This window comes from Bacillus sp. es.036 (genome assembly GCF_002563635.1).
In the GTDB taxonomy this organism is placed as follows: domain Bacteria; phylum Bacillota; class Bacilli; order Bacillales; family Guptibacillaceae; genus Guptibacillus.
The window spans coordinates 344,971-402,641 of the sequence record NZ_PDIZ01000001.1; the positions used below are offsets into that span (position 1 = coordinate 344,971).

A 57,671-nucleotide genomic window follows, 5' to 3' on the forward strand; every position below is an offset into this window, starting at 1 on the left:
ATATTGAAACACGTGAAGATCTTCCAAATTGGCTCAAGGCAGAGTATGAAACCTTCAGCCAATTAGTAACAGATCCGACCTTCCCTTGTTTTTTTGGACGAACCGCTCAGCTGAAAGGTGAACTTCGCTATGCATATATTGAGCATAAAGATTGGTCGAATTTACCGGAGGCCGTTGAAAGCTTTCTAAGCTTATTTCAAAAGCCCACAAAGATTAGACACGGCTTATTTATTTTTGTAGAGCCCGAAAGCAAAGAACAGTCCATTGATGAGTATCGATCGCAGTTCTGGGATATCCTTCAATATTTACATAATCACGATCGATTTCCGTGGCCGAGCGATGCACCGAAAGATCCAGAGCACTACTTATGGGACTTCCACTTTGCTGGAGAGCCGATCTTTACCTTTGGCAATGCGCCAGCTTACAAGCAGCGTAAAACGAGAAACCTTGGCAATAGTCTGATTCTCGGATTTCAACCACGCGCTATTTTTCAAGGACTGGAAGGTACTGAAAAAGGAGGCATCATGTCTCGTGAGAAAGTTCGTGCCCGCGTTGAGGCGTGGGACCAGCTTCCGAAGCACCCGGATATTAGTCATTTCGGCGACCCCGATCATAATGAATGGAAACAATCGTTTATCGGTGACGACGTGACGCCAATTGAAGGGAAATGTCCTTTCTTTCATAAAGGTTCTTAAAGACGCCGATCAGCCTGAGTGGGGAGAGTTCCTGCTCAGGTTTTTTTGCGAGTAAAGATGTGTGAATGGATTGTGGAATAATATGTTAAAATGTAACGTAATATCAATGCAAAATAGCTGTCAGAGTAATAAAACTGAAACGGATGTAATTAGCTCCTACCTGTAAGGTGAACCAAGTTTGGTTTTTTCCTGGGAGGTACTCAGATGAAGGGTCAAAAGAAAGAGAAAAAGGATTTCTTTAAAATTCAGAATGAGTATAGACGAAAAGTACGAGAAAAAGGGAAGCAGCCTTCCCCAACTGCTGAATTAAAAAGCATTGTGCTTATCTTTTTCACTTTGATCTTAATGAAATGGTTGTATATGTTTATTTGATGGGGGAAATTCAAAAAGTCACAATAAGAATTTGATCGGCTAAGTCTATTAAGTCGTAGAGGAGGTTTTTTTTGAACACCATTATGAAAGGGTTACCAAATCTAGAAACAGAACATTTTCATCTACGGAAAATAAATACGGATGATATCCCAGCTATTTTTGATTATGGTTCGAATCCGAACGTTTCGAAACAGGTAAGCTGGGAAACACATCAGACGGTAGCGGACACAAGGGTGTTTGTAGATATGATTGTAGAAGGATATGAACAAGGAACGAAAGCATTGTGGGGAATGGAGTTAAAATCAACTGGAAAGCTTGTTGGAACAATTGATTTTGTTACGATTCAAGAACGTCATGGAAACGCGGAAATCGGCTATGTGCTTTCAGAGGAATGCTGGGGAAAAGGGTATATGACGGAAGCTGCCAGGAGAATCATTACCTATGGATTTGAAGAGCTTCAGTTAGAACGCATTCAAGCAAGGTGTTTCATTGAAAACGAAGGTTCTGCGCGAGTGATGGAAAAGGTCGGTATGTTATTTGAAGGAACCATGAGAAGCGCGATGTTTGCGAAAGGGAAGTTTCATGATTTAAAAATGTTTGCGATTGTTTCGGAAGATTATTTGAAATGTCGTAATAACAAGAGACAAAGCTGTGAGTGAAAACGACCTTTTTCTAGGTCGTTTTCCTTTGTTGACGAATCATTTAAGTTAGATTATCATCTAATTAGGTGTTTACCTAATTAGATGGGAGGTGAAATAGATTGCAGTTAAACAGATTAGTCAATTTTCATAAAACACTTGGTGATCCAACGCGCATACGAATTCTTTCGTTACTAGCGACGGGACCTCTCCACGGACAAGCGATCGCTGGCAAGCTGGGATTGAAAGCACCTACGATCACGCATCACATGACGAAATTAAGAGATACTGGCATTGTGTATCAGCGTAGAGATAAGAATACAATTTACTATTATATTGATGAGAAAAAATTTCGCTCTTATTCTGAAGCATTACCTAAGATGCTTTACCAGCCTGAACAAGACAAGGAGGACGATGCATTGAAAGCGCAAGCTGTCGTTAATAATTTTATCGAAGCAGATGGAACGTTAAAGCACCTCCCTTCTCAACGAAAGAAAAAGATTATTATTCTAAAGCACTTGATAAATGGATTAGAACGAGGGAGAAAATATCCCGAGAAAGAAATAAATGAGTATATCAAACGGTTCCATCCTGACTTTGCGACAATTCGTCGAGAGTTTATTATCAATCATTTTATGTACCGAGAGAATAACATCTACGAACTAAATCCAGAAGAAATGTGGGCAACGATCGACTAAAAGCGCAATCGCAGATTGTGCTTTTTTTCTTTGAGTTAGGAGATAGGGTCTGAAATAAGTAATTGAAATATTCTTCATGTTTTGAAATAATTGGTAATATCTAAAACGGAAGTTCATTCATACGATTTTTACATTTAAAATGGAGGATTTATCAAATGAAATTGCAAACGAAACTATCCATGCTCATGTTAACTTTCGCTCTAGTCGCTTTGTCTGCCTGCGGAAATTCAACTAATGAGTCTAGTGCTCAATCGAACAACCAGCCATCAAATAACACACCACCTGAAGTAACAGAAGAGGATGCTCCAGCTGAAGAAGAAGTAGAAGATACGAGTGCTGACGATATAGAGGTAAATGAGCAAGAGGATTCTTCAACTCCTACAACGGAAGATTCAACTAATGGAGAATCTGAGAAATCCGATCAACCTAACGATGAGAACGTGGAAAATCAAAAAGAAAAATACTTCAAGAAACTAAATAGCATGTATGAATCTGATCGAAATGTAGAAGTGAAAGAAACGATGGTAGAAATGGAAGAACAAGAGGCGGAAAGGTATCAAAATTGGGATAAGATGTTGAACGAAATATATGGAGTGCTTCAGGCACAGCTTCCTTCGGATGAGATGGATCAATTAAGAGAAGAACAGCGAAAATGGGTAGAGCATAGAGATGAAGCTGCCAAAAAAGCCTCACTTAAATACGAAGGTGGTACGACCGAATCATTAGAATATGTCGCAACGCAAGCAAGTCTTACAAGAGAAAGATGCTATGAGTTAGTTGCTAAGTATATGGAATGATGGTTAGGTGAGTGATTTTGTGGCACCAAAAGTGAGAGACATCATGAGATATAGAAGGATTTCACTTGTCTTTTTATTTATTTCCATGCCTTTAAACATCCTGGGAAGTTTTGCTGGGGGATGGTGGGTCACTTTGTTAGGGGTCTCGCTTCTAAGCCTCTTTTTTATAATGACGTTTCTTTTTTGGAGATGTCCGGTGTGCAAAAGAAGATTGCCGGTACGATTTGACAACGATAAAGATCTAAATGACATCTATCGTTGCCCTTATTGTCAGACAAGGTTTTTAAGTGGAGAAATTATTGAATAGGGGAAGTACTTGTATTTCAGCCATTGAGGAGTGGCTTAAAGGCTCTAAATCCTCTAAATAAATTCGGAGCTATCCTTATTTTTTTGATAATCGCTATTATAAAGCTTCTAGCCTGTTATCACCTTTTTCGTTTGAATATTCTGTAAAAAAATGAAACCTTTAGCGATAAATAGACGTAGAATGAATTAGGGTAGGAGGGGTATTTTTGAAAAAGGTAATCGGTAAGGCGATACTAGCATCTCTTATAATTGGTCTAATCGTATGGGCAGCAAGCGCATTCTTTTCTTTTTCTTATTTTGAATGGAGTTTTCTCATTGGAATTGGCTTATCAGTAATCCTTTATTTTTTTAATAGTAGTGGAGGGATTCTTTCAGATGCAACAAATTTTGAAGCGAGTCAAGCAGGGTGGAAAATTCAAAGAGATAGCGAACTGAAAGTGAATGTTGGAGCTGTGTTTTATGGTTCCTTACTATATACGATTATTAGTTTGATTATGACGGTTATTGCTTTCTATTAAGTGCGAATTTTAAAGGAGTGAGAGAATCGTTGAGTAAACAGATAACTAACAGCATGGTTTTGCAGGCAAGCGATGAAACATACCGGAAGATGTTTCATGACATTATTGATTTGATGCATCATGATTACGCAGGTTATGAGGATAAAGCTGGGTGGGACCAACCAGAATTTTATTTAGATCAGTTCATTGACATGGACGATCGTAAATTGGTTGACCTCGTGCAAAACTATTTATTGGACTTTAACGATTTACATACAGGTTTTACGGATCTTCTTAATCCGAAAAAGGATATCGGATTTACGGTAAGACGGTTTGAAGACAAGCTCTATGTCACTTCCTTATCAAATGAGGAGCGAATCAATACTGGTGATCAGATCGTTGCATTAGATGGAATGGGCATTGCAGAAATAGCTAAGAAATATGCAAAAGAGCTTCGAACAACTATTCCTGAAAGACAAAAGTGGGAACCGTTATTACAACGCTTTGAAGTAGCAGAAATTGAAACGAAACAAGGTGATCAGGCCTCTTTAGCATTAAGGTCATACGAGGCGATTCCATATAGAGCAGAATATAGCATTCAAGAATTACAAAAAGATATTCTTTATATGAAAATAACTGATTTTATGAATCATGACGCGATTGGGAAATTGATTCGTCATAACGAAGACAAACTATCAACCTATCCCTTCTTAATTATTGACGTGCGATTAAATAGAGGGGGAAGTGATCTTGCGTATTTTGAATTGCTGCCTTATTTATTTGAGGGAGGAAAAGTAGATCTTCGTGATTTTTCCAATGTCACAGCTTTAACTCTTTGTACCGAGAGAAATGTTAAGTTAAGAATTCAAATGCTTGAAGGGGCATTGGCTTCAATCCAGGATGAAGAAACCCGGCGTCAAATAGAGGTGATGATAAGAGAATTAGATCATCATCGAGGAGAAGGATTTGTTGAACTTAACTTATCCGAATTAGAAGAGGACCTTGTCTTTGAAACCAAATCAGGTCCTAGTAAGGTTATTATTCTATCAGATGTATTCTGTGGAAGCTCTGGGGATTCTTTCGTCGAAGCGTGTAAGCATTCTTCTAAGGTAACGGTAGTAGGTAGACCAACGTTAGGGATGAATGATTACGCAAATGTCGCCTTTAACGTATGGAATAATCGCTTTCAACTGATGTATCCGACGTCAAAGTCGTCTCGTGTAGATGAAGGAAAAGGGATGAGTGAAAAAGGGATACAACCCGACAAATATGTGAGGTGGACCCCTTTCCATTTAAAAGAAGATGTTGACTTGACCATGGCTGTACAGGAGCTATATAAGGAAAAGTGATGAAGCTCACTAGATATGAAAGAAGAGAAATCTTTTCTTACACTTGGGGAACTGGATGGATATGCTCGAGGGAGTCAAAATGAACTAGCGATAGTAATGAAAATAAATCAACCTTACCGAACTCAGTGGAAGAGGCGGAATATGCCGTTGTGTTTAAGTTGGAATTAACGGAGGATAACGAGCAATAGTCACTGCGCTAATGAAGCTTGAATCGGCAAAATGATAGAAGGTGAGGCCACGTGATGAATAAAGGTTTATTGCATTTGGAAGGGCTAATCGTTTTACTTGGCTCTTTGTACTTCTACGCATCAATCGATGCAAGTTGGTGGCTGTTCTTTCTTTGTTTATTCCTGCCCGATCTCTTTATGCTAGGATACGTGATGAACAATAGAATCGGTGCTCTGATCTATAATATTGGCCATACGTACGTATTTCCATTTATTCTTCTCATCCTAAGTGTGAGTTTGAACCTAGATTTACTTCTCGCACTCAGCCTCATCTGGATTGCCCATATCGGAATGGATCGAACTGTAGGCTATGGTTTAAAGTACCCATCTCAATTTAAAGAGACGCATTTACAAAAAGTCTAATGATCAACTAGATAGTCAGTGTCTAGTGGTAGTGGATTAAGGAGGAGACAGTCATCATGCAAGCCGTCATTTTTGATATGGATGGAACGCTTTTTCAAACAAATAAAATTCTCGCATTATCCTTAGAGGACACGTTTCAATATTTAAGATCAATTAACCAATGGGATGGGGAAGCGCCGATTGCACAATACCGTGAAATCATGGGCGTCCCGTTACCAAAAGTATGGGAAGCTTTGTTGCCGGATCATTCGATGGAAGTAAGAGAACGAACGGATGCTCATTTTTTAAAGCGGTTGATTGTGAATATTAATGATGGGAAAGGTGAGCTGTATCCGAATGTGAAGGAAGTTTTCTCGTCGTTAAAAGAAAATCAGTGTGCCATTTACATCGCAAGTAATGGTTTATCTGATTACTTGGAAGCGATCGTGCGTCACTACGGGTTAGATCATTGGGTTACAGAAACGTTTAGCATCCAACGCGTGGACTCTTTAAAAAAATCTGATTTAGTTCAAAAGATTGCAGAGAAATATGAGCTAACGGACGCGGTAGTTGTAGGGGATCGCTTATCTGATATAAACGCAGCGAAAGACAATGGATTCGTTTCCATCGGCTGTCATTTTGATTTTGCAAAAGAAGAGGAATTCGATCAGGCAGACCGAGTGATTCACAATTTAAACGAGCTTACAATGGTATTGACCGAGTTAAATCTAGCGGGGATTAAAGGATAATGTTAGAAAGACAAAAGGACGTTCATCTTTATTAAAGTTGACGTCTTTTTATTTAACAGTGATATTTCCTAGCTTCTTTAATGCAAGCGATCATCCCGTTTATCAATAAACAGTGAACCATCCTTTTGTAATTCTGCATAAAACACGTCTGAAACGGATTGAATCCCCTTTGCCTGAACTTGTTGAAGTAGCCATCCTTCATCCACATTCATTTCGTTTAAGGATTTCCGATTTAGTTGACCGTCCTCAATCAAGGGTGCAGAGATGGGATAGATCTTTTGCGCTTTTGAAGTAATACCTTGATCTCCTTTCGTTACCGGTTGCTTGTTATCTTTCTTTAAGACGGATAACGTTCCATCGGTTTCAAAAATGGCATAGTCGACGTCTTTCAGAGAAAAGACGTTCTTTTTTCGAAGTAAGAGGTTTAGAGAATCAAGGTCGAGTCGAAGTTTACGTAGCTCGTTCTCCATAATTTTTCCATTACGAACAACGATTTTTGGACTTCCTTTAACTCCTAATCTCATTGTTTTTGATTTTAAATCCGCATATCCCATAAGAATAGTAAATAGGGTCCAGGCAACAAGAGCAATCATCCCATTTCTCACGCTTAACGAAGAGTCAATGGCAAGAGAAGCGCCTAACGTTCCAAGGGCGATGGCTGATACAAAATTAAAAAAGGTCATCTGCGAAATTTCTTTTCTTCCCATGATTCTTGTTAATAACAGTAATGTGATAAATGAAAGAGAGAGTCGTATGAGTAATGTAGTCAGTGCCATGATTTGTACTCCTTTCAATTGCATTCAATAGCTGTTTTTAGAGTGTGTTAATTTCAAGTATGTATTCAGGCTTTAAAAATGAAACTTATTTCGATACGTTTTCGTAGAGAGGTTACCTAGATAAAAAACATTTTATGTAAAATCGCGAAGGGAAAGGTGTTTGGATGCTGTTCTGAATCCCGCTAATGGTAGTAATAGGATTCAGATGAACCAACGTTTGAAAGGAGTACGCTATTGGAGACTTTTTGGGTCACCGTTATATTGGTCCTGTCTACTTTCGGGCTGGGTCTCTACTATTTGAAAAAAGCTTTACGTAAGTGGCTTAAGGTTGAAAAGAAAAGCATGTTTTCTTATAACCATGTGAACGATACACATCGAAAACTGGATTGGACGATTCGGATTAGTTTCATGTTGCTATTGATCAGTGGTTTATTTATTAATATAGAGCGTATTCCTTTAGAACCGCTCTGGTATCTTCAGACTCACATCATCATGTTTGGATTTATCATTGTAACGGAAACAGTAAGAGCGATTATGGAGAAGCGGTATGCAGAGAATAAAAATGACTATCTTTTTACGCTTTTTCAACTTGGAGTGATCGTTGTTTTCTTACTTTCATTGTTTCTAACTAACTTCTTTTGGCTCTTGTGAATGGTGCAAAATGCTCTCGGTTCAGCTTTGTGAAATAGCCGAAAAGCATGCGAGAAAAGGAGGATTCAATATGGATGTCGGTTTATTCATCATCGGGGTCGCTCTCTTAATCGTTTCTTATTTGGTGGGGGTGAAGAAACAAACGTGGTTATTGGCAGGATTTAATGAAAAGATGGTGAAAAATAAATCCCTATTAGGCACGTTTGTCGGCTTGCTATTTTTTGTTCCGTTAGGTTTACTTACGATCATCCTTAGCGTAGTCGATTTTGCTAATGAAGGGACGATCATCGTAGTAGCAATGGTGATTTTGTTTGGAATTGTTGCGGTTTTGATTAATCGAAAGTTACTTGAATCATAGGTTGTAGAATACCCGCTTAGATTTCATTTAGCGAAAGAGAAATCAGGAGGAGAATTTAATGATCACAGGAAGATGTCAACTTCGGTTATTTTCGGAAACGGATAAGCAACATGTTAAAATGCTGTATAAAAGTGAAGAAGTTCGAAAGTATTTAGGTGGAACAGTTGATGATGAAACATTTCAACAAGGATTTAACAGCATGATGCACTCCCGAAATCGCTCTTCTTATTGGACCGTTTTTCTAAAGGAGTCACAGGATTTTATCGGTATCGTTTTTCTAGATACGTATCATGATGGGGTGAAAACAGAAGTAGGGTATCAATTTTTGCCAGAGTTTTGGGGCCAAGGGTATGCGAAGGAAGTCGTAACCTACGTGATGGAGTATGGATTTAGCGAATTAAATTTAGATGAGATCGTGGCAGAGACGCAAACGCGGAATACGTCATCTTGTCGTCTGTTACAAAAAGTAGGGATGACATGTGTGGGACAGCTCGAACGATTTGGGGAAGAGCAGTCGATGTTTCAACTTTGTCGTGTATGAAAGGTTCAATGATTACCTTAAGGGGAAGGGAGGACTAGAGAACAAAATAAAAAGGAGAAAGGCGGCTAAATCGTGTACTGGTTCATAGCCCTTTTTGATGAACAGACAGAAGCACAGGTGAAAGGAATATGGAAGGAGCTTAAGGAACAATCTCTCTCCTATTATATTGATGAAGTGAAAGACGGTAGACCACACATCACGCTCGCAAGTTATGAGCAGTTAGATAAGGAAGAATACATAAGAAAAATCGATGCCTTTTATGAAGAGGTGGAGAAGGTGGAGCTTACGTTTAATACGGTTAGTTCGTTCTTAAACTATGGAACAATCTTTTTAGCGCCTACCGTAACGGAAAATTTACTTTCCCTTCATTCCGCTCATAATCGTCATTTTGAAGACTTTAATGGGAGTGCCAATTCGTTATATTTACCAGGTAAATGGATTCCTCATTGCACGGTAGCAAATCAGCTCGAGTCTGATGATTTAGCTCGTGTGTTTCAATATTGTTTTTCAGAAGTTAAACCCATCTTTGGCAAAATTGAAGCAGTCGCTTTGATTGAATTAAAAGAAGAGGATGAGGAAGGCATGGATGCGCCCATTGTCTATACAAAGCATCTTAAATAATGAGATAAAAAAGGATATCCCACTGACTTTCAGGAGGGATATCCTTTCTTTTAAAATTCTTCGTAAGTAGCCGGATCTTGATTATTGATCCGACCATCAGGGCGTGATAATTCCGCCATCATAGCCATTTCAGTTTCATTTAATTCGAAATCGAAAATGGTTAAATTCTCACGCTGGCGTTCTGGGGAGGAAGACTTAGGAATCGGAATTGATCCTAATTGGTAATGCCAGCGTAAAATAATCTGCGAGACGGACTTGTTATGCTGGTTCGCGATTTGCGAAATCGTTTCATTTTCTAAAATGTCATTCACTCGAGCGAGTGGACTCCAGGATTCTGTTTTAATGTTGTTTTGTTCGTGCCATCTTCTTTGCTCTTCTTGATTGAAGAAGGGATGCAATTCGATTTGATTGATGCTCGGTTTTACTCCCGTTTCATTTTCCAATTGTTCTAAGTGCTCAGGGAGAAAGTTGCATACGCCAATCGAGCGAATCAAGCCCCATTTTTTTGCATCAATTAAAGCTTGCCACGCTTCTACAAAATGACCTTGTTTCGGGTTTGGCCAGTGGATGAGGTACAAATCATAGTAATCTAAATTGGCGCGATAAAGTGATTCTTGAATAGCGGTGACCGCTTTTTCATATTCCTGGTAGCGACCTGGTAGTTTCGATGTGATGCGCAATTCGTTTCTTGGTACCGTGCTACGACGAATGGCTTCACCCACCGTTCCTTCATTCTCATAATTATACGCGGTATCAATGAGGCGGTAGCCAACATCAATGGCACTCGTGATGCCAGTTGCACCATGATTTCCGTTTAATTTGTAAGTTCCAAATCCAATCGCAGGTAAAGTAAGGCCATCATTCAACGTGATTTCTGGAATTGATTCCTTCATCCAAACTCATTCCTTTCTGGAGTACATTCTTTAAACTAGTACCTCGTTCTAGAAAATGTAAACTTATGTAAGCGTGATCAATTCATTTTCAAAGAAAATAATTGGGAATGGTTTATCACACCATAAAAGAGCTTACGGAAATGCGAGTAAGCTCTTTTAAGTTACGGCGACCTACCGAACCATTCTCGCTTTTTCATAACAATCCATATGTGCATCAGGAGGAGTTAGCCCCCTGCGATAAATTTCAGAAGTTAACATTTCGATAAACGCTTGATCAAGTTGAAGCTTATACGCATCACAATAGGCAATGAACAGCTCCTGATTTGTAAGAAACATCATTCTGATGACCTCCCTCATTTGTTGTTGTGGCTGAAACGATAAAGGATGTGCTCCTTTTCATTTTTGATGGGGTACATAATCAAAATAATGAAGCAGAATATTTTTCCCCTTTAATCGCTTTTCCATATAGGCAACAAACAAGAAAGTGCATCGAGCATCATACAGGTTTCGATGTTCCTTAAGCTCATGGATGGCGTCTTGATCTGATCGCTTTGCCCGATAAGGTCGGTCCATAGTCATAGCGGTATAGCTATCAATCACACGAAGGAGATTTACTGCAAACGGCAGCTGTTCCTTCAACATGTGATCTGGATATCCTGATCCGTCATTATTTTCGTGATGATGCAAGACCAAGGAAGGCTCGAAATCAATTTCTGGATAGTCACATAAAAGCTCTATGCCAAGTTCTGGATGTTGTTCCAGCTCCCTTTTCTCAGAAAGAGTGAGTGGTCTATTCTGTTGAAGAATCTCTTTTGGAACAAGTAGCATTCCTATGTCGTGTAAAAGAACGGACTGAAGGATGATCGGCTTCAATAGGGAGTGAAGATTGTAGTGCAAGCAAAAATCAATATAATAACTTGTGGATTGAACGGAGTGATGAAAGGAAGATGGATCGTGATGACGGAGAAGTTCCATCAATTGCAGTGATTGATAAGAAAATAAATGAGCGTGCCCGTGCAATGTACACTTTTTCATGTTCATTCTCCTTTTAAGGAGCCGGTTGCACTACTTGCTCCCTATCATTCAAGTGCCCAGGCTAAAATGATAGTTCATCGCATTCTCTTTTTTAGTGTTGTGTTTCTGTGAAATTAAGGGAACTCAAATTCCTTATCTAATCAATACCATAAAAAGGCGTGTTTGTTAATAGTTTTATGCACGGTTTTATACGTAGGGTTAAAGCAACTGAGCGTCAGGTAGAAAGCCAAGTCTACTTTAAAGGGACCATTAATCCTATTGGGCAACAATGAAATAAAACAGTAGGATCTTCCAAATAAATTATACTCTTTTTCCCAATACAAAATTATCCATTTTCGAGATATGATGTTAGTATACTTATTTGGTGAAAATCAGATGAGAAGAATACATATCGAGGAGGAGTAGAATGAAGAAGCTCGCAAAATTCGCAACAATTTCATTTGTCTCAGTTGGATTATTAGCTGGAGCAGCACAGGTAAGTACCCCTACAGTTGAAGCAAAAGGACCTGTAGTCAATGCGCCAGCTGGATGTTTTGGACCGGTTTATTATACGGTGAAATATGGTGACACTCTATCAGAAATTGCCTCTAAATATGGTTTAACTACGAACTACCTTGCTTCACTGAACAATATTTCAAACCCGAACCAAATCTACGTTGGACAAAGATTAAAAGCCTATAACTGCAATTAGATCGTGAAACAGAGCTTACTGAGGTTTATCCTTAAGCTCTGTTTTTCTTATTGTGCTAATGATTAACAAAAGTAATGGAATTCCAAATACAAAGAAATAGCTGGCAGTGGCATGAAAGTTTGAAAGGGTTTCAATTGTGAACATATCATGAGGAACAAGAGAAATAGCCAATATGAGAAAGGTCGTTATGATAATTGGCCACGTTGCTCTCTTTCGTTTTGTAAGCGTCTTAACCCCCTCAGAAGAAATGTATAAATATGATCCAAAAGAGGTTAAGACGGATACGGTCCAAATTGATAGAAACAGCAGATCAATCCGATCAACGATTAGAAAAGAGATTCCTTTTAACATATAAACGGTAGGATCTTGAATCGTTTCAAACTGCCTTGGGCTAAAATACACATATGTTGAAATCGTAATTAGGCAGTAAAAGCACGTCACCGCAACGTTGGAGAGCGTTAAACTAACGAGTGCTTCTTTTCCTTTGTTTTGTAAATAAGGAAAAACAAATAAAGCCATCTCAAAACCAATCATGGAAAAGAACCCTTCGGGTGTGGCTTTTAGGATCGGACTTAAGCCGTTCTCAGCAATGGGAAGGATGTAACGGATATCGGAGTACCTTAATGCGACTAGAATCATTACAACGAGAGGGACAACTAAGATCGTGACGAATTGATTGAATCGACCGAGCACTTTTACTCTCCCAGAGACAAGATAGGCGCCTGAGATTGATAGAAGAGAAAGGATTACGATTGAAGGAGTTCGAGGCAGAATCCAAGTGTTAATACTTACTTGAAATAGTTGGAGCACGAGGATTGCCGTTAATCCTGCAAATAAAATGTAACCGATCGAAATCATTGTGCCGATCAATCGTCCCATGATTTTTGGTGCATACTCATAGAGCGATAAGGTAGAAAATCGTTTACTTAAAGAATACAGAACGAAGATAACGACTTGAAAGCCTACTCCAGCCATTATGATCGAGATCCAGCCATCGTTTCCAGCTGTGGAATGGAGTGTTCCAGGTAAGGAGAGTATACCTACTCCTACTTGGGTTTGGAAAATGATAAAGAGAAATTGAACTGAATTAATTTGCTTGCTCGTTTTCATCTCCACTGCCATCTCCGATCATTCCGCGGTTATTACTACTATCTCCAGCTTATTAAAAAAAATGTGATGAGTAGAAAAGGATGCTTTCACGTTTATTTAAAAATATCCCATAATATAGAAAATGATGGATTGAGATCTGTGAGACCAGGGTATTAAATAGGAGATTTTAACTCGTGAAGGGGGAAGGGTAGTGGAAGAAACGGTGATGAAGTTCTACGAATCAAAAAGAAAATTACTCTTATTAATGGTCGGATGCTTGTTGTTCGTAGGGGCGGGTGGGTATTTTTCTTATACTTTATTTCAAGCAGGTAGCTTTTTGTTTGCATTCATTATGCTACTTTGTGGTGGTTTTTTCCTGTTTATTCTCACAATGTATGCTAAAAAAATCGCTACAGGTCACCCCCATGTAACCCTAACTCCCGAGGATTTGGAGCTATATGTGCTCCCAACAGATAAAATAAACATTCGATGGGAAGACATTGAAGCGTTTATCCCGTATCGCATGCATAGCAATTCGTTTATAGGGCTTGTGTTGAAAGATGAAGAACGCTATGCAAAGTTAATGCCAAATAAGATGAAAAAGCTATCTAGAATGAATGTAAGAATGGGCTATCCCCAATATAATATTGTCCTTTCTCATTTAAAGCAAAAGAAACTGCTTATTGAAGAATTGGAAAAGCGAATCGTTGAAACGCATCCAAATCAACAGAGTTTTAAGAAGGACGTATCGCTTAAATAAAGGACCCACATTTGCCTTTTTTCTAGAGCTCATTATGCCTTTTCTGACATCCTAATAAAAAGATTGGTGATTAGCTTGGCGGCGTAAACGACAAATAAGTAGGCCGCTAAAAGGACGAACCAATTTGTATACAGTTCAAAAAGATTGAGTCCTATTAAAAGCGGTTTAAAGATAAATGTAAACGCAATGGCAGAAAGCGTACCATATAGCCAGTAGTTTTTCTCCTTATTTAAGCACCATTGATAAAGCAAGATAAAATAAACGGGTATGAAGGCAGCATCGATGCCAATGCTTGCTGGGAGTTGAGGAATGGCGATGTATGGGTAATCCCACCATGATTTTCTGACCCCTAATGCGTCCAAGTAGGAAGCAAGGATATGAACAGAAAAGCCAAAAAAGCCAAGGAGAAAGATATTCTTACGATCGATCAGGAAATACAACACGATAAGAGGTACGATTAGCATAGCGAGTATAGTCCAAAACTGCCACGTGCTATAGTCGGAGAACTGATGCCAGTAATTTATGGTTGCATCTTCCAGTTCTTTTTTTAATGAAAGAATGTGTTCAAATTGCTGTTGTCGATCCATTTAAATACCTCCCTTAATGGGTAGTATTCATCGATTGTTGAAACGATATTACAAATCGGGAAACTTTTGATAAGTTAAGTGAAAGATGATCCTACTAAAAGGAAAGTCGACCATCAGTGACGAATTCAATAAGCGACTTTACTATCCTAAATGAGGTGATGAGTTGGTTCGAACGGCAAAGCAAGTGTTTGTTAACTTACCGGTAAAGAACTTGGATAAGTCGATTCATTTTTTCACAGAGCTTGGTTTTCAATTTAATCCACAATTTACAGATGAGAATGCCACGTGTATGGTCATCAATGAAAATACGTTTGTGATGCTGCTCGTTGAAGAGTTCTTTCAAACATTCACTCAGAAGGGGCTAGTAAATGCGAAGTTATCAACGGAAGTGATTATGGCGATATCAGCTGAAAGCAATGATGAGGTTGATGAGATTGTGAAGCAAGCACTAGCCTCCGGGGGAAGTCCTTCAAATGAAGCCATTGATCATGGTTTCATGTATGCCTGGAGCTTCCAGGATCTAGATGGTCATCTGTGGGAAGTGATGCATATGCAGGAAGGTTCAGTGGAGTAGGATAGAACATATAAAAAAAAGGCCCCATCCTACTACCAAAGTGGATGGGGCCTTTTATACGATTAGTCTGCTACAACAAACTCAAAGTTTCCTTCAAATTTAACATCTCTACCTAGCAAGAAACCGCCAGTCTCAATGGCTGCATTATACGTCATGCCGTATGCTTCACGGTTAACTTTACCAGAAACGTCAAAACCAGCGACAGTGCTACCATCGAGCGGGCTTTTCGATGTTCCATTATATTCAACGGTGAACGTTTCTTCTTTTGTCACGCCTTTAATGGTAAAGTTGCCAGTTACATCATATTCTTCGTCTGATTTCTTTTTGATCGACTTGCTTTCGAATACCATGTTCGGGTATTGATCGGCTTCAAAGAAATCACCAGAGCGAAGGTGGCCGTCACGGTCTTCGTTACCTGTATCAATTGATTTTACAGAGATGGTTACTTTAATGTTTGCAGCTGTAAGGTCATTAAGATCGCCATTGAAATCAACGTCAAAGTCAGTGAATTCCCCTTTTGCTTTTGAAACCATCATATGTTTGATTTGAAAATCTAAGCTACTGTGAACCTTATCTAGTGTTAATGTTTTCATGAAAAATTCCTCCTCAAGGATTGGTGCTTTTTAGTATGAATTAAAGATATCTTATTTTTATCTTGAAGTCAAGATAATTTAATTCAAGATATTAAGTTCTGTCTTTTTAACTAGAAAAATGATTTGAAGACATCATGCGAAAGGCTTGTTTTCGTAAAATAGGATAGGCAAATGGGTGGAATTGAGGGTGATCCCGTTTACGAAAATGAAAGTCGTGTCATCATGGGGAGTAGAAGGGAAGAAAGGAGCTAGTTAAATGAAAAAATGGATGGTACTTGGATTAATCCTAAGTGTCATGTTTGTGCTTGCTGCTTGCGGTGGCGAGAATGAAGAAGGAACGATCGAAAATGAACCTGAGACAACAGGGGAGAAGCAAAGTGAAGAGCCGATGGAAACAATCACGGTAAGTATGAAGAACCAGGATGATGAAGAGATCGGAACTGCAGAACTGAAGGAGCACGATGGTGCTACAATGATCAGTCTTGATGTCAGTAATTTACCAGAAGGAGAGCACGGTTTTCATATTCATGAAAACGGCTCGTGTGAAGCGCCTGACTTTAAATCTGCTGGAGGGCATTATAATCCTGAAGACGTAGACCATGGTACGGAATCAGAAAATGGACCGCATGCAGGGGATATAGATGGAACGATTCAAACTGAGATTGTGAATGATAACGTAACACTAAATGCCGGAGAAGAGAACTCACTTCTAAAAGAAGGTGGAACAGCTCTAGTGATTCATGCGGGCGCAGATGATATGGAATCACAGCCGTCTGGAGATGCGGGCGATCGAATTGCGTGTGGTGTGATTGTTCAATAATAAAAGGGCAAACGGCTTTAAAAAACCGTTTGCCTTTTTTTAGTTTGCGACACTTTGCTCTGTCACGACTTCCTGTTTGCGCTCTCGCTTTGCTTTTCGGAAATAAAGCAGTTCATAAAAAACAGGTACGATGACGAGTGTTAGAACCGTAGCGCCAGAAAGACCGCCGATGACGACAACGGCAAGTGACTTTGATACGAGACTGCCATCTTCTGCATGACCGAACAGGAGTGGAAGCATGGCACAAATGGTGGCGATCGCTGTCATGATAACCGGTCGGAGGCGCGTACTGCAAGCTTCCATAATCGCATCACGAATGATCATCGTTTCTTCATTTTGTTTCACGCGATCGATTAACACAATCGCGTTTGTGACCACAATGCCAATGAGCATCAACGCTCCGATCAGTGCGGTCGCATCAGCTGGTACACCTGAAATCAGTAGACCAAGAACGGCGCCAATGGATGCTAGCGGGAGCGTCATCAGAATCGCAAGTGGCGCGCGCAGAGTCTTAAAGGTCAGCACCATAATGAGATAGACGATGAGAATGGACGCGAGCATGGTCATGCCAAGATCTTTAAAATCATCTGCCTGTTGCTGCGAGGCACCGCCAGTAGCAAGTGTAACGCCATTCGGTAAATCGAGATCATTTACACGCTGATCGATATTTTGCGCAATAACTGAAAGCTCCTCTGGCGTCACTTCGGCTGTAATCCGGGCATACAAATCACCGTCTTTATGAAGCACCGTGCTCGGTTTCTCTTCTGTGGTGATGGATGCAACTTGAGACAATGGAACAACGCCGTTTGACGTGGCAAGTGTTAAATCGTTTAACTCAGAAAGTGAATCTGTTTTGATTCCAGCATTTAAAAACACTGGGGTTTGTTGCTCGTAAAGCTCGATTGCACCAATTGGCTGTGGATTCAGCAAGCTTCGAATCTGCATGGCCGTTTGCTCGGCGTTGGCTTTTTCCGTATTGACATTAACCGTATACACGGGCGACGTTTTATCCTGATTGCTTGAGACTTTTTGAACCCCATCGACTTCTTTCATTTCATTCATGATCTGATCAGAAGCAGTTAGAATATCGGTTGTATTGTTTCCGACTACATCGTACGTGATAGAAGAATTCGAGGAGCCACCAAACATCGAAGACGGGCTCGCTTCAATCGTCACGTTCTTTTCATTCTTTTTGGCTTCATTCACCTGGTCAATGAATTTCTCTGCGTCAGCGTCTTCTTTCATAATAAAGAGATAATTCACTGTATCTGGATCGCTTACCTGACCATACTGGGCATCTTCTTCGCTCGATCCATATTGGGTAACCATATGCTCATAGCCATCAAAGTCAGCTAATGTCTGTTCAAAATCCACCATCCGTTCTTGCTTTGTTTCTTCAGGCGTTGCGCTTGGGAATTCCATACTGACGGATACCATTGAAGCATCGTTTGCACCGGTTGCTGCTTTTGGCATCGTCATGTAAAGCGCGATCGATCCACCAAATACGAGGATCGCTAACAAGATTGGGACGAATTTATGATTAAGTGACCAACGTAATACGCTTAAATAGCGGTCCGGCGTTTTATGTGCAGGTAATGTAGCGTTCTTTAGCATCGCTCGACTAAGAAGTGGAACGACGGTAAGCGCAACAATAAGGGAAGCGAGTAGAGAATAAGTGACAGTTAAGCCAAAAGGTAAAAGGAAAGCTCTAAGAGAGCCATTCACTAGCCCCATTGGCAAGAAAACGGCAACCGTAATGAGCGTTGAAGACGTAATCGCTCTCGATACTTCCTTTGTGGCATTAAGCACCATTGTTTTAGATAGCTTCTCATTTTGACTTCGCCTGAAGATATTCTCAACAACAACAATACTGTCATCAACAAGGCGTCCGACGGCCACAGCCACCCCGCCAAGCGTAAGAATATTCAATGTTACGCCAGAAAGCCAGAGAAGAAGGAGCGTAATGGCGAGTGAAAGTGGAATGGAAAGCGCCGTAATGAGCGTCGGTTTAAATTTCCTCAGAAATAATAAAATCACAAGTGTGGCAAATAAAGCACCAAGTCCAACTTCACGAGCCATGCTCGTTACCGAATTTTTTACCATGTCACCAGTTGTAAAAAGCGTTGTCGCTTCCACACCTGGGTAGTCTTTGTTGATTTTTTTCACCGTATCTTCGACTTCATTTCCAGCCGTTACAGCACTCGCATCGCTTTCTTTAAAAAGCACAACTGCAACAGCTTCTTTCCCGTCAACACGTGCAATCATTTCTTCTGATTTTACTTGCTCAACCGATGCGATCTCTTTCAGAGAAACAGAAGGCGCATCCGGCATTTGAAGCGGGATCGGTAAATTTTCCAGCGCCTCAATCGATGTCAGGTTATCGGTAATGTTAATCGTGCTTTTTTGTCCATCAATTGTACTGTTTCCAGCAGTGGCTGAAACGTTTTGTCCTTGCAGAACACCCATAACCGCATTCACTGGTAGTTGAAGCTCTTTCAATTTATCCTGATCTAAATTGATTTGAATGCGAGATCCGCTTTCACCTACGATGCTTGCAGCGGACAAGCTTTCTTCATTTTCAAAAAGCGGTTTAAACTCATCGTTCACCTTTTCGATGTTCGTTTTCGTTAACCCATCCTCAAACGTAAGCGACACTTGACCAACAGGGATCATCGTTGTATTGAGCTGCGACACCTGTGGTTTTCCGATGCCTTCAGGTAACGAAAGTGCGCTAATGGCATCTTGCACATTGTTCTTCGCTTCTTTCATATTTGTTTTGGAGTCAAAGTTGATCACAATTTGTGAAAAGCCTTCGCCAGTTGTTGAAAGGATGGAGGTTTTTCCATTAATCGACGCAACCGCCTGTTCGACGGGCTCTGTGACCGATGTCGTCATCGATCCTGCATCATACCCCTGACCTAGTGTCACGACTGTGACTTGTGGATTATCCGCTTCAGGTAAAAACTCCATTGGCAAAAGAAAATAGCTAACCGTCCCGACTAATAACGTAATGATAACAAACAATGTCATCGCTGCTTTGTTTCGAAAAGCCCAATTCGTTAATGATGGCATACAGTTTCCCCCGGTTTCCTTAAAATAGTAAGTGCGGTATCAAACTCCGTCCTCGTTCTTTTTAAATTTACTGCAATTACGAGTGAGCGACAGCGGTCCCCGGTCCAAACTTTATCTAGGTCTCTAGACGTAGATAATGGAGGCCGTACTACAAAGGTCATTGTACGCCTGAGATCATGGACATATGCTTGTTGTGGGAACGACTTTTGGCGGTTCGGCCAATAAAAAAATGAAAATTGGACAATAAAATCTCAGTTTGGCCAATATCCTGCGCTTTCGGTTAATCTCTTAATGGGATGTAAGGTCTTCTCACGCAGAAAATTGGTAATTTGCAGAAAAATGGGATTAGTACTTTAGTAATAGGGTAATAACAAATAGTCCTAGTCTGTAGACAAGGTGAAAAATGGATGAACTCGCTATCTTCCTACTTCGAATTTGTAGTATAACTCTGATTCGAGGGGATGATAGGAAATAAAAGTGAAGGAGGCTATCGTATTGGACAAATGGATGAAATTTCTCGAGGTGAATGCTCCTCGTATACTTGATTTGGCGATTGAGCACACGATTTTAGTAGGCTTAGCGATTCTTGTTGCGCTAATCATTGGCGTTCCACTTGGCATCTACTTAACGACCAATGACTATCTAGCTGAAACCGTTCTTCAGATTGCTTCTGTCATGCTAACGATTCCAAGTATTGCCCTATTCGGAGTGATGATCCCAGTCTTTTCAATTGTGAATCAGGGGATTGGATTTGTACCTGCTTTCGTAGCGCTGGTGTTATACTCGCAGCTCCCGATTATCCGAAATACATATACGGCAATTCGAAACGTTAATCCGGAAATGAGAGATGCTGCGAAGGGGTTAGGAATGAAAACGAGTCAGCGTCTTTTGCGTGTGGAAATTCCAAATGCTTTTCCCATTATTATGGCAGGCATTCGGACGGCCGTTGTTCTTAACATTGGGATCGGTGTCATCGCAGCATACATTGGCGCGGGTGGCTTAGGCGTACTGATTACACAAGGCATTTCACGCGGTGATAATTACTTAATCATCAGCGGCTCAATTGCTGTCGCAATTCTAGCAATGATTGCAGATGGTATTTTGCTATTTATTCAAAAACGCTATACACCAAAAAGCATTGCGAACTAAGGAGTGGGGTGAAGAAATGATTACATTTGATAAAACAACGAAGACGTATGAAGGTGGTGTCACTGCCGTAGATGGAGTGGACTTCACCGTTGAAAAAGGTAACATTGTCGTGCTACTCGGCCCATCAGGGTGTGGGAAAACAACGCTGCTTCGTATGGTGAACCGTCTAGAAACGATTTCAGGTGGGAAAATCACGATTGATGGTGAAGATTCGATGTCTTTAGATCAAATCGCATTAAGACGGAAAATTGGGTATGTCATTCAAAGCAATGGGCTTTTTCCAAATATGACGATTGAAGAGAACGTGATGATTGTCCCGGATCTACTAGGATGGAAGAAGAAAGAGAAGCGAGAACGATTTAACAAACTCATGGAAATGATCGGTTTAAGTGGAGAGAAGTTTGGCAAGCGGTATCCACATGAACTATCGGGAGGGCAGCAGCAGCGAATTGGTGTGATTCGTGCACTAGCAGCAGATCCGCCGGTTATGTTGATGGATGAACCTTTTGGCGCACTCGATCCAATCATTCGTGAAAAGATTCAAGATGAGTTTCTGCAAATTCAACGTGAAGTCAAGAAAACGATTCTTTTCGTTAGTCATGACATTGATGAAGCGATTAAAATGGCGGATAAAATTGTCCTTTTACGCGGTGGAGAAGTGATGCAATACGATACCCCTTCTGAGATGCTTGTTCGTCCTAAAAATGAATTCGTTCGTGAATTTTTTGGGAAGGACCGGGCCATTAAGAGCTTAAGTCTACATACGATTCAAGATCTTCAAGAGGTCATTGGACTTGCAAACATGGATGAAACGATCTCAGATACGATTACAATTAACGTAAATCATGATTTGCGGAATACGTTATCGATGCTTTTAAATCAAGAAGCTGATCAGGTGATTGTGATCGATGATGAAGGAAATAAGCTTGGTGCGATTACGATTGATATTGTTCAAAAGTACCTTCACTTTGAAATTAAGGCAAAGCCTACCCTGGTGCAGAAGGGGTGATGAGATGAATAAGAAAAAAGTGATGAGCCTTGTTGTGAGCTTTTTCGTCTATGGCATTGTCGCGGTGTTCTTCATTTGGGCGATCAGCAACAGCTATTTTGACTATATCTTTAGTCAATCAAGTACATTTCTTTATTTATTGAAGCAGCACATGCAACTAGTGCTTGTTTCCTCACTTTTAGCTGTTGGTGTCGCATTGCCAGTTGGGATTCTTGTTACGCGTAGGAGTTTTCGACGTGCAGAGTGGATCGTCTCGAATACGGTGAATCTTGGACAAACCATTCCAAGTCTTGCCGTTCTTGCATTGATGATTAGTATTTTAGGCATAGGATTTAAAACGGCCGTATTCGCCTTGTTTATTTACTCGCTCCTTCCGATGTATCGCAATACAGTGGCGGGCATTGATTCGATTGATGAGAATTTGATCGATGCCGCGAGAGGAATGGGGATGAAGCCGATCCAAATTCTATTTCGAATTGAGTTACCAAATGCGTCTTACTCAATCCTTGCGGGAATTCGTACGGCTGTCGTATTAAATATCGGTACAGCAGCACTCGCCTATGTCGTTGGCGGAGGCGGGCTTGGCGTATGGATTTTCACTGGCATTCAGTTATTTGATAATGGCTATTTAATTTCAGGCGCCATTCCAGTCACATTGCTAGCGATATTTGTAGATTATTTGCTTCGGTTGCTTGAGCGTAAAATCGTACCCAAAGGCTCAAAGCCGCCACAAGAAACGTAAAGGTGGGAGGTGTTTGCATGAAAAGAAAGCTATCTCGTATCATCGGAATTGTGCTAATCCTATCGATGCTCGCTTCGTGTTCAAGTGTAGGGATTGGGGGAAAGCAGATATCCGTTGGAGGTAAGAACTTTACGGAACAATACTTACTTTCAGAAATGACCGCTTTTCTTTTAAAAGAAGAAGGCTTTAATGTGAAGCAGATGAATAACCTTGGGAGTACCGTCGTGCGAAAAGCGCTCGAAAACAGCCAGGTTGATATGATGTGGGAATATACGGGCACAGCCCTCATTACATATATGGGAGAAGAGCCCATCGCAGATCCCGTTGAAGCATTTGAGAAGGTCAAAAAGTTGGATGCCAAAAATAATGACATTCACTGGATGAACATGTCGAATGTCAACAACACCTATGCGCTTGCAATGAGAGAAGAGCAGGCGAATGAATTAGGCATTGAATCAATTAGTGATTTAGCAGCTTATGTAAATGAAAATCCAGGTGAGCTAACGATGGCCTCAGACGCTGAATTTGCTAACCGACCTGACGGGTTGCCTGGAGTCGAGGAAACCTACGAATTTGAGTTTGATTCCAGTCAAATTAAGCTGATGGATCTTGGCTTAACGCAGCGGTCATTAGATAATGAACAAGTCGATGTCTCAGTCGCATTTGAAACAGATGCAACGATCGTCGAGTATGACCTTGTTACGCTGAAGGATGATAAAACCTTCTTTCCGCCATACAGAGCGGCTGTTAGCATCAACGAGGACGTCTTCGAAAAGTATCCTGAAGTAGAAGAAATCACCGCGCGTTTAGGTGAAAAACTTAACAGCGATATTATGCGTGAATTGAATTATAAGGTCGACATTGAAGGAAATAGTGTTTCTGTGGTTGCGCATGATTGGTTAGTGGAGAATGGTTTGTTGGAAGAATAATTGGTAAACCCAAAATGGAATGTCCTGTGAATTTGTGCAGGGCATTTTTGGCTTGAAATCGTTCTTTTCATTAAGAACATTGTGATGAGATTGGAATGGTTTAATTTACTTTTTATGGTATTGTGGATGGAAGAGCATATTCCGAAATCAGGGCAGGTTAGTTGAAGAAGCAGTAGCTTGCTTTTAGAAGAATAAGGAGAGATACATTAAATGAATAAAACTAATAACCCCGAAAAACTTATTGAAAATGCTTTGAGACAATATGGAATTACTACTTATTCTTCAAGGTTTATAAGACATAATGACAATCTCACATTAAAAATAGATAATGAAGACGACAATTCTTATGTTTTACGAATTCATTCTCCTATTACCTCTGGACTACAAGGGGTACAACATACCTTCGAAGGACTAAACGCAGAGATGGAATTGCTTAATAGTTTAAACAAACAGACTTCTTTACATTTACAGCAAGCAATTAAAAACCAAAATGGACAATTGGTTTCTACAATTGTTGATGTGGATCATAATTTTATTCCATTGGCAACACTCCTTACTTGGGAAGAAGGCGTTGTTTATACGGGAACTGAAATAAATTCAGAAAAAATTGCTTATGAAGTGGGAGTCGTATTAGCTAAATTACATAATTTCTCAAATAATTGGAGTATCCCACAACCATTTATCCGTCCAAATTATGATATTGAAAAGTATAGGAATTTAACTGATAGATTACAGTATGGGGTTGAGATTAACTTATTTACATCTAAACAGTACGATGTGGTTTTAGATACCATGAAGTACATAAAAATTATTTTTGATAGAACACCAAAATTTAGTGCGAATTGGGGAATTGTTCACGCTGACCTTCAAGGTGGTAACATAATTGTAAATAATGACACTGTTATCCCTATTGACTTTGGTTTCTCAGGTTATGGTTATTATCTATTCGATATTGGCATAACTCTTACTTCATTTAATATTAATCATAGAAAAAAAGTATTAGAAGGATATAAAGCATTAAGAAATCTTAGTGAAGAAGATGAATTGCTAATAAGTGCGGGTTTTATTTTAGCTATTTTTGGGGGTTTTGGGTTTATGGTCAATAATCAAAAAGCTCACCAATGGATAGAGCGGAGAATGCCCTATGTTACAGAAAAATATTGCAGGGCTTTACTCGATAAAAAATCTTTTCTGTTGGATATAGAGTAATAAATGATTTTTTTCTTCAACTAACTGGTGCTTATCTGTAATAAGAAAGGTTCCATTTTATGTGAAATAAAAGATTGAGTTACACCTACAATTTTGAAATAATTGGTACTAAAGAATTGGAAATGGAGATGGAAAATGGATGGATACATCAAGGGTAATGGAGATTGATAAGGTTGAATAATAAATTAATTATTGAAGAGTTTTCGGAAGCTTATCAAAAACAGGTATCTGAACTTATTTTACATATACAACAGAAGGAATATAGTATCGCAATTACTAAGGAAGACCAACCTGATTTGCTCAAAATTCCAGAGTTTTATCAGATAGGGAAGGGTAACTTTTGGTTAGCCAAATTAGAAAATGAAGTAATTGGAACAATAAGTTTGTTAGACATAGAACACAACCAAGTTGCTCTAAGGAAGATGTTTGTAAACAAAAGTTATAGAGGCTCTACATATCAAGTTTCAAAATCACTATTAAACAAAGCAGTCAATTGGGCACAGGATCACGAAATTCAAACGATATACTTGGGGACTACTCCGCAATTTCTCGCCGCACATCGGTTTTATCAAAAGAATGGATTTATAGCAGTGGATAGAAGGGAGTTACCTAGTAATTTTCCAATCGTAAAGGTAGATAAGGTGTTTTATAAGTTGGAAATAGAGGGTTCTAAAAGCTTACATTATTCCTGAAATTGTTGTCACTAGAGATATTATTCAAGTATCTCGGAGTTTATCTGTAATAAGATAGACTTCTTTTTAATTAAATGGCTATGTTAAAGTTTAATGTGATACTTCACTAAAAAATAGGAACTTCCAGTTTTATGGGAGTTCCACTGTGGTATGTTTTGCTTGTTAACAAAAGCAATAGGTTAATTAAGTGGGGATATCATTTTCTCTCAATCACTGAAGATATCCTTCATTTCATTTTTTTCTTTTTTTAATCGTTGAAAATGCCTTTCTATTCGTCTTGCTATAAAAGGCAGAAATATAACTATTAACATAAGCCAAAGCATAAAATTCCACCTTTATTTAAAAATTTCCCAGTCAAACTCCCTAATCCTTCCGTTCGTGGAGAAAAGAAATGTTAGATATTGGACTTGGTTAATCTAAGTGTATCATAAGTTTTTGTACGAACCTTACCATCAGACTTGAATTGATATATATCCATCCCTCTATCAGTAGTATAGGTTTTAAAGGCACCCCAAGAATCGGTGCACAAGACATTCTTACTGGAAAGCTTATTACCGATAGTTTTATCTAATTGCTCTTTTGTTAACCCTCCCATTCAAATTGTCTGAGAGAAGGTCATCTTAGCACGGTCTCTTGCAACTAAAACACATACTTACTCATTACTTATACCACGTCTTTTTACGGATGATCATTTTAATCCGTTAACTATATTAATAACTACGATTATTATATATGCTATTGTCATGTTCATTGTTGGACTGTTAGGATCGTTATTTACCATCTTCCAGTATCTCGGAGCTTATCTGTAATAAGATAGGCTTCTTTTAACTAGAATTAAAGATTGAGTTATACAGCTTCATTTGAAATAATTGGTATTAGAGATTTGAATAGTTATCTGGAAGACTTGAATACTAGATGTTTTAGAAATGAGATACATTTGCGGTGAAGTCTATCGTTTAAAATGGAGGTAAGTATTAATGGTGAGGCAAGGACTAGGAATATCTATGGTCATATTAGGGGCTATTGTCATGATTATAAACATTTCTTTTCTTAGGACAAATGACTATTATGATGCTATACGTGTACTATCCTTTGTCATGTTTATGGTAGGGATATTTCTGATTCCTAGATACGCAAAGGCAAAGAAAAACATATGAAATCGAATTCAGTTATAGACTTAGAAGTGAAATTTATGAAATTACCTACATAAGTATTGAAGAAGGGTTCGTGTCATAAGAACTAGAATTTAATTTAAAACTCTATTTATTGGTGGGAGTAGTCATGACAAAATCGATTGTGAATTTAATTGAATATAATACTGATTGGGAAAGTCAATTTGATTATGAGAAAAAGCGAATTATTGCTGCTATTGGTGATAAAATAGTTGGAATTGAACATATTGGAAGCACTTCAATAAAAGGATTAAAAGCTAAGCCTGTTATTGACATTTTGGTAGGGATAAAGGATTTAAATAGTACATCAGCTTTTGTGCAACCATTAAGCGAAGTAGAATTTGAATATGTTCCAAAACCAGAGTTAACAGATAGAAGATTTTTCAGAAAGGGATTATGGGGAAAGGGGACTGCTCACTTACATATTTGTAAAATACATAGTACAGAATGGGTAGAAAAAATAATGTTTCGTGATTATCTTAGAAAGCACCCTAAAATAGCTGAGGAATATGGTTTGCTAAAAAGTGAACTCGCTACTAAATACAAGTATGACAGATCAGTCTACACCCAACAAAAAGAACCATTTATTAAAGACATTATTAGAAAAGCCAGAAGAGAATTATAAAAATACTTATATGCTATTATCTCGGAGCATTTACAGAATAAAAAGTCTGCTCTTTATGTAGGTTGACTTGCAGATTTAGGACTGGAGTGAATGAATTGAGGGGTCCAAATGAGTTATCTAAAAAGAGGAGATATCAGCAAGGGTTTGCAGTTATTTATTTAGTTATCGCAATAATTTTGGCAACGGTATTATTTGATGATTATAACGTATTCATAGTGGGTGGGGTCACTATTTTGTTATATCTATTGCTACGTTTTCTCGTAGGAGTATATGTAGATAAGAAAGTGGAGTGAATACTCAATAATACAACTGAAAATTCTCCTAATGTGAAAAGGAACTCAACTACTTGTTCTACAATCTCGGAGCTATAGCGTAAAGAGGAATAAAATGTTTAAGACTAAAAAAATGAACTTAATATACGGTTTATTGTTAATAATCTTATCACTAAGATCACTAGGATATATTTTAAAAGCTGAATATGGTTTGTTAGGATTACATATTATCGTTTTTTCTTTATGTCTACCTGGAGGTATATATTACATCTATTCAACTTTATTAAATAAAGAACCAAATCCATAATCTCGGAGCAATTGCTGAATGAAAAATTAGCCATTAATGAAAATGTTCATTTCTAAATCTATCGATAAGAAATAATGTAGAAGCTGTTATAAATGAATAAGGGTGTAACCGTCAAGTAGAAACAAACAATTTTCCGCAAATAATATTAAACAGTTGTCTAGATTATTAATGAAAAGAGAAGGATCTCCTACTGTTAATTAAATGAATGAAAGACTTTAGCTATTTAGTAAAAACATTTAGCTTTTTTAAATGTGATGGTAAAAAAATACTGAATATGCTCCATTTGGTTTTGATATCGTTCTACGGGGTACATTCCTTCATGTAACACAACAACTGACAAAGGAGTTTTTAATGATGGCAGAGCGTTATAAGACTGGCGAAAAAGCACCTGAGAATGGAACGTATGAATTTGTTGGATTAGTAAACGAATCAAATGAGAACGCTAACGCGGAAGAAGAAAAAAACATTGAACTAAGCAGTGGAGAGACATTTCCTCCATCTCAATCCAACAAAGATGGGGTGTATTGGAAAAAAACAAATTAATTTTACCCCGAACCTCCGAGAATGTTGATTCGTTCTTAGAGGTTTTTTGTTATCTTAATGGTTTGGATTTGTCAGTGCAACAGGAAAAATATTTTATCATAAAGAATCCTCTACATATGGAAATGAATGTTACGATTGATGGTATGAGACGAAAGCCATTCATTCAAGAACGGTTGGAGACAAATACAAAACAGATCGACATGGGCCATTAGCTAATAAAACTCTTATCACCTTATTTATATTTCTACACATTGTAAACCGGAAAGCAAGGTTCCTTTCATTAGAGAAGTGAAACAGCTACTTTTAAAGGAGAGATTATGATTTTGGATAGCATTATTTTTGACTTAGACGGAACCATTTGGGATCCGATTGATACTGTGTTACTAGCATGGAATAGTCGTTTGAAAGAACACCCACAAGCTAATCGGGAGCTGACAAGGACTGACTTTGAAGGAACGATGGGGTTGCAAATGCACAATTAGAGGAAGTGAAGTATACAAATTTCTTATACCAAGAAGGTTTTGGGGTGTTGAAAACAGTATCTTCTATAAATGGAGAAGTAGTAGAAAAGATAATGCTAGACAAGGAAATGCTAACGGTTGTTTGGCAATCGGCTCCTGGAATCCATTTGCCAAGAAATCGATACGTTAACAGAAGAACAGATTAGAATCATGAACCATTTTAGATTAAGGATTGAACATAATCATTCTCTTCTAACAAGGTAAGACAGAGGATTTGAGTAAAAAACAAAGAAAGAGGAGAAACAAATAGAATGAAAACAATCACTCATCCATCTATCAAACTAACACCTTCATTAAATCGAGAAGACTACAAAGAAATCCTTAGATTAAAAAAATGTTGCCTTGAAAAAGAAGATGTAACGTTAAAACTAGAACTTGATTACAAACTAAATAACTCTTATAACGAAAGTATAGATCAAAACAAAATCAACGAGTTTATGTTTTATGATGATCGTACACTCATCGGCTATATGGGCATCTGTCAATTTGGTTCAGAAGCTTTAGAAGTAAATGGGATGGTTCATCCTGATTATAGGAGAATGGGAGTCTTTAAACGGTTGTTTTCACTTGTTAAAGATGACTGGGGTAAACGGGAATCGAAACAGATGCTTTTGTTGAGTGATCGAAATTCTGCTGCTGGGATTAATTTTATTAAAAGTACGGGAGCCCACTATGAAAACTCAGAATATGAGATGCATTTAATAGGTGAAGCAAGGGAAGCCGCGAAGACAAACCTTCATTTTCGAAAGGCGATTAATGAAGATGCAAAAGAAATTGAGAGACAAAATACGATATACTTTCAAATGAATTCAGAGGAAGAGTTTCCCGAGGAAGCATCATTAGGCGGGATGGATGTTTTTCTAGCTGAATGCAACCAATCAGTTATAGGTAAAGTTCATATAGAAGTTCAGAATGGCGTGGGTGGCATTTACGGGTTAGGCGTTCTCCCTGAATATCGAGGAAAAGGTTATGGCAGAGATATCCTCATGAAAGCTATACAGGAATTAAAAGAAAAACAAGCTCAACAAATTATGCTCCAAGTGGCAGTGAAGAACAAGAATGCGTTAAATCTATACCAAACGTGCGGGTTTAAAGAGACTTCTACCATGGATTATTTTAAATTGACTAAGAAGTAACGTAATCTTTTAAAGTAGGATTCAATGAAGGGGATGTGTATGACTTATAAATTTGAAGTAATGACTCAAGATCAAGCAGAAGATATTGCTTATAATTGGCACTATGAAGGGAATTATTCTTTTTACGATATGGAAGCGGATGAAGAAGATTTACAAGAATTCGTCGATCCAGAATTACGTGGGGACTCTAAGTTTGCGGTGATGAAGAATAGTGATTTAATTGGTTTCTTCAGCGTTAACAAAGTGGATAATCTAACTTATGATATTGGCTTAGGGATGCGCCCGGATCTTACGAATAAAGGGAAGGGATTGGAATTCATTAATGCTGGTTTAGATTTTATCAAAAAGAAATATAACCCTAGTAAAATAACCTTATCTGTTGCAACCTTTAACCAAAGAGCGATAAACGTTTACAGAAAGTTAGGATTTAAAGATGTTAACACGTTTATTCAGGATACGAATGGTAGTACATTTGAGTTTTTGAAAATGGAATATGAGTGCGTTAACGATCTCTGAGCTTACCTGAAATACGGTAGGTTCTTTTTCGGTGAAAGAACATTTAGCCAAAAAAATAAGAATTTAGCCAATATAATTCGTTATTGGCCAATAAAAATGAAGTTTGGCCAATATCTCATCATTTTGGCCAAGAAAGAGTGGGTCACTCGAATCATTAAGTTTAAAATCAGGCCCAATCCTCTTGTTGACATGTTTACCGTCGATGAATATACTAAATATGTAAGAAAAAGGTGGAAAGGAATGGTACTTAGCGGATGTGGAATTAATCTTATTTAAACGGGAGCAAACTCATATTTTCATAAAAAATGAGAACCTGGAAAATAGGATTAGTCTGTCCAAATAAGGATCATTCATCATGTACCTTTTTCAAATAAAATGAGACGCGGATTGCGTCTATTTGATTATTTGTTTAAGCGTTTGCATGTTATTTGATGTGGGATTAGCAGCCTCTCCAGGATTCTTGGAGAGGTTTATTTATGTTTCATAAGCCTCTCAATTAAATTTAGTAAGAGGTGACGTGCATGGCTCGAGTGATACAAGTGAAAGAACTGCAGAAAAGTTTTGGCGAACGGGAAATTTTAAGTGACGTTAGCTTTGAGATACGAAATGGTGAAAAGATTGGTTTAGTCGGCTGGAATGGTGCTGGAAAATCAACACTCGTCAATATTCTGATGAAAAGGATTGAACCAGATAAAGGTTCTGTGACTATGCCCGATCTAAACATTGGCTATTTGCCTCAATCAACAGATAATCACCTGGCTGTTGATGCTGAACTTTTCGGGGAAAGGTTACTGGAACAAAGTAAGAAGCTAGGGTTTCAGAAAGAGCGATGGGGGCAAGAGAATCTACAACATTTAAGTGGCGGCGAAAAACTGAAATTGTCTTTAGCGAAGATCTGGGCGAGTTCTCCCGAATTTTTGATCTTAGATGAACCAACGAATCACTTGGATATGCAGGGAGTTAAATGGCTTAGTGAAGAAGTGAGGAGTTATTCAGGTGCTGCCCTCATCATTTCACATGATCGCTATTTTTTAGATGAAACTGTGACAAAGATATTTGAATTGGAATCTGGAAAATTAACAATCTACGAAGGAAATTACTCGTTCTATCGAAACGAAAAACAGAGAAGATATGAACAGAAAAAGCGTGATTATGAAAAGCAGCAGCGTAAAGTTGAAATGATTGAACAGCAAATCTCCACGTTGAAAGATTGGTCAGCTAAGGGCCATCGTGAAGCGGGAAAAGGTGGATCCAATTCTGAGAATCGGCAAATGGGATTGCGGGAATTCGAACGAGCGAAGGCAAAGAAAAAGGATAACCAAATAAAATCGAAGCTGAAACGGTTAAATCTAGAGCTTAAGAAAGATGGAGTCAAAAAGCCGAAAGAAGAGAATACGGTCTCTTTTCAGTTTGAATCAGCGTCCAAACGTGGGAAACGAGTTCTCGAAGCCAAAGGAATCAAGAAGAAGTTTGGGGATCGCCTGCTTTTTGATAAAAGTCACTTTTACATCAAACATGGTGATCGGATTGGACTGATTGGCTCCAATGGGGCAGGAAAAACAACCTTTATTAAACTCCTTCTTGAGCAAGAAAAGCTTACGAAAGGTTCGCTTTGGATAAGTGAATCGACAAAAGTGGCTTACCTTTCACAAGATGTAACTGACCTACCAGGTCAAAAAACACCGTTGGACTACCTTGATTTAACGAATCGACAGCAGGAAACAAAAGCGAGAACGCTTCTGTCCAATATGGGCATTTCTCAAGAGATTCTAGGGAAACCCATTTCTCAATTGAGTCTAGGAGAACGAACGAGAATAAAGCTAATTCATATGATTTTGATGGATTATGACTTCTTAATCCTGGATGAACCGACAAACCATCTCGATTTGCCAAGCCGAGAAGAGCTAGAAAGAACGCTAAGTACGTATACAGGTACGCTGTTGATCGTTTCACACGACAGGTACTTAATTGAAAAACTGTGTACAAAATTATTAGTTATTGAAAATGGGCAAATGAAGCGGGTTGAGGTAGGCATTAAGGAATATGAGGAAAAACAAAAGAAGAAGGTGACAGGAAGCGAAAATGTAAGGGGAGAATTAGCCGTCGTTGAGACCAAAATGACAGAACTCTTAGGCAAAATCAGTTACTTTTCAGTGGGGACGGAGGAATATGAATCGATCGATAAAGAGCTAATGAAGTTGATGGATTTGAAAAGAAAATTGAATAACATATGATTCACTGTTAAGTTGGAATGATTGCGAACCACGTGAGTCTATCGATCTTCTGGTTTATCGTGCTGACGAGCATGGGGATACCATTTTTTTATTGGGGAGTAAGAGAGGTATGGCGAGGTAGTAAAGGGATTAATCGTGCTAAAGGCTATTTGGAATGTTTGTATGAAGTGGTGACACTTCAATTAAGTTCGGTCAGTCTTCATCTTTTAGTGGGAGTTGTTTTGATTATAGCAGGTGGAGTGTCACTTTTCTTTTAAAAGTGAAAATGTTTAGAAGAACATGGAGAAGGTAAAAAGAAGAGATCATTTTATTCGGATATAGTGGTTTAAGGAAATAGAGAGAACGATGAAAAACGGCCCACAAAACAGTAGGTTTTGTGGGCCGTTTTATTTAGATGTGTTACGTTTTCAGGTCGTTTACTTCGTATTCGTAAATCCGCCATCAATGCGAATCACTTCACCATTGATATACTGCGCTTTCGAAGTTAATAGAAACGTGACAAGCTCAGCGACTTCTTCAGGCGTACCAAGACGCTTCTGAGGAATACCGGCTTCTGCATTTTCTTTCATTTTCGGATTGGCGTCATAAAAGTCTTTTACCATAGGCGTTTCGGTTGGTCCAGGGGCGATTGCGTTTGCGCGCAGGCCGTCTTTCGCATATTCTGCAACGATGCTTTTCGTTAGTCCAATAATCCCGTGCTTTGTAGCAGAATACGTGACAACCGAATCCTGACCAATGACACCGGCACTTGAAGCCGTATTTACAATGGAGCCACCACCGTTTTTAATCATCACATCGGCTACATAGCGGACACCGTATAAGGCACCCATCAAGTTAATGTCGACGATCTTCTCGATTTCTTCAACCTTTGTATTTAAGTAGTATTCCCCACTACCGGAGATGCCGGCGTTGTTGAAGAAATAATCAATTGAACCAAAGGTTTCAACTGTTTTATCGACGTAATTTTTTACTTCATCTGCTTTGGATACATCAGCTTTTATGAAAAGCGCATCAACGCCAGCTTTTTTTGCTAGGTCAACCGTTTCATTACCGCCTTCTTCGTTAATGTCTACGGCAACGATAGTAACTCCTTCATCAGCTAAGCGAACCGCCGCTGCTTGTCCTAATCCACTTCCTGCACCTGTAATAATCGCGACTTTACTCATGCATCAAACCTCCTGATTAGTTGTTTATAGATCATATACTGTTGCTATAGTACTAGCTTTACCCGATGGAAAATCAAATGAAACGATTGGAGTGTAGCGCGTAAGTCACGGTTAGTATGGAAAGGTGAAATGGAAAAATTACGTTACCTTGATACGTATTTGTTTCCCCTTACCCAAAAACGCCATGGATAGTCACGCGCTTCACCGGAGTTATCAATGCCAATGCGTTTTCCTTCAGAAATGTGATCAGGCTGATAACCACTCCGAATATAAAGTGGCGCTCGGGTTAAAGCATGTCCATAATCGCCTGGATCAATTCCAAGTGCTTTTGTGAGCTTGCCAGGTCCATCTGTCCATTCCTTTTGCTTACGGCCTGGTCTTCGTTGCTCCATTAAATCAAGTCCTTTAAGCGGTTCAACGGCTCGAACGAGAACGGCTTCAGGCACACCGGTTTCAGCACTCACGACATTAAATAAACAATGGGTGTGCATGACGTAAGTATACGCATTTCCGGCAGGTCCAAACATCACTTCCGTACGTTTTGTTCGTTTGTTATTGAAACTATGGGCGGCTTGATCGGTTGCTCCTAGATATGCTTCTGTTTCAACGATATATCCCGATGCAAGCCCTTCGTCTGTTTCTTTTACTAGCTCACAGCCGAGAAGCGCTTTTGCGAGTTCGAGGGTGGGTTTTTGATAGAATTCTCTAGGTAAGATTGACATAATCGTGTCCTTTCTTAGGTTTAGTTGTTGTGTTGTTTAATGGTTTTTTCAATCTATGTATTAGTTTTCCACAAGCTTTCATTGACTAAACGAATGTATACTGTGACCGACCATCTTGCCTAACATCACAATGCACAGAGAGGAGATTCATTAACTGCTGAAACTTAAGGTAAGCCTATTCGTATAGAGTAGTGTAATAAAAATGGAATGTGGCTAATAATTAGCACTTACAGAACGTGTTCAGAAAGGGATTTTGTATTTGAATAAACTACTTTTACTATTCATCGTAGGCTTTATAGGGTTAGCCTTCCGATACTTGGTTTTAGGCAAATTTGAGTTAGACCAGCTCTTGTTGCTATTGAGCTTTCCTGTGGGAGCTATCCTAATTGTATTTATTATGAAGAGGCAACAAAATAAGGACCGTACGTTTCAGCCAGGAGTGGATGAAATACATATGGTAACGCGATTAGGTGACAGAGTTTCGGAAGTGCCTAAGCAATTGTATGACCGACAAGAACTTCTTGGGTCTTACAAGCGGTTTTATAATAGCCGCTGGAAACGAGTTGTTGCGGACATTATGGATTCGCCCGGTCGCTGGTTTCTTAATCTGGCGTTTTCGTCAGAAGATGGAAACGAAATCGTTCTTCAAGCGAAAAATGATAAGCCTCTAAGAGATACAACTGAATGGCTTATCTTGTTTAATGATAGTGAGGTAGGCAAAATTCAAATGGACTACTCTGTCAAAAATGTGGCATCGTTAAAGGAAAGTCTCTATCTTGAATATCGAAATCAAACCTATCATTATACATCATTTGGGATTGGAGCGAAGACAAAGATTAGCACAAATAACCATACGATTGCTGAAGGGGAAAGAGCTGAATTAGGAAATTCAATCTATGCGTTCGATATAGATGATACATATAAGGAAGACGCTGAGATTTTATTTATGGGATTTGTCCTATTTAACTATCATTTTAGCCAATGAGAGCGTACCCCTATGCACGGGTAGAGAATAAGGTTAGGTTAACTTCATTTGCCTCTTAGATAGCTAGTAGTCAAGTTAGCTATCAATCTGGTTATTGTTAATTAGTTATTTTATCTTGAAACTGGAGGTTATCAAATGACAGAAATTGTGGCGTTAGGCTTTGGAGTAAGTGTCTTTTATCTTATTTTTCGACTAGGTGCTCAGATGAATCGTCTTAGTATGCAAATGAAAAGAACGAATGATCATTTAGATCGAATGGCACAGCACATGGGTTTACCTGAACACCCCATCAACGAAGAATTGCGAGAGCTAGTGAGAGAAGGAAGAATGGTAGAAGCTGTTAAACGGACGAGAGAGGTATTCGGGCTATCGCTAGTGGAAGCAAAGCAATATGTAGATGGGCTTTAGCATAACGAAAATTTGTATATAGTTAGGCTAGTGCATTAGGAAAACCAGTATGGGTGTAAAAAGTTAATTCTTTCATGCTTCAAAGAGATCATTCATAGAATGATCTCTTTTGTATGAAGGAAGTGAGGGGATAGATAGAAGCTAGTTGAATCGAGATTAGGACATTTAAATCAAGATAAGATGGAAATCGAAATGAGCTACAGCAAGTCGAAAATTCGTACTAACTAATTACGTATGACGACATATGGCCTCATCATTTCATAATCTTCGTGTTCTAATAGATGACAGTGCCATACAAACAAGCCTGCATAAGGTGCAAACTTCATAATGATGCGCGTGATTTCATTTGGATTTGCCTGGACGGTATCTTTCCAACCGCATTCATTCTCTTTCGGTTTCTTACGTGGTCCCGTTGGCACAATGATCCCTTTTTGATCATATAAGTTCTTGTCAAAAGGCTGGCGATCAAGAATTTGAAAACGAATAAGATGTAGATGAATAGGGTGAGTATTATTCGTGATATTAACAAGACTCCAAATTTCCACGTCACCTAATCTAGGCTTTTCGGTGATTGGATCAGACCAGAGCTGATTGTTTAATAGATGAAGGGATCGATTGTACGAATCGTTTCTCATGTTAAGTAGAAGGTTTCGTTGATTGTTTGCCTGGTGCTCGTTCATTGTCTCAAACTTTCCCAAGGAGCCTGGTATGACACTTTTCTCTTCATGAGAGAGTTCTTCTTTTACGCGAAATTGCATAATAACCCCGGTGGTTTTAGAATTCGGCAACTTTCCATTTGGATAGGATGAGGGAGCATCATTGGTTAAGGTGATCACCTCTCCACTAGAACGACTGAAGTCCACCACGACGTCCACACGTTCTGCAGGAGCGACCAAAACGCGGGTGACAGGCACCGGACGTGGTAATAACCCTTGATCTGTACCAATTTGAGTGAAAGGAACGCCGTTTGAAAGAGCGAGACGGTAGAATCGAGCATTTGCGCCATTCAGAATGCGAAACCGATACTTGCGGGGTTCCACTTCTAAATAGGGCCATACCTTTCCATTTACAAGGTTCACCTTTCCAAAAAACTCTCCAATAACAGAGGGCGAGACACCTGGTACAGGGGGGTTAGGCTCTGAGGGATAATACAAAGAACCATCTTGATGAAACGAGCGATCTTGAATAATGAGCGGAAGATCAAACGGACCGTTCGGTAAACCGATTGATCGTTCTTCCTCATCATGAATGATATACATTCCGGCAAGTCCGGCATAGATATTCAAGCGGGTGATCCCCATTGCATGATCGTGATACCAGAGGTTCGTTGCAGCTTGACGATTCGGATATTCATAAACAGGGTTGGTGAAAAAGGGACCGCGTTGCTGAAACCCCTTTGTAAACCAAGCTTCTGGATAGCCATCGCTCGTATCAGGTGTAGAGCCTCCATGAAGATGTACGACTGTACGAACGTCCGGGACATCTACACTAGCCCCATGAACGGTGTGATCAATCGGAAGGAAATGCCTGGTGGGAAGGTCGTTTTTCCAGAGAACACGAATAGGCTGATCTCGAAAGACGTGAAATGTTGGACCGGGAAATATCCCGTTATATCCCCAAATCCGAGTTGGTGGCAAATCTCGATGAAGCTTTTGCATGGTTTCTCTCATTGTCACTTCGTAGAAGGGGATGCCATTGGTGGTTTTAAGTGGTTGAATGGTCGGGATGATGGGGAGTCGATCCACAAACTTTTCGAGCATGTGTGGCACTCCTTTCATTACGGTGCTTTTGTTATCTTATGTTTGGGTGAGAGGATCTATTTTTTAATTTGTTTCGCGTGTGAGGGTGAGAACAGAAAAAAACCCCCTCCTTTTCAAATGGAACAGGGAGGGGGCGGCTAGGTCTATGTAGCGCACATTCAGCCAAGAGGGATTTGAAGTAGTGGTTCGTAACGTTTGCTGTCAGGGCTTAACTCGTAAACTTGCACAGATTTTACTAGAAAAGTAGGATACGGTGTTAGCTCTTTTTCGGCAGCATGCGCCATATCGCTTAGCGCCTCTTTCGTTAAACCGTGCTGTTCTTTTCCAAGCGTTAGGTGAGCAACAAAGTTATCGAGCTCAAAATATTGGTTGATGAGTTTTGGGGGAGGAGAAATTGCTCTTACAATCGCTTCGTGTAAGGGATACAGTTCATCAGATAGAACGCTTAAGTAAAGGATGTTATCCCCAAAATAGTTCGGCTTGGCTAGCGTGATCGGGAACGGCTGCGTTCTTTTACAAACGGTTTTTACTTTTACGATCCATTCTTTATCTGGTGTTAATCCGCCTTGTGCTTTGAGAGTAATATGCGGTTCGACGATAAGGAACTCTAACCATTTATGTTGGAAGTACTTGAACTTTTTTTGATAGTCCGGTGGTGGGGTGATACCGATGAAGTACTGTGAGGGCATAGAGATTCAGTCCTTTTGATAGATTTTAATCGTGAGTACCGTTTGATTACGTGTATGTGCTTCTTATGCTGTTATCGCTGTTTAATTATAGTTATTATAACAAAATTTGGATTGAGAGAGTGTTTGACTGGTTGTAGTGCTCGAACATAGGGTATTATTGCTATATCTTGCCACTTTGCAAATATCGACAGCATTCGCCCTAAATCGGGTGGTGACAGGCACTTACAAGGGGGTTCTATCATGTCTTCAGAACTTGAATCAAATATGGAACGCGAAAAGAAGTCGCCATTATTTAAGAAATTCATCTTACAATCTTTCTACTGGGAAGCCATTCAACTTCTTGCAGGGATAAATCTGCTCTTTAGTTTATTTTATCTCTCATTTCGAAATACAAGTCCGATCTGGAATGTGTTTGGGGTTTTGTTTCTTGTCATGATTGTGATGAGCATCTTAGGCGTGCTCAGGCAACACAAATTAAGCATTGCGAGTGCACTGTATTTGATGTTTATTCCTTTTTCAATCATTTTGATCGGCTTGATGAATTTTCAGCTATCAAATCAGTATCCAGGTGAAACAAGCATTCTACCGATTCTTATCCCTAGTTTGTTCCTACTGGTTCATGTAGTTACCTTGATTTTTGCTTGGAGAATGGACAAGCAACGAAAAGAGGGAGTGAACAGTATCCCCCGCTGGTTTTCTGAGCTATTGGTATGGGGGAATATCGTTGTATTAATCGTTGGACTCTTCACAAGCTCACTGATTCTCTTTCGTTACGAAAACGGCGGCTATGGGCCTTACGTGAACCAGCTCGCCTTGTTTTACGCTTTCGTTTTCTTAGCAAGTACCGTACTCGTTTTACAGGGAAGCAAGTCGTGGATAAGACCACGTCCAACGTTGCGGAGGATCTTGATGATCGGTGGGTTTGCCATTACTTTCGTTCATTTCTTACCGCTTCTCTCTGTCCCGATTATGATCAGTCAGGCAGAAGAACAGGTAGAAGAGGCGTTTAGTCAATGGGATTCAACGTCATTCCATTCGTCTGAATTTCAACAAACGCCATTTTCGCTTCCTGCTTATTTTCTTGGCATTCCACCTGCAGATGTGGAAGGGGAAAAGGATGTGCTGTTTTATGAAGGGACTGAAGGTGTGGACGATGGCGTTGAGCTTCGCTTTGATTCCTTTCTTCCAAAAGAAAAGGATGGTAAGCTCCCTGTCTTAATTCGTATTCATGGCGGATCATGGGCAAATGGAGATAAAGGTGATGCGAACGTCATGCAGCAAAATACGTATTTTGCTGAACAAGGGTATGCGGTATTTGATATTCAGTATGGGCTCACAACCCTAAGTTCCTATGGATTAAGCAGCAATGTTCCTGACCATGTGAGGGGACCATTTTCAATTGATGATCAAGTTCGTCATATTGGTCTTTTTACGCAGTATTTAGCGGAGCATGCAGAAGAACATGAGCTGGATCTTTCCACAACGTTTATTTCAGGTGGATCAGCCGGCGGTCATTTGGCGACGGCTAGTGCTCTTGCGATGACAGAGGGGAAGTACGGTGAATGGTTCTCGGAGGAAATCAACGTGAAAGCTCTGATTCCCTACTATCCAGCGAACAAAGGGCCAGCGCTCGGCGGTATTCCTGGTACGGAGGAACTTCTCTGGCCAGAACAGCTCGTTAGCGAAGAGAGTCCACCAGCGCTACTTTTTCACGGTACGCATGATACGTACGTTGGCTATGAAACGGCGGCATCGTTTAAAGAAACGTATGCAGAGAACGATAATAAAAAAGCCGCTGTGATTTATATGCCGTTTGGAAACCATGGCAGTGATTTTTACTTTGCAGGGTATTACAGCCAGACATTTACGTATTATATGGAGAGGTTTATGGCGTTGTATCGGTGAGTGCTTCGTGATTTTGGAAATATAATAAAAAAAGAACCAGGTATCCCTAAAGAGTGAGGGAAGTGCCTGGTTTTCTTTGTAAGTGGATTTACATCGGTTTCTAAGATTAAACGAGACTAATGCCTATCCAGATAAAGTAAGCGATTACAGAAATGTTGAATAGCGTAAAGAGTAATCCGATCGTCGCCCATCCTTTTTTCTCATCGCTCGTTCGGTAGACAACAAATGCGAATAAAATAGACAGTACACAGCCCGCTAGAATAACAAACATAATGGATATAGCAGCCGATTCACCGGAGCGAGAAGATACCGGATCAATCAGAAACATAGCGAGTGTTGTTAGAACACTGATGATATTGAATAAAACCGTTCTCCACGTTGTTCTCTTTGAGCGGTAGGTGTAAAACATGTTGTTCTCCTTTCTAGCCTGTAGAGTAGCCTGTCTATCATTATAGTGGAGTTAAAAGGCGAGCACAAACAGACGAGTGAAAGTAGTTCGAGGAAGGAGAAAAAAGAATTAACGTATTCGACAAATTCCGACTGAAACCGGGTGGTGACAGGCACTACAATTATAGAGGGGTGAAAAAATGAACAACTTCATAGGTGTTTTCTTCTATCTCCTCATCTTAGCGATCACTCTCTTGATCTACCGGCAGTCAGATGAATTCGAGCCTTATTTAGTATGGAAACTCATCGGCTACACGATTCTCGGAGGCTTTTCATTTCAGTTTAATGAATGGAAGTTGCCTCTTGGATTCCTCATTTACTTACTGTTTTTCACGAATATGAAAGTTAATGCAAAGGCCAAGAAGCGCGCGGTTTATTTAGGTTTAGTGATCTTCCTTGTGTCAACAATCGTCCCATGGATACAAAACGACATATATGAGCAACCAAAAGAAGTTGCGGTACTGAACACTAACTTCTATGAAGGAAGTCTTGCGAAAGAATGGGAGAACATACATAGCAAACTAGGGAATAGAGGATATCCGGTCAAGGTCCTTGATTTCGATATGGCGATCAGTGATGAAGGAGAGATCGAAGACTTAGATATGTACATAGAAGAGAATGCAACGCGGGGAAAAGTTCACTATCATATTACCTTGTCCAATGAGGACAAGGAATTTATTGTAGAACGTAGAAAGGTTGGAACAGAGGGGTTCCATTTTGCTTCAGAAACCCTGACAGAAGGGGAGTTTTTCTTCAATCAGATTGATTTGCTTCAGAAACCTATGCTAAATGAAGAAGGCGTGGATACTTACTATTTATCTTCGAGTGGGCAGAGAACGAATTATCCACAAACAGATGATGATTCTTATCGCATTGATACGGCCGGTAAGAAAAAAGTTAAGAATAGTGACTTACCGACTGATGCCATCGTCGTTGATATTTGCGATGGTGACTGTGATTATCGAGCGTATTTCCTTTTTGATGTGTTAGAAGGAATGCCTCCAATAACGGAAGACAATGTTCTTGATATCGCGCAACAACAATCATCTGAAATCAGGAGCTGGCTAATCAATCACACCGGGGATGAACTTGGACTAGAAAAAGATGGGGAATACTTCTTAACGAAAGATGGGAAAAAGGAGAAAGTAAGCAAAGAGACCTATTTTAAGGTATTAACAGAAACACCTGAAATAACAATCAACCATAACGAACCTATGCTAGAAGTAACGGTGAAAAATCCATATGGGGACGAGCCTCATCAAATGGATTTTACCTATAACAAAGAGTGGAGAGAAGTGAACTGGGTTCGTTTTCAATAAGCTAAAAGAATGACAAGCGAGGTGTCATGATGCGGTATACAGTTGTTCGAAACTTGTATTTATTTCTAGGATGTTTTTATTTAATAAGCGTGCTGCTTATTGCAGGGTATGCTTTTGTCTATGATTTAGGATTACCTACTCTCTATTTTACCTGGATCATCGTAGGGGGTATCTTGCTGTTCATTTTTAGAAGAAATATGAAACGAGTGATGAGAGAAAAACCAATAAAATAAGGGCAGCGCACTCTTGCAGTGACATCATGAAAAAACCGTTAACACTTCCTAGTTTAAATGTGTTGGCGGTTTTTTTATGATAAAAGGACATCTATTTACCCGCTCATCCTAGGATATAGTACAATAAAACTGCACGATACAATAATTGGAAGTGGTGATGGAATGAATCAAAACGTGTTAACCCTCCCTGCAAGCGGAACATGTAAGATCATTTACGAGCACAGCATCCATGCGTTTCCCCATCGCAAGTCTTACCAAGAAACGCCATTCGTCGCGTTCCGTGAAACGGGTGGCTTCATTGAAAAACTTTACACCGTTCGCAACCGCTTTGTTCTTAGCCCTCCCTACAACCCTACACAAGCAGAACTCGCCCATTTTGACCCGCACATTCAGCAGAGAATTCGTACCTACATCGAGGATCGCAAAAAGGGATTTGGTTTTGAGAAACCAGATCAAGCGTACATTTTTTGGATTCTTGACCAAGAAATAACGTTACCTCACCGGCCCAAAGTGACACCGAACACGCCAGGTCATCAGTATTTCGCCTATGAGGATTTCATATCCCGTGAGCCAGTAATCACGAAAAACGGAACCGTCTCAAAAACCGGCGTCTTCGAGTACGATGACTTCAGAGACAATCTGCTAATCGATAAGTATAATCCAATTCTACCCGCTATGAGAAGTATGAAAACAAAGCATTTAAGAAGTGAAAATAGTGAAGACGCTATTACCTGGAATGTGTTTAAATCGCTCCAACAAATCAATCCTCAACACTGGTATTCTGAACTGATTTCAAAAGGGATCAATCAAACGAAATACTCACCAAAGCAACTAGTCCCCACCGATCAGCTACCTCACAATCTAACCATTAACCTCTGGGAAACAATCAAACCGCCCTCAACTTTACTAGATAACCAGTTACCAGAAGGGCCAACTGAAGTGGATGTAATCATTGAAAGTGAAAACTTTGTCTGGTTTATTGAAGCGAAATTCAAGTCCGACATTTCCACAAAAACAACTCACAATCATTCTCGAAACCAGGTTCTACGCAATATCGATGTTGGCTCCCATTATGCAAAAGGAAAAGACTTTTACTTTTCGCTACTTATTTTAGAAGATGCTATATCCTCAAAAGGTGTTTCAGCTGTTGAAACCTACAACAGAGAACTAACATCGAATCCCCCTCAATTTGAGAGTCACTTCCTGCATCGGTCTGATCGTCTTTCAAACGTTCAGGGAATAACCGTTTTTTATTGGCATCACTTTGTAGAGATTTTTAAAAACGGCATGCAAGAACTAGAGGACGATTTTGAACAGCTGATCGCGGCTCGTGCTTTTCACTGGATGACGGAAAAGGTAGATCAGTTGGTAAAAAAATAATCGGTCAGAGACAAAGGGTCTGCCAAATGTGGCGGCCCCTTTTTTGTTAGAACGTGGTAGAAATCCTTCCAGTCTCCATGTCTTTTCTACTAACTTTTCCTCTTTTTCATGTTCAATTTCAAAAAAATGTTTACTAATATAATAAAAAGGTTATTTCCCTTATTACAATAATACGAGAAATATTTTTTCTTAGGGTAGAGGGGGAGTCAAGATGCAATCACTTTGGTTTACATTGCTATCTTGTGTAGCATTCATGGTGCTTGTTGGATACATAGCTTATCGTAAAACGAGAGGGACGACTAGTGGTTCCGATGGTTATTTTCTTGCAGGAAGAGGACTAAGCGGTGGGTTTATTGCCGGCTCGCTTTTGTTAACGAACCTGTCAGCTGAGCAGCTGGTGGGGTTGAACGGTCAGGCGTTTCGAACGAATCTTTCAAACATGGCCTGGGAAGTAACGGCAGGGGTAGCGGTTGTTTTTATGGGACTTTACTTGCTTCCAAAATATTTGAACATGTCGATTACAACACTGCCAGAATTTCTTAGCAAACGATTTGATGAAGGCGTAAGACGCTATACCGTTGTTTTGTTTATGGTTGGGTACGTTCTGGTAACGATTCCTTCTATGCTTTATTCCGGTGCACTTGCCGTTCTGAAGCTTTTTGATGTGCCGTCCATTCTTAACATTTCCTATACCCAGTCGATCTGGGTCGTGATCTGGGGCATAGGAATTATCGGCGCTGTTTATGCGATCTTCGGTGGATTAAAAGCCGTTGCCGTGTCTGACACGATTAATGGCGTTGGGTTACTCATTGTTGGTGCGCTCGTTCCGATTCTTGGGCTTATCGCACTTGGAAATGGCGCGTTCCTAGACGGTGTTAAAACGATCACAACAACAAATCCGGAAAAACTGAATGCGATCGGCGGTCCGGAAGATTCCGTTCCGTTCGGTACAATTTTTACAGGACTCATTATTGCGAATATGTTCTACTGGGCGACGAACCAGTACGTTATCCAGCGAACGCTAGGCGCACAAAGTTTAAAAGAGGGACAAAAAGGGGTTATTTTCTCAGGATTCTTTAAGCTTCTTATCCCAATTTTCATGATGGTTCCAGGTGTTATCGCGTTTCACCTTTACGGTGGGGATCTGAAGTCCGTTGACCTTGCGTATCCGACACTTGTAATGAATGTGCTCCCTTCCTACTTATCCGGCTTTTTCCTCGCAGTGTTGCTTGGTGCCGTGTTAAGTTCATATAATTCGTTGTTAAATAGTGCTTCAACAATGTTTGCACTCGATATTTACAAGCCGGCAATGAAAAAAGATGCCACAGATGAACAGCTCATCACCGCAAGTAAATGGTTTGGATCGGTTATCGCGATCGTCACGTTTTTCGTGTCTCCGATGCTCATGTATGCACCGAACGGACTATGGGATTTAATCCGTAAGTTTACTGGCTTTTTCAACATTCCGATCGTTGCTGTCGTGCTCATTGGAATTTCTATCAAAAAAGGTACCGGCATTAGCCGCAAAAGCTGCGATCATTTTCCACGTGGTGGCTTACTACATGATGGTATGGGGCACGGAACAGATCTTTGGACTTCCGCTTAACATCCATTTCATCCACATCTACGGCATTCTATTCGTAGCTGAAGTCGCGATCATGTTCGGAATTGCTTACTGGAAACCACAAGAAAAAGCGTATGTATTCCCGAAAGCTTCTAAAGTAAATATGACGCCGTGGAAATACAGCGTGCCAGCAGGAATTCTTCTGATCGCAAGCATATGTGAAACGTATCTTGTCTTCTCGCCAATTGGCGTTGCTTATGCAGGTGGCATGATTTCGCCATCGTTCTTACCAGCCACAGGAGCACTCGCAGTCGTAACACTTATTGCGTTTGCCGCTGCGACGAAAAGCTGGGAGCGAAAGTACGGCGATGCGGTTCGCCGAGCGAAGAATGCGGTGAAAGAAACAGGAAGAGAAGTAGGAGGGCAAACGCAGAGCCCTGAGGTGAATTATTTTACTAAGAAAGATCTATAAATCTGACTTTGAAACAAGGAGCCCGTTCAGCTGAAAGGCAGGCTCCTTGTTTTTTTATGGTCAATTCAATATAGCCGTTCCTGCAAAACGATGGAAAAAGTCTCATACCCCACTATCCATCAAACTTGTCATGTCATCTCACACGAAAAACACATCGAAAACCGATTCAGCGCTTTGAAAAGGTTTACGCTATAGGAGGGTAGGGAAACTTTCCTATATCAAATCGCTTTATCTTGTTAAAGCGGTACTTTAGGATAAAGGATGGTTTAATGAACAGAAAAGCTTACTTCATGGAAACTCTTTTAAACGGTGAATATTCAGGACCTTCACAGCAACCAATTACGTCTGTGGTGTATGATTCTCGCGATGTCGAAGAGGGAGCTGCCTTCGTCTGTATTTCAGGTGAAAAGATGGACGGTCACCTTTTTATCGAGCAAGCCATTCAGCTTGGGGCAAAAACAATTGTAGGGACGGATCATGAGAAAATGGCGACAGCTTCGGCCCTTTATCGAGAAGTGAGCTTCCTCTATGTTCACGATAGTCGACAAGCGCTCGCTGAGCTTGCGAGAGTCATTTATGATTTTCCTTCCGAATCTCTCCATACGATTGGGGTCACTGGAACGAATGGAAAAACAACCGTTTCTTCTTTCACATACAATCTCTTAAATCATCTTTCTTTTCGAACGGGCTTGATTGGGACGGCTGGGATTTGGGATGATCAGCAGAAAACCACGTTTAAGCAAACCGTTCCGACTACGCCAGAAGCTCCGGATATTCATCGCGTGCTCGATTATTTCCGTGCGAGTGAAATGAAGGCAGCTGTCATTGAATCAACGTCCATTGCCATTGAACAGAAGCGTTTGTTAGGCATTTACTTTGATGTGGCCGTTCATACAAATTTAACTCCAGAACATTTAGAGTTTCACGGGACGATGGAAGCGTATAAAGAAGCGAAGTTAAAATTGTTTGATCAAGCGAAACGAGCGGTGGTAAATATCGACGATCCAGCCATGTCAGGGGACATCATTGAGCGTTTTCAAGGGCAACTTATCACCTATAGTTTGTCGGAGTTAGGTGACATACGTGCCGATCATATTCAAACTTCCATTAACGGAACATCTTTTACACTAGATGCGTTTAACAAAACGTACAACGTGGAGGCACCAGTTATTGGAGAGTACAATGTGGCGAATCTTCTTGCGGCGATCGCTACGTGCTATCAAATCGGGTTTTCAATTGATGAAATTCTGTCTGGGATTGATCATATCCAGGCACCTGAAGGCCGTTTTCAAGTGGTTGACGGGGCACCATTTCAAATTGTTCTCGACTACGCTCATACGCCAGATGCGCTCGCAACCGTTCTTGAAGCCGTTCGTCACGTACCGTACAGGAAACTGATCGTGATGATTACCGGCATTGGGCTACGTAACCCTGAAAAGCGTCCGATGATGGCTCAGGTTGCAGATGGCATGGCAGATGAAATCATCGTCAGCGTGGATCAACCAGGATTCGCCGATCGACAAGAAGTAGTAAATGACGTTCTGAAAGGGTTCCACCAGCCATCTGCTCCACATATTCACTCAAGGCTTTACCGAGAGGAAGCCATTCATCACGCCTTTGATCTAGCTGAGCCAGGAGACGTCGTGCTCTTAACCGGCATTGGCTTTGGAGGCTACCAGATCATAGGAGATGAGCGCGTTCCTTATTCAGAATTAGCGGTCATTGACGATTATTTTAAAAATGGTTCGTTAGAGGTTCAGCAAATAAAAGAACCGTGTTAAGCTCGAAGCAAAACTGTTATCAGTATGTTCGTTCCTGTGACTTCCGCTAGGACCGTTCATGCTTTTTTTTGTCCGAATTCACCTTCTTTCCTACTAAAAGAAAAAGGGGTGATTTCTTGAGTACGGTAGGAATCGGCTTTACCGATCAAGAAACTAATGGGGTAAGGTCCGATTGGTCATATCAGCATCGCAGTCGTTTCTAGGACACAGACCCAGATCGAATCTTGTCCAGCTTCACACTTTGAGAAGGTAAGAAAAGGAGAGATACTGTGGAACAGTTTGCTGTTTTTCGTACACCTCAAACGATTCTCTATGGCAGAGATTCGTTTCAACAAGTTGGCCGGGAAGCCATTTTACGTGGAAAGAAAGCGCTCATTGTGACTGATCACGTGATGATGAATCTCGGATATGTGACTGAATGTCAAAAGCTCTTGAAGCAAGCGGGAGTAGCGAGTGAATGCTACACGGGTGTTGAATCTGAACCGACGGACGAATATGTTTCTGAAGCGCTCGTACATCTTCGTGAAACGAGCTGTGAGATGGTCATTTCACTTGGCGGAGGAAGCTGTATCGACACGGCGAAAGCCATTGCTGTCCTTGCGACAAATGGAGGATACATAGGTGACTATCGCGTAAACAGAACGAAGGCTGTGAATGCTCCGCTTCCGCATCTCGCTATTCCTACAACGGCGGGGACGGGATCTGAAGCAACGGACGTCACGGTTATTACGAATACGACGACTCAGGTAAAAATGATGATCAAGCAGCCGGCGTTTATGCCAACAGTAGCGATCGTAGATCCACGTCTTTCTGTTTCGTCTCCACCCCATGTCACTGCAGCGACAGGGATTGATGCGCTTAGTCATGCGATCGAAGCGTATTTATCAAAAAAAGCCCATCCGATGACAGATACGTTTGCTTTATCAGCTATGAAGCATCTTATCAATCAAATTGAAATCGCTTACAGTGATGGTGAGAATATAGAGGCACGAGAGGCGATGAGTTTAGGTGCCCTACAAGCGGGGATGGCTTTTACAAATGCATCGGTCTGTCTTGTCCACGGGATGTCACGTCCAATCGGAGCGCTCTTTCACGTGCCGCATGGCTATTCAAATGCGATGTTACTTCCTGCGGTTCTCGACTATAGCAAAGCTTCCTGTACCGATCGTCTTGCTGATCTCGGACGTCTGTTTCAGCCGGAGATCCAATCGAATGAAGAAGCGGCTGGGGTTGCGGTAGTATCTGTGAAAAGGCTCTGCGCGTCCTTGAACATTCCCAATCTAAAAGAGTGGGGAATTGATGAGACGGCGTTTAACAAGAAGGTGAGTAAAATGGCAGCTGATGCGTTAGATAGTGGAAGTCCGGCGCAAAATCCACGCTTACCGACACAGGCTGAATTAGAGGAATTATTTAAACTTAGCTATAACTATCAGTTTACAACTGAAGCAAACATACGATAACGCGAGTAAACGGAAGGAGAATGGAAAATGGCAACGACGGCAACGAACGTGCTACAAAACTATATTAACGGCAAATGGGTAGATGCTAAAACCACACAGTTTCAAACGGTCCCAAATCCAGCAACGGGAGAAGAGCTTGCACAGGTTCCTATTTCCACAAGGGAAGACCTAGATGATGCGGTGAACGTAGCGAAGGCAGCCTTCAAGACGTGGAGCAAAACGCCTGTACCAAAAAGGGCACGTATTCTTTTTAAGTATCAGCAGCTTCTCGTCGACAACTGGGACGAGTTGGCGCAGCTATTAACGAAGGAAAATGGCAAAAGCTTTAAAGAAGCACAGGGTGAAGTGCAGCGCGGCATCGAATGCGTCGAGTTTGCTGCCGGTGCGCCTTCTTTAATGATGGGGAAGCAGCTTCCGGATATTGCGACAAATCTTGAATCGGGCATGTATCGCTATCCCGTCGGCGTTGTTGGTGGGATTACGCCATTTAACTTCCCGATGATGGTGCCTTGCTGGATGTTTCCTCTTGCGATCGCGATGGGGAACACGTTCGTGTTGAAGCCATCAGAGCGAACGCCGCTACTCGCGAACCGTCTGGCAGAACTGTTTAAAGAAGCGGGGTTACCTGATGGCGTGCTGAATATTGTTCACGGGGCACACGATGTGGTCAATGGGTTACTAGAGCATAAAGATGTGCCTGCGATTTCCTTTGTCGGCTCACAGCCTGTCGCGGAATACGTCTACAAAACAGGAGCGGCGCACGGGAAACGCGTTCAAGCACTAGCTGGTGCAAAGAATCACTCCATTGTGATGGCCGACGCTGATCTCGATGCTGCCGTAAAAGAAATTATCGCCGCATCCTACGGTTCTGCGGGTGAACGATGCATGGCGTGCTCTGTCGTTGTTGCAGTTGATAACGTCGTCGAGCCGCTCCTTCAAAAGCTGAATGAAAAAGCAGATGAAATTAAAATCGGAAACGGCCTAGATGAAGATGTGTTCTTAGGACCGGTTATTCGTAAAGAGCATAAAGAAAGAACGGAAAATTATATTCGAAAAGGACAAGAAGAAGGCGCAGCCCTCGTGCGAGACGGTCGAAATGATGAAGCTTACAATGAGGAAGGCTACTTTATTGGACCGACGATTTTCGATCACGTGAACTCTTCGATGCAAATTTGGAAAGATGAAATTTTCGCTCCTGTACTATCGATTGTCCGAGTGAAAAATCTAGAAGAAGCGATTGAGCTCACGAATGAATCTGACTTCGGAAACGGCGCTTGCCTATTTACGAAGGACGGAAGCAACGTTCGCTACTTCAGGGAAAACATCGAAGTCGGCATGCTTGGGGTAAACATTGGCGTCCCTGCACCAATGGCGTTCTTCCCATTCTCAGGTTGGAAAAATTCTTTCTACGGTGATCTCCATGCGAATGGCTCTGATGGGGTCGAATTTTACACGAGGAGAAAGATGTTAACGGCTAGGTGGTAATCGGAAAGACTATAGATAACACAAAAGGTGTAGAGAGGAGGACCTCTCTACACCTTTTGTTATAAGTTCTTTTTTTTTATAATTCTGCAATAAAGAAAGAGATAAATAGGTGTAGGTGAAACATTTGATGCGTTTGTTTCGTATAACTAATTAAGATTGGAAATTGATGTATGTTCAAAGGGGACTTAGGTAGACAAAAGAAAACCCCTTATAAAATACAGGCTAGCCGCATCGGTATGCAAATGTTTAAATGTTTTTCACTATTTTTATTATCAGGGGGATGAAAAGTTGGGATTATTCTTTTACCTTACGATTGTGATTGGTATCTCGCTCATCTATTATGGCTATGTGAAAAAAACAGAAAAAGATATAAAAATGAAAGAGCTCGAGCTTGAAGCGAAAAAAATTGAGTTGGAAATGAAAAAGTTGGAGTATCGTCAGGACAGCAGTGAATGAGAAGAAAAGTAATCGCCTTGGTTTTGAGCGGTTCTTTTTTTGTGAGAAGAATTAGCATGGTAGCGGATACGAGGTTAGAGAGAAATGGCGGTAGGAAAGAGGGATTGAATGGGGAAGCTTATAAAAAAACTGGTTGTATGTTTAGCCTTAATATTAATCGTTGGTTGTGCTAGTGATGGGAATGAAGTTCCTTCCCAATCTTCTAAGGAGTTTAACGTAGGTGGGCAAAGCTTCAAAATTATACCTCTATACGAAGAAGTTCTTGATTATACTAACGAGGCTATGGAGAATACCGCACTGAATACGAATGGGGAGTATTATCGTAAAGTGACGCAACCTTTTCTAGAATCTGCTTCTAATGAAGAAGTGAGCTTAGCTGGTGGACTCGATTATGCTACTTATTTTGTCCCTACGAACAGTGTTCAGACTTTAGATGAACAGACGGTTAAGCTACTAAAGAAGCAAGAAGAAGTTAATAAGGCAATCGAAGCATCACTTACTAAGTCGGGAAAAGTCTTGGAGGCGAAAATAAAACCATTTATGTTATGCCGGTAAACCCAGACTACAAAACTATTCAAAACGAGATGAAGGGAGTAAATGCGATCACTGTTAGTAAAGATGTTATCGTTCTTTTCTTATCCCCTACATATGAAAAAGAAATGCTAGAATATACCGTTGCTCACGAATACCACCACTCGGTTTTTCTAGAAAATCAAAATGGAACGGGAGGAATGAACCTGTTAAATGGGTTTGTTTTTGAAGGAAAAGCTGATTCTTTCGCTTCTCATTTATATCCTGAAGCAAATCCGCCTTGGTCAGAACCGCTATCGGCTGTGGAAGAAAAGAGAGTGTTAGAGGAACTTAGAGAAAATAGCGATTCCACGAATGCTGAGTTCTATTATACCTTTCAAAACGGCAACTTGAAGAAAGATATACCAAAGTGGTCCAATTATAAAATTGGTTTTGAAATAGTTGAAAGCTATCTACGTCATCATCCAGATGTTTCTATCCAAGAGTGGACGATAATGGATGAGAGCGAAATGGTGAGTGGGAGCGATTATAGTGAAATCATTAGTGAATAAATAATTGGGAAAAATAGGTTATTACATACAAGATAAGCATGCGATGCTGACTTTAAGTAGGATAACAATCTAACCAATAGATTCGAATCGAGAGAGACGGAGGAATTGAAATGAAACGATTATTCACTTTACTAGGAGTATTGCTTCTTCTAGCGGCATGTACGAATGAAGACAGCAGTGGGGGGAGAGAGGAGGGGGAAGATTCTAGTCAAGAGTCTTCTGCAAGTTCCCTGACAGTTAAACCTGCAAAACTATCAAAACGTGAGCAAAGCATCGTAAATCAAATGGGAATCGATTTCAAAACCTTTTATACGGTCGATGGGAAAGTAGAAGAAGGGGAATCACTCGTAACGTCTATCGTTGTATACAAAGACGGAGATGGTGGAAAAGAAGAGTTCATTTCCTTGGGTGGAGGTGATGAACAAGAGCATTTTAATAAAGCGCTTCACTCATTTCAACTTTATATGGAAGAAGAAGTGGCACATTTCACGATGGGATCACCGGACGGATTTGGCAAAGGATCGACCATTATGCCTGATGAGCTGGGCGCATTTATCTTTGAACAACTGGAAGAAGAGGTCACGATAACCAAAGGAGAAACGGTATATTTGGCGTACCTCATTGGATCGAGTGAGAGCCAAATGTCGTCAGTGAACCATAGTGATGTTAAAACCTTACCAGAATCAGTGAAAAAGGCAGAATATGCGGTTGTCGCTCAATTGGAACTGAAAGACAATCTCGAGGAGAAAAAGTAATTGTACCAAAAGTCCATATTCATGAAATGAAAGATTGAGTTATTCAGAATTATTTGAAATAATTGGAATTAACGTGTTTGCTGTTAATCTCGAATACCTGCTTACTAAGTTTCTGTAAAGAATCATGTAAGAAATAACTAATAGTTAATAGGGAGGTGAGGATAGTTGGATAGTAAAAGGTTCTCAAAATTGGATAGATGGCGAGCAAAATTTGGCGTATTAGCGATTGCCCTGAGCTGTCTTCTAACGGCTATTAACTCTTGGGGACAGAATTGGATTCTTACGAGTGTTTTGAGTTTAGGTGCACTTGTTTGCGGGATAATCGGGTTCTTTGACATGAAGAGAACCAATGAGAAAGAACATACAAGTTAGCAATATCAAACATCGTGAACCGTTTGCGTAAAAAATGATCTCGAATGAAACTAGGTAGATTTAAGAGGGGAATGAAGAGAATGTTTTTATCGTATTTATTAGTGTTTGTTCTAGCTGCGATTCCTTTATTTGAACTTGTTGCTGTTATCCCATTAGCGATCATCGGGGGGCTGTCGCCAGTACTAACGGGTGTACTTGCTTTTTTAGGAAATGCGCTAACAGTCATTCTATTAATCGTATTTGTAGATAAATTTAAAATTTGGAGGAGAAAACGAAAGCAAAAGCAAAAGCGTACGAAAGATGTGATCCAGGATGAGGGCGAGACGACAGAAGCACATGTCGAAGAAGTGCAAGAATCGAAAAAAGAGAAGCGAGCAAGAGTTCTTTTTGATAAGTATGGTTTACCTGGATTAACAATCATCGGTCCTTTTTTCGTCGGGTCGCATATCTCCGCGTTTATGGGAATGAGCTTCGGATCGAAAAGAAAAATGGTCACGAGCTGGATGATGACTAGCTTAGTTCTTTGGACAGTGATCATGGCGGTAGCCTCAACCTACGGAGTGGCTTTTTTTGTACCTGATGTAGAAGATGATGGCGTTTTAGTTCGTTTGTTTACGAACTAGCATTCTACGATCTTTAACGTCTTGGTTATTAAATGTATAGTTAGGCTATTCGTATCGTTTTTAATAAAGATTAGTTGGAGGAGGATGATACCGTGTTGTGGGATAAACCTAAATGCACATATTGTGATAAAGAAATCAAAGAGGAAGAGGATGTTTATGTTAAGATGCGTTATCCTAAGCGAAAAGGTTTTACAGAAATCAAGGCGTATTTGAGGAATTGGGGTAAATTTATATGTGAGGACTGCTTTAGTAGTACCAAGAATTGAGCGTATATGATTAGCAGCTTGTTAAAGAGCTACATACAAATAGTTAAATTGGTCTGATAGAGTGACCGGCCTTTCATTCTTCTAAGCTAGTCTGGAAGTAGATGATCCTATTTAAAAAAAGCAAGAGTCCCCGTATATAGGGACCTAACACTAATATAATGGTTGTGGATTACAAGCATTTAACAAATTAAAAGGGAACTCATTATTAAAGTGGTTCTCTTTTGCCCTATTAAGTCTTGTATCCGTGATTGAGCCTGTTCCTTTCGTGAGGCATCGCAAACAAGATGAAATCCATTCGACCAGGCACACCTCTACCCCGTTTTGCAATAGATTAAAGCGAAGGGGGCAGATCGGCGTGAGCGATCACTATCTAGGAATTATTCTTCCCAAATCAACGTATGAGGCGATGCCTGAACTACAGGGAGGCACGCGCAGCATGTTTATGATTTGGGAGAAAGCAGCGAGAAAACATGGTCTTATTCCTTGTTATTTTCGGTTCTTTGATATTCAGCCAGGCGTAGCTACGGTGAAAGCCTATGTGTACAAGAACGAAACGTTTCATCTTCAAGAAATTCTAGCGCCGAAAGTCATTTACACGCGCGTGCTCGATTACTTGCCAGCTTATCGTTCTCATCTGAAAACCTTAATGAAGGAAGGGCACTTGATCTACAATGTGCCGAATTATGATGTGGAGAAGGATAAGGTTCACGACCTCCTCGCTAAAAATGAGAGTGTGAAAGCCCACCTGCCAGACACAGAGCTATTTACCTTGGCGAATTTAAATAAAATGGCGGCTCGATACAATCAGCTTATCCTTAAAAAAAGTTACGGAGAATTTGGGATGGGAGCAATGAAAATCGAACGTGTGAAAAAGGGATGGCGCCTTTCTTATAAAACAAAAGAAGGCGGGTTAAAGCAAGTTGACTTCACAACAAAATTGCCTTCTGTCCTCCTTAACCGCCTGCGTAGGCACACGTACTTAATCCAGGAAATGATACAGCTTGCTGATTATAGAGGGCGTCCGTTTGATTTACGCGTGGCGACACAAAAGAATCAAACCGGAGAGTGGCAGGTATCTGGGGTCATGTGCAAAGTGGCAAATGGGGGAGACTTTCTAACAAACGGGGCACAGGGTGGAACGACTTACACACTCGAAGCGGTTGCCCCGCACTCGCATCCAACCATTCCCTACCAAACACTTGTGGAGAGCATCCATCAATTAGCACTTCAAACCGCTCGTATTTTGGATCAGCATTTTCCACACCTAGCGGATCTCGGCTTCGATATTGGGATCACAAAAGAAGGGAAGCCGTATTTTATCGAATGTAATTTTATCTCTGACTATGTGAGCGGATTGTTTGAAGATGGCCGGATCCTTCACGACGAGTGGGAAGCCGTGTTTCAGACGCCGATTGCGTATGGGAGATACTTGATGGATCGGTTTTAGAAAGAACAGAAACACTGGTGGGGTCTAGCAGGTTCCGTTTTCGGGTACAAAAATTAAAATCACACGTCAAAGGGAGCACCGAATCGCAAGGGTGATGGCGCTCTTTTTTTCTTATTTAACGTAGGGATAACTTAACTCTTCATTTGGTGTAGGAAATCGTATTCTAAATGTGGATGTGAAAGAACTTTTTGTTCTTTCAAAGAAGATGCGTTAAAAGAGGGACCGTTTAAGTGACCAGTAGTGGTTCAGGAATGGGGAAGTATGGTGAAATACAGCTGGTGTTTAATCAGTTTAAGGACAGGTTTCTTGAAGACTTGAACTCGAGATAATAGCTGAAATTGAAACATTTTTCTTCTGATCGATAATTGGAAAGGAGGAGAAGCATGGAAGTTTTTTTGATTAGTTTCTTTTCAGCAGTGATCATATACATAACTGTTCATTCGATAATTCAGGCTTTAAATATAGCCTTAAATAGAAATGAGATATCAAAACGAAAATATTGCCTTTTTATGGCTATATCAATTTTTATAGGTACTTTCGTAGCAGTAGTTTTACCTTTTGGATATCAAAGACTTTTTGATGCTATTCTGTAAAGTCTTCTTTAGCTTATCTTTAACAAGGTGAGCTTCTATTTTTTTTTTGAAGAAAAGATTGAGTTATGGATACCAATTTGAAATAATTGGTATTAAGGGCTTGGGAAGCTCACTCTAATAAATGAAATATTAAATATTCTAAACCGTATATACCGTAAGTATTTGAAAAATTATGGAGGTGTCAAATGTGTCCAATGAAGTGATTTTAATATTAGTGTTAGTATCTATGGCTATATGGGTTAAAGTGTCTAGAGAAGCTGTAAAGCCTTCAAAAGAAATAAACTGGTGGAAAATGATTACATTATTGTCTGCTGGTTCATTATCTACATTAGTTATAACCCTTACGCTTTTTCAAGGCATGTCTTTATAGTTCTGTTATCTCGGAGCAATTCAAGAATAATCTTTGCCTGGAGGAACTAATTTGATCTTTTTAAAATCTATGACTAATAGACAAATAATAAATTGGAAAAAGGGTGCAATCATTGGCTTTTATACCTATTTGATATTATTATTTATAAATTACACTCACAATCTAATTTTTACCGGGGATTTCTTTTCATCGGCTGTAATCTTTTGGTCGGGTTTAATAGTTGCCTTAGGTTATGAGGTTGTCTTAAATCTTAATGATAAAAGAAAAATAAGAAAGAATTTAGATTGAGCAAGAATGACGTAAAGAATAAAAGCAATTTGATATTGAGTCTTCCATTATCTAAGAGCTCATCTGTAACAAGATAAGCTTTTTTTAATGTAATAATGGTTGAGTTAATTATCACATTTTGAAATAATTGGTATTAAATGAAGTTCGGATTAATTGGAACTTGGCGTACAAATTATATATTCTTTTATTCGATTCTAGGAAATTTTATCGGTGTACAAGGAGCGCTTTCTCATGTACTTGGGTTTTTATTTGGTATGGCGATGAGTGTGCTTCTACTATAATCGCAAGTTCCCTCTTTTCTAGTTAGATCAAAATGAAACGTACCTCAACCTATAAACGTAAAAATACATAAGACTCTAAAGGAGGCATTGGATGGTATTCAAAAACGTTTTTCATAAAGAGCTAACGTGTTCAAACTGTCATCGCGTATTAAAATCAGGAGATGACATCTATGTCCATCTTACACTTCCAAATGAAAAGAAAATGCCAGTTGGTGTTTTAGATCAAGTATTAAGGAAACACTCAGAAGTCGTTTACTGCAAAACGTGTTATAAATAATAGCCTTTTTTTTATCTTTGCTCGGTATTTAAGACCGAATCACTGAAAGGTTGAAATGAAATCGTGGCTTTTTTCTATTTAAAGATATGAACGACCAGTGACAACGGTCTCTGATCGTTCTTTATCGTGTTGGCTATTGTGATTTTGAACGGTAGCCGAACTCAGTCTTTCGTTGATCTCGCAACGAGCGCCTGCAAGGTATTGCTAAATGATCGACGCATTGATGTTTTTAAAAGAATCGATGTTTGAGGAGAGGCTAGCTGACCGAGAAGAGAAAGTAATGCTGCTTGAGTTGTGA

Annotated in this window: 64 protein-coding genes, 1 pseudogene and 1 riboswitch (2 of these 66 only partly in view); of the genes and pseudogenes, 50 read left to right on the forward strand and 15 right to left on the reverse strand. The window is 40.1% G+C overall.

Annotated elements, in window-relative coordinates; translation table 11 throughout:
* The 9 genes from ATG70_RS01820 to ATG70_RS01855 form a co-directional block, all read left to right on the forward strand.
* Positions 1–695, forward strand: the 3' portion of a protein-coding gene (locus ATG70_RS01820; RefSeq protein ID WP_098442679.1) for a YqcI/YcgG family protein. Its footprint begins 40 nt before the window's first position; 695 of the gene's 735 nt are visible here — the last part of the coding sequence; its start codon lies beyond the left edge, outside the window; the stop codon is at positions 693–695.
* A 204-nt stretch (positions 696–899) separates the two neighbouring features.
* The gene (locus ATG70_RS22275) at positions 900–1,067 is read left to right on the forward strand and encodes a hypothetical protein (RefSeq protein WP_179886147.1); all 168 of its coding nucleotides are present in this window, start codon (positions 900–902) and stop codon (positions 1,065–1,067) included.
* 71 nt (positions 1,068–1,138) lie between these two features.
* Positions 1,139–1,726: a GNAT family N-acetyltransferase gene (locus tag ATG70_RS01825; protein ID WP_306472672.1), complete on the forward strand. Its 588-nt coding sequence runs from the start codon at positions 1,139–1,141 to the stop codon at positions 1,724–1,726.
* Positions 1,727–1,827: 101 nt separating this feature from the next.
* Positions 1,828–2,403: a DUF2087 domain-containing protein gene (locus ATG70_RS01830; RefSeq protein WP_098442680.1), complete on the forward strand. Its 576-nt coding sequence runs from the start codon at positions 1,828–1,830 to the stop codon at positions 2,401–2,403.
* A 155-nt stretch (positions 2,404–2,558) separates the two neighbouring features.
* The gene (locus ATG70_RS01835) at positions 2,559–3,200 is read left to right on the forward strand and encodes a lysozyme inhibitor LprI family protein (protein ID WP_098442681.1); all 642 of its coding nucleotides are present in this window, start codon (positions 2,559–2,561) and stop codon (positions 3,198–3,200) included.
* Between the two features lie 512 nt (positions 3,201–3,712).
* Entirely contained in the window at positions 3,713–4,024 is a 312-nt protein-coding gene (locus ATG70_RS01840; protein WP_257147583.1) for a hypothetical protein, read from the forward strand.
* Positions 4,025–4,053: 29 nt separating this feature from the next.
* On the forward strand, positions 4,054–5,352 hold the full coding sequence (locus tag ATG70_RS01845) for a S41 family peptidase (RefSeq protein WP_142329533.1): 1,299 nt from the start codon (positions 4,054–4,056) through the stop codon (positions 5,350–5,352).
* Positions 5,353–5,594: 242 nt separating this feature from the next.
* A complete protein-coding gene (locus ATG70_RS01850) occupies positions 5,595–5,942 on the forward strand; it encodes a DUF4260 domain-containing protein (protein WP_098442684.1) in 348 nt (115 codons plus the stop codon).
* 53 nt (positions 5,943–5,995) lie between these two features.
* Entirely contained in the window at positions 5,996–6,670 is a 675-nt protein-coding gene (locus ATG70_RS01855; RefSeq protein ID WP_142329534.1) for an HAD family hydrolase, read from the forward strand.
* A 77-nt stretch (positions 6,671–6,747) separates the two neighbouring features.
* On the opposite strand, the gene ATG70_RS01860 is transcribed toward ATG70_RS01855, so the two are convergent.
* Positions 6,748–7,446, reverse strand: a complete 699-nt coding sequence (locus tag ATG70_RS01860) for a YetF domain-containing protein (RefSeq protein ID WP_098442686.1) — start codon at positions 7,444–7,446, stop codon at positions 6,748–6,750.
* 234 nt (positions 7,447–7,680) lie between these two features.
* Here ATG70_RS01860 and ATG70_RS01865 point away from each other — a divergent pair, with 234 nt between their 5' ends.
* The 4 genes from ATG70_RS01865 to ATG70_RS01880 all read left to right on the forward strand — a co-directional run bounded on the left by ATG70_RS01865 (position 7,681) and on the right by ATG70_RS01880 (position 9,617).
* On the forward strand, positions 7,681–8,097 hold the full coding sequence (locus ATG70_RS01865) for a DUF4181 domain-containing protein (protein ID WP_098442687.1): 417 nt from the start codon (positions 7,681–7,683) through the stop codon (positions 8,095–8,097).
* Positions 8,098–8,167: 70 nt separating this feature from the next.
* Entirely contained in the window at positions 8,168–8,455 is a 288-nt protein-coding gene (locus tag ATG70_RS01870) for a DUF3784 domain-containing protein (protein ID WP_098442688.1), read from the forward strand.
* Between the two features lie 58 nt (positions 8,456–8,513).
* Positions 8,514–8,996 (forward strand): GNAT family N-acetyltransferase, encoded by a 483-nt coding sequence (locus tag ATG70_RS01875; RefSeq protein WP_098442689.1) that lies wholly within the window; start codon positions 8,514–8,516, stop codon positions 8,994–8,996.
* A 72-nt stretch (positions 8,997–9,068) separates the two neighbouring features.
* Entirely contained in the window at positions 9,069–9,617 is a 549-nt protein-coding gene (locus ATG70_RS01880) for a 2'-5' RNA ligase family protein (RefSeq protein ID WP_098442690.1), read from the forward strand.
* Positions 9,618–9,667: 50 nt separating this feature from the next.
* Here ATG70_RS01880 and ATG70_RS01885 read toward each other — a convergent pair whose 3' ends face one another.
* The 3 genes from ATG70_RS01885 to ATG70_RS01895 all read right to left on the reverse strand — a co-directional run bounded on the left by ATG70_RS01885 (position 9,668) and on the right by ATG70_RS01895 (position 11,545).
* The gene (locus tag ATG70_RS01885; protein WP_098442691.1) at positions 9,668–10,510 is read right to left on the reverse strand and encodes an aldo/keto reductase; all 843 of its coding nucleotides are present in this window, start codon (positions 10,508–10,510) and stop codon (positions 9,668–9,670) included.
* Positions 10,511–10,681: 171 nt separating this feature from the next.
* Positions 10,682–10,849: a sporulation histidine kinase inhibitor Sda gene (gene sda, locus ATG70_RS01890; RefSeq protein ID WP_142329535.1), complete on the reverse strand. Its 168-nt coding sequence runs from the start codon at positions 10,847–10,849 to the stop codon at positions 10,682–10,684.
* Positions 10,850–10,906: 57 nt separating this feature from the next.
* Positions 10,907–11,545 (reverse strand): HD-GYP domain-containing protein, encoded by a 639-nt coding sequence (locus tag ATG70_RS01895; protein ID WP_179886148.1) that lies wholly within the window; start codon positions 11,543–11,545, stop codon positions 10,907–10,909.
* A 10-nt stretch (positions 11,546–11,555) separates the two neighbouring features.
* A riboswitch (cyclic di-GMP riboswitch) is annotated at positions 11,556–11,639 on the reverse strand.
* Between the two features lie 312 nt (positions 11,640–11,951).
* On the opposite strand from ATG70_RS01895, the gene ATG70_RS22895 reads away from it, so the two are divergent.
* Positions 11,952–12,236, forward strand: coding sequence for a M23 family metallopeptidase (locus tag ATG70_RS22895; protein ID WP_098442693.1), 285 nt, complete (start codon positions 11,952–11,954; stop codon positions 12,234–12,236).
* Positions 12,237–12,251: 15 nt separating this feature from the next.
* Here the strand turns inward: ATG70_RS22895 and ATG70_RS01905 are convergent, their stop codons facing one another.
* Positions 12,252–13,346, reverse strand: coding sequence for a GerAB/ArcD/ProY family transporter (locus ATG70_RS01905; protein WP_257147758.1), 1,095 nt, complete (start codon positions 13,344–13,346; stop codon positions 12,252–12,254).
* A gap of 190 nt (positions 13,347–13,536) precedes the next feature.
* Here ATG70_RS01905 and ATG70_RS01910 point away from each other — a divergent pair, with 190 nt between their 5' ends.
* The gene (locus ATG70_RS01910; RefSeq protein WP_098442695.1) at positions 13,537–14,085 is read left to right on the forward strand and encodes an STM3941 family protein; all 549 of its coding nucleotides are present in this window, start codon (positions 13,537–13,539) and stop codon (positions 14,083–14,085) included.
* Positions 14,086–14,117: 32 nt separating this feature from the next.
* Here the strand turns inward: ATG70_RS01910 and ATG70_RS01915 are convergent, their stop codons facing one another.
* Positions 14,118–14,672, reverse strand: coding sequence for a CBO0543 family protein (locus tag ATG70_RS01915; protein WP_098442696.1), 555 nt, complete (start codon positions 14,670–14,672; stop codon positions 14,118–14,120).
* A gap of 163 nt (positions 14,673–14,835) precedes the next feature.
* Between ATG70_RS01915 and ATG70_RS01920 the strand changes: the two genes are divergently transcribed.
* A complete protein-coding gene (locus ATG70_RS01920; protein WP_098442697.1) occupies positions 14,836–15,246 on the forward strand; it encodes a VOC family protein in 411 nt (136 codons plus the stop codon).
* 62 nt (positions 15,247–15,308) lie between these two features.
* Here the strand turns inward: ATG70_RS01920 and ATG70_RS01925 are convergent, their stop codons facing one another.
* Positions 15,309–15,839, reverse strand: coding sequence for a YceI family protein (locus ATG70_RS01925; protein WP_098442698.1), 531 nt, complete (start codon positions 15,837–15,839; stop codon positions 15,309–15,311).
* 256 nt (positions 15,840–16,095) lie between these two features.
* On the opposite strand from ATG70_RS01925, the gene ATG70_RS01930 reads away from it, so the two are divergent.
* A complete protein-coding gene (locus tag ATG70_RS01930; RefSeq protein WP_098442699.1) occupies positions 16,096–16,659 on the forward strand; it encodes a superoxide dismutase family protein in 564 nt (187 codons plus the stop codon).
* Between the two features lie 39 nt (positions 16,660–16,698).
* Here the strand turns inward: ATG70_RS01930 and ATG70_RS01935 are convergent, their stop codons facing one another.
* Positions 16,699–19,731 (reverse strand): efflux RND transporter permease subunit, encoded by a 3,033-nt coding sequence (locus tag ATG70_RS01935; RefSeq protein WP_098442700.1) that lies wholly within the window; start codon positions 19,729–19,731, stop codon positions 16,699–16,701.
* Between the two features lie 495 nt (positions 19,732–20,226).
* On the opposite strand from ATG70_RS01935, the gene ATG70_RS01940 reads away from it, so the two are divergent.
* From ATG70_RS01940 to ATG70_RS01965, 6 genes are all read left to right on the forward strand, one after another.
* Entirely contained in the window at positions 20,227–20,880 is a 654-nt protein-coding gene (locus tag ATG70_RS01940; protein ID WP_098442701.1) for an ABC transporter permease, read from the forward strand.
* 16 nt (positions 20,881–20,896) lie between these two features.
* Positions 20,897–21,889: an ABC transporter ATP-binding protein gene (locus ATG70_RS01945; protein ID WP_098442702.1), complete on the forward strand. Its 993-nt coding sequence runs from the start codon at positions 20,897–20,899 to the stop codon at positions 21,887–21,889.
* 4 nt (positions 21,890–21,893) lie between these two features.
* On the forward strand, positions 21,894–22,631 hold the full coding sequence (locus tag ATG70_RS01950) for an ABC transporter permease (RefSeq protein WP_098442703.1): 738 nt from the start codon (positions 21,894–21,896) through the stop codon (positions 22,629–22,631).
* 17 nt (positions 22,632–22,648) lie between these two features.
* Positions 22,649–23,560, forward strand: a complete 912-nt coding sequence (locus tag ATG70_RS01955) for an ABC transporter substrate-binding protein (protein WP_098442704.1) — start codon at positions 22,649–22,651, stop codon at positions 23,558–23,560.
* 210 nt (positions 23,561–23,770) lie between these two features.
* On the forward strand, positions 23,771–24,769 hold the full coding sequence (locus ATG70_RS01960) for a phosphotransferase enzyme family protein (RefSeq protein ID WP_098442705.1): 999 nt from the start codon (positions 23,771–23,773) through the stop codon (positions 24,767–24,769).
* Positions 24,770–24,942: 173 nt separating this feature from the next.
* Positions 24,943–25,461: a GNAT family N-acetyltransferase gene (locus ATG70_RS01965; RefSeq protein WP_098442706.1), complete on the forward strand. Its 519-nt coding sequence runs from the start codon at positions 24,943–24,945 to the stop codon at positions 25,459–25,461.
* A 433-nt stretch (positions 25,462–25,894) separates the two neighbouring features.
* On the opposite strand, the pseudogene ATG70_RS01970 reads toward ATG70_RS01965, so the two are convergent.
* Positions 25,895–26,146 (reverse strand): annotated as a pseudogene (locus ATG70_RS01970) (IS1595 family transposase); the annotation flags it as partial.
* 596 nt (positions 26,147–26,742) lie between these two features.
* On the opposite strand from ATG70_RS01970, the gene ATG70_RS01980 reads away from it, so the two are divergent.
* The 7 genes from ATG70_RS01980 to abc-f all read left to right on the forward strand — a co-directional run bounded on the left by ATG70_RS01980 (position 26,743) and on the right by abc-f (position 32,787).
* Complete coding sequence (locus ATG70_RS01980; protein WP_098442708.1) at positions 26,743–27,258, forward strand: GrpB family protein; 516 nt, start codon at positions 26,743–26,745, stop codon at positions 27,256–27,258.
* A gap of 933 nt (positions 27,259–28,191) precedes the next feature.
* A complete protein-coding gene (locus ATG70_RS01990) occupies positions 28,192–28,380 on the forward strand; it encodes a YjzC family protein (RefSeq protein ID WP_098442710.1) in 189 nt (62 codons plus the stop codon).
* Positions 28,381–28,703: 323 nt separating this feature from the next.
* Positions 28,704–28,862 carry an HAD family hydrolase gene (locus tag ATG70_RS02000; RefSeq protein WP_257147584.1) on the forward strand — a complete coding sequence of 53 codons (159 nt, stop codon included), beginning with the start codon at positions 28,704–28,706 and terminating at the stop codon, positions 28,860–28,862.
* 44 nt (positions 28,863–28,906) lie between these two features.
* Entirely contained in the window at positions 28,907–29,047 is a 141-nt protein-coding gene (locus tag ATG70_RS22280; RefSeq protein ID WP_179886150.1) for a hypothetical protein, read from the forward strand.
* Between the two features lie 105 nt (positions 29,048–29,152).
* Positions 29,153–30,037: a GNAT family N-acetyltransferase gene (locus ATG70_RS02005; protein ID WP_098442712.1), complete on the forward strand. Its 885-nt coding sequence runs from the start codon at positions 29,153–29,155 to the stop codon at positions 30,035–30,037.
* Positions 30,038–30,076: 39 nt separating this feature from the next.
* Entirely contained in the window at positions 30,077–30,553 is a 477-nt protein-coding gene (locus tag ATG70_RS02010) for a GNAT family N-acetyltransferase (protein ID WP_098442713.1), read from the forward strand.
* Positions 30,554–31,074: 521 nt separating this feature from the next.
* On the forward strand, positions 31,075–32,787 hold the full coding sequence (abc-f, locus tag ATG70_RS02015; RefSeq protein ID WP_098442714.1) for a ribosomal protection-like ABC-F family protein: 1,713 nt from the start codon (positions 31,075–31,077) through the stop codon (positions 32,785–32,787).
* 416 nt (positions 32,788–33,203) lie between these two features.
* Here the strand turns inward: abc-f and ATG70_RS02020 are convergent, their stop codons facing one another.
* Both ATG70_RS02020 and ATG70_RS02025 read right to left on the reverse strand, forming a co-directional pair.
* Positions 33,204–33,953, reverse strand: a complete 750-nt coding sequence (locus ATG70_RS02020) for an SDR family NAD(P)-dependent oxidoreductase (protein WP_098442715.1) — start codon at positions 33,951–33,953, stop codon at positions 33,204–33,206.
* 143 nt (positions 33,954–34,096) lie between these two features.
* Positions 34,097–34,675, reverse strand: coding sequence for a DNA-3-methyladenine glycosylase (locus tag ATG70_RS02025; protein WP_098442716.1), 579 nt, complete (start codon positions 34,673–34,675; stop codon positions 34,097–34,099).
* Positions 34,676–35,045: 370 nt separating this feature from the next.
* Here ATG70_RS02025 and ATG70_RS02030 point away from each other — a divergent pair, with 370 nt between their 5' ends.
* Both ATG70_RS02030 and ATG70_RS02035 read left to right on the forward strand, forming a co-directional pair.
* The gene (locus ATG70_RS02030) at positions 35,046–35,660 is read left to right on the forward strand and encodes a tubby C-terminal domain-like protein (RefSeq protein ID WP_142329536.1); all 615 of its coding nucleotides are present in this window, start codon (positions 35,046–35,048) and stop codon (positions 35,658–35,660) included.
* A 135-nt stretch (positions 35,661–35,795) separates the two neighbouring features.
* Positions 35,796–36,068 carry a hypothetical protein gene (locus tag ATG70_RS02035; RefSeq protein ID WP_098442718.1) on the forward strand — a complete coding sequence of 91 codons (273 nt, stop codon included), beginning with the start codon at positions 35,796–35,798 and terminating at the stop codon, positions 36,066–36,068.
* A gap of 224 nt (positions 36,069–36,292) precedes the next feature.
* Here the strand turns inward: ATG70_RS02035 and ATG70_RS02040 are convergent, their stop codons facing one another.
* Positions 36,293–37,828 (reverse strand): multicopper oxidase family protein, encoded by a 1,536-nt coding sequence (locus ATG70_RS02040; RefSeq protein ID WP_098442719.1) that lies wholly within the window; start codon positions 37,826–37,828, stop codon positions 36,293–36,295.
* 158 nt (positions 37,829–37,986) lie between these two features.
* Entirely contained in the window at positions 37,987–38,517 is a 531-nt protein-coding gene (locus ATG70_RS02045) for a 2'-5' RNA ligase family protein (RefSeq protein ID WP_098442720.1), read from the reverse strand.
* 240 nt (positions 38,518–38,757) lie between these two features.
* On the opposite strand from ATG70_RS02045, the gene ATG70_RS02050 reads away from it, so the two are divergent.
* Positions 38,758–40,422, forward strand: a complete 1,665-nt coding sequence (locus tag ATG70_RS02050) for an alpha/beta hydrolase (protein WP_098442721.1) — start codon at positions 38,758–38,760, stop codon at positions 40,420–40,422.
* Between the two features lie 106 nt (positions 40,423–40,528).
* Here the strand turns inward: ATG70_RS02050 and ATG70_RS02055 are convergent, their stop codons facing one another.
* Positions 40,529–40,831, reverse strand: a complete 303-nt coding sequence (locus ATG70_RS02055) for a hypothetical protein (RefSeq protein ID WP_098442722.1) — start codon at positions 40,829–40,831, stop codon at positions 40,529–40,531.
* Positions 40,832–41,009: 178 nt separating this feature from the next.
* Here ATG70_RS02055 and ATG70_RS02060 point away from each other — a divergent pair, with 178 nt between their 5' ends.
* The 17 genes from ATG70_RS02060 to ATG70_RS02140 all read left to right on the forward strand — a co-directional run bounded on the left by ATG70_RS02060 (position 41,010) and on the right by ATG70_RS02140 (position 57,373).
* Entirely contained in the window at positions 41,010–42,188 is a 1,179-nt protein-coding gene (locus ATG70_RS02060; protein WP_098442723.1) for a hypothetical protein, read from the forward strand.
* A gap of 29 nt (positions 42,189–42,217) precedes the next feature.
* Positions 42,218–42,421 (forward strand): hypothetical protein, encoded by a 204-nt coding sequence (locus ATG70_RS22115; protein WP_142329537.1) that lies wholly within the window; start codon positions 42,218–42,220, stop codon positions 42,419–42,421.
* A gap of 162 nt (positions 42,422–42,583) precedes the next feature.
* Entirely contained in the window at positions 42,584–43,801 is a 1,218-nt protein-coding gene (locus ATG70_RS02065) for a hypothetical protein (RefSeq protein WP_098442724.1), read from the forward strand.
* 211 nt (positions 43,802–44,012) lie between these two features.
* The gene (locus tag ATG70_RS02070; RefSeq protein ID WP_306472673.1) at positions 44,013–45,407 is read left to right on the forward strand and encodes a solute:sodium symporter family transporter; all 1,395 of its coding nucleotides are present in this window, start codon (positions 44,013–44,015) and stop codon (positions 45,405–45,407) included.
* The gene (locus tag ATG70_RS22900) at positions 45,364–45,837 is read left to right on the forward strand and encodes a hypothetical protein (RefSeq protein WP_306472674.1); all 474 of its coding nucleotides are present in this window, start codon (positions 45,364–45,366) and stop codon (positions 45,835–45,837) included. The genes ATG70_RS02070 and ATG70_RS22900 overlap by 44 nt, the downstream gene beginning before the upstream one ends.
* 269 nt (positions 45,838–46,106) lie before the next feature.
* Positions 46,107–47,618, forward strand: coding sequence for a UDP-N-acetylmuramoyl-L-alanyl-D-glutamate--2,6-diaminopimelate ligase (locus ATG70_RS02075; protein WP_098442725.1), 1,512 nt, complete (start codon positions 46,107–46,109; stop codon positions 47,616–47,618).
* Positions 47,619–47,887: 269 nt separating this feature from the next.
* The gene (locus tag ATG70_RS02080; protein WP_098442726.1) at positions 47,888–49,078 is read left to right on the forward strand and encodes an iron-containing alcohol dehydrogenase; all 1,191 of its coding nucleotides are present in this window, start codon (positions 47,888–47,890) and stop codon (positions 49,076–49,078) included.
* Positions 49,079–49,105: 27 nt separating this feature from the next.
* Positions 49,106–50,563, forward strand: coding sequence for a CoA-acylating methylmalonate-semialdehyde dehydrogenase (locus ATG70_RS02085; protein WP_098442727.1), 1,458 nt, complete (start codon positions 49,106–49,108; stop codon positions 50,561–50,563).
* 288 nt (positions 50,564–50,851) lie between these two features.
* Positions 50,852–51,019 (forward strand): hypothetical protein, encoded by a 168-nt coding sequence (locus ATG70_RS22285; protein WP_179886151.1) that lies wholly within the window; start codon positions 50,852–50,854, stop codon positions 51,017–51,019.
* Between the two features lie 108 nt (positions 51,020–51,127).
* Positions 51,128–51,574 (forward strand): hypothetical protein, encoded by a 447-nt coding sequence (locus ATG70_RS02090; protein WP_098442728.1) that lies wholly within the window; start codon positions 51,128–51,130, stop codon positions 51,572–51,574.
* Positions 51,565–52,101: a DUF2268 domain-containing protein gene (locus tag ATG70_RS02095; RefSeq protein ID WP_098442729.1), complete on the forward strand. Its 537-nt coding sequence runs from the start codon at positions 51,565–51,567 to the stop codon at positions 52,099–52,101. Before ATG70_RS02090 ends, ATG70_RS02095 begins: the two co-directional genes overlap by 10 nt.
* Positions 52,102–52,211: 110 nt before the next feature.
* On the forward strand, positions 52,212–52,856 hold the full coding sequence (locus ATG70_RS02100) for a hypothetical protein (protein WP_098442730.1): 645 nt from the start codon (positions 52,212–52,214) through the stop codon (positions 52,854–52,856).
* Between the two features lie 452 nt (positions 52,857–53,308).
* Positions 53,309–53,851 (forward strand): small multi-drug export protein, encoded by a 543-nt coding sequence (locus ATG70_RS02110; RefSeq protein WP_098442732.1) that lies wholly within the window; start codon positions 53,309–53,311, stop codon positions 53,849–53,851.
* Between the two features lie 621 nt (positions 53,852–54,472).
* A complete protein-coding gene (locus ATG70_RS02120; RefSeq protein ID WP_098442733.1) occupies positions 54,473–55,564 on the forward strand; it encodes a YheC/YheD family endospore coat-associated protein in 1,092 nt (363 codons plus the stop codon).
* Positions 55,565–55,947: 383 nt separating this feature from the next.
* The gene (locus tag ATG70_RS02125) at positions 55,948–56,157 is read left to right on the forward strand and encodes a hypothetical protein (protein ID WP_098442734.1); all 210 of its coding nucleotides are present in this window, start codon (positions 55,948–55,950) and stop codon (positions 56,155–56,157) included.
* A gap of 187 nt (positions 56,158–56,344) precedes the next feature.
* Positions 56,345–56,527, forward strand: coding sequence for a hypothetical protein (locus ATG70_RS02130; RefSeq protein ID WP_098442735.1), 183 nt, complete (start codon positions 56,345–56,347; stop codon positions 56,525–56,527).
* Between the two features lie 660 nt (positions 56,528–57,187).
* The gene (locus ATG70_RS02140; protein WP_098442737.1) at positions 57,188–57,373 is read left to right on the forward strand and encodes a hypothetical protein; all 186 of its coding nucleotides are present in this window, start codon (positions 57,188–57,190) and stop codon (positions 57,371–57,373) included.
* 161 nt (positions 57,374–57,534) lie between these two features.
* Here ATG70_RS02140 and ATG70_RS02145 read toward each other — a convergent pair whose 3' ends face one another.
* Positions 57,535–57,671, reverse strand: the end of a protein-coding gene (locus ATG70_RS02145; protein WP_098442738.1) for a UDP-N-acetylmuramoyl-tripeptide--D-alanyl-D-alanine ligase. It continues 1,255 nt past the right edge of the window; only the last 137 of its 1,392 coding nucleotides appear in the window; its start codon lies beyond the right edge, outside the window; its stop codon occupies positions 57,535–57,537.

Coding starts and splice junctions, on each gene's coding strand:
- ATG70_RS22275 (WP_179886147.1), top strand. CDS start 900: ATGAAGGGTCAAAAGAAAGAGAAAAAGGATTTCTTTAAAATTCAGAAT.
- ATG70_RS01835 (WP_098442681.1), top strand. CDS start 2,559: ATGAAATTGCAAACGAAACTATCCATGCTCATGTTAACTTTCGCTCTA.
- ATG70_RS01850 (WP_098442684.1), top strand. CDS start 5,595: ATGAATAAAGGTTTATTGCATTTGGAAGGGCTAATCGTTTTACTTGGC.
- ATG70_RS01860 (WP_098442686.1), bottom strand. CDS start 7,446: ATGGCACTGACTACATTACTCATACGACTCTCTCTTTCATTTATCACA.
- ATG70_RS01870 (WP_098442688.1), top strand. CDS start 8,168: ATGGATGTCGGTTTATTCATCATCGGGGTCGCTCTCTTAATCGTTTCT.
- ATG70_RS01875 (WP_098442689.1), top strand. CDS start 8,514: ATGATCACAGGAAGATGTCAACTTCGGTTATTTTCGGAAACGGATAAG.
- ATG70_RS01885 (WP_098442691.1), bottom strand. CDS start 10,510: ATGAAGGAATCAATTCCAGAAATCACGTTGAATGATGGCCTTACTTTA.
- sda (WP_142329535.1), bottom strand. CDS start 10,849: ATGATGTTTCTTACAAATCAGGAGCTGTTCATTGCCTATTGTGATGCG.
- ATG70_RS01895 (WP_179886148.1), bottom strand. CDS start 11,545: ATGAAAAAGTGTACATTGCACGGGCACGCTCATTTATTTTCTTATCAA.
- ATG70_RS22895 (WP_098442693.1), top strand. CDS start 11,952: ATGAAGAAGCTCGCAAAATTCGCAACAATTTCATTTGTCTCAGTTGGA.
- ATG70_RS01905 (WP_257147758.1), bottom strand. CDS start 13,346: ATGAAAACGAGCAAGCAAATTAATTCAGTTCAATTTCTCTTTATCATT.
- ATG70_RS01915 (WP_098442696.1), bottom strand. CDS start 14,672: ATGGATCGACAACAGCAATTTGAACACATTCTTTCATTAAAAAAAGAA.
- ATG70_RS01925 (WP_098442698.1), bottom strand. CDS start 15,839: ATGAAAACATTAACACTAGATAAGGTTCACAGTAGCTTAGATTTTCAA.
- ATG70_RS01930 (WP_098442699.1), top strand. CDS start 16,096: ATGAAAAAATGGATGGTACTTGGATTAATCCTAAGTGTCATGTTTGTG.
- ATG70_RS01935 (WP_098442700.1), bottom strand. CDS start 19,731: ATGCCATCATTAACGAATTGGGCTTTTCGAAACAAAGCAGCGATGACA.
- ATG70_RS01945 (WP_098442702.1), top strand. CDS start 20,897: ATGATTACATTTGATAAAACAACGAAGACGTATGAAGGTGGTGTCACT.
- ATG70_RS01950 (WP_098442703.1), top strand. CDS start 21,894: ATGAATAAGAAAAAAGTGATGAGCCTTGTTGTGAGCTTTTTCGTCTAT.
- ATG70_RS01955 (WP_098442704.1), top strand. CDS start 22,649: ATGAAAAGAAAGCTATCTCGTATCATCGGAATTGTGCTAATCCTATCG.
- ATG70_RS01960 (WP_098442705.1), top strand. CDS start 23,771: ATGAATAAAACTAATAACCCCGAAAAACTTATTGAAAATGCTTTGAGA.
- ATG70_RS01980 (WP_098442708.1), top strand. CDS start 26,743: ATGACAAAATCGATTGTGAATTTAATTGAATATAATACTGATTGGGAA.
- ATG70_RS01990 (WP_098442710.1), top strand. CDS start 28,192: ATGGCAGAGCGTTATAAGACTGGCGAAAAAGCACCTGAGAATGGAACG.
- ATG70_RS02005 (WP_098442712.1), top strand. CDS start 29,153: ATGAAAACAATCACTCATCCATCTATCAAACTAACACCTTCATTAAAT.
- ATG70_RS02010 (WP_098442713.1), top strand. CDS start 30,077: ATGACTTATAAATTTGAAGTAATGACTCAAGATCAAGCAGAAGATATT.
- abc-f (WP_098442714.1), top strand. CDS start 31,075: ATGGCTCGAGTGATACAAGTGAAAGAACTGCAGAAAAGTTTTGGCGAA.
- ATG70_RS02020 (WP_098442715.1), bottom strand. CDS start 33,953: ATGAGTAAAGTCGCGATTATTACAGGTGCAGGAAGTGGATTAGGACAA.
- ATG70_RS02025 (WP_098442716.1), bottom strand. CDS start 34,675: ATGTCAATCTTACCTAGAGAATTCTATCAAAAACCCACCCTCGAACTC.
- ATG70_RS02035 (WP_098442718.1), top strand. CDS start 35,796: ATGACAGAAATTGTGGCGTTAGGCTTTGGAGTAAGTGTCTTTTATCTT.
- ATG70_RS02040 (WP_098442719.1), bottom strand. CDS start 37,828: ATGCTCGAAAAGTTTGTGGATCGACTCCCCATCATCCCGACCATTCAA.
- ATG70_RS02045 (WP_098442720.1), bottom strand. CDS start 38,517: ATGCCCTCACAGTACTTCATCGGTATCACCCCACCACCGGACTATCAA.
- ATG70_RS02050 (WP_098442721.1), top strand. CDS start 38,758: ATGTCTTCAGAACTTGAATCAAATATGGAACGCGAAAAGAAGTCGCCA.
- ATG70_RS02055 (WP_098442722.1), bottom strand. CDS start 40,831: ATGTTTTACACCTACCGCTCAAAGAGAACAACGTGGAGAACGGTTTTA.
- ATG70_RS02060 (WP_098442723.1), top strand. CDS start 41,010: ATGAACAACTTCATAGGTGTTTTCTTCTATCTCCTCATCTTAGCGATC.
- ATG70_RS22115 (WP_142329537.1), top strand. CDS start 42,218: ATGCGGTATACAGTTGTTCGAAACTTGTATTTATTTCTAGGATGTTTT.
- ATG70_RS02065 (WP_098442724.1), top strand. CDS start 42,584: ATGAATCAAAACGTGTTAACCCTCCCTGCAAGCGGAACATGTAAGATC.
- ATG70_RS02070 (WP_306472673.1), top strand. CDS start 44,013: ATGCAATCACTTTGGTTTACATTGCTATCTTGTGTAGCATTCATGGTG.
- ATG70_RS22900 (WP_306472674.1), top strand. CDS start 45,364: ATGATGGTATGGGGCACGGAACAGATCTTTGGACTTCCGCTTAACATC.
- ATG70_RS02075 (WP_098442725.1), top strand. CDS start 46,107: ATGAACAGAAAAGCTTACTTCATGGAAACTCTTTTAAACGGTGAATAT.
- ATG70_RS02085 (WP_098442727.1), top strand. CDS start 49,106: ATGGCAACGACGGCAACGAACGTGCTACAAAACTATATTAACGGCAAA.
- ATG70_RS02090 (WP_098442728.1), top strand. CDS start 51,128: ATGGGGAAGCTTATAAAAAAACTGGTTGTATGTTTAGCCTTAATATTA.
- ATG70_RS02095 (WP_098442729.1), top strand. CDS start 51,565: ATGCCGGTAAACCCAGACTACAAAACTATTCAAAACGAGATGAAGGGA.
- ATG70_RS02100 (WP_098442730.1), top strand. CDS start 52,212: ATGAAACGATTATTCACTTTACTAGGAGTATTGCTTCTTCTAGCGGCA.
- ATG70_RS02110 (WP_098442732.1), top strand. CDS start 53,309: ATGTTTTTATCGTATTTATTAGTGTTTGTTCTAGCTGCGATTCCTTTA.
- ATG70_RS02125 (WP_098442734.1), top strand. CDS start 55,948: ATGGAAGTTTTTTTGATTAGTTTCTTTTCAGCAGTGATCATATACATA.
- ATG70_RS02140 (WP_098442737.1), top strand. CDS start 57,188: ATGGTATTCAAAAACGTTTTTCATAAAGAGCTAACGTGTTCAAACTGT.